53 protein-coding genes (1 of these 53 running past the window's edge) are annotated in these 56603 nt (G+C 61.7%); 25 read left to right on the top strand and 28 right to left on the bottom strand.

The window, feature by feature from the left end:
• A protein-coding gene (locus tag AC1DWG_RS27880; protein ID WP_477788647.1) for an ATP-binding protein crosses the window boundary here: on the top strand, positions 1–273 show its 3' portion. Its footprint begins 1212 nt before the window's first position; 273 of the gene's 1485 nt are visible here — the last part of the coding sequence; the start codon falls outside the window, past its left edge; the stop codon is at positions 271–273.
• Here the strand turns inward: AC1DWG_RS27880 and AC1DWG_RS27875 are convergent.
• Complete coding sequence (locus tag AC1DWG_RS27875) at positions 238–3042, bottom strand: ATP-binding protein (protein WP_477788646.1); 2805 nt, start codon at positions 3040–3042, stop codon at positions 238–240. The genes AC1DWG_RS27880 and AC1DWG_RS27875 overlap by 36 nt on opposite strands.
• A gap of 285 nt (positions 3043–3327) precedes the next feature.
• Between AC1DWG_RS27875 and AC1DWG_RS27870 the strand changes: the two genes are divergently transcribed.
• On the top strand, positions 3328–3903 hold the full coding sequence (locus tag AC1DWG_RS27870) for a flavodoxin family protein (protein WP_477788645.1): 576 nt from the start codon (positions 3328–3330) through the stop codon (positions 3901–3903).
• A 35-nt stretch (positions 3904–3938) separates the two neighbouring features.
• Positions 3939–4763, top strand: coding sequence for an alpha/beta fold hydrolase (locus AC1DWG_RS27865; protein ID WP_477764685.1), 825 nt, complete (start codon positions 3939–3941; stop codon positions 4761–4763).
• 36 nt (positions 4764–4799) lie between these two features.
• On the opposite strand, the gene AC1DWG_RS27860 is transcribed toward AC1DWG_RS27865, so the two are convergent.
• Entirely contained in the window at positions 4800–5255 is a 456-nt protein-coding gene (locus AC1DWG_RS27860; RefSeq protein ID WP_477764684.1) for a helix-turn-helix domain-containing protein, read from the bottom strand.
• Between the two features lie 261 nt (positions 5256–5516).
• Between AC1DWG_RS27860 and AC1DWG_RS27855 the strand changes: the two genes are divergently transcribed.
• From AC1DWG_RS27855 to ycaC, 7 genes are all read left to right on the top strand, one after another.
• Positions 5517–6506 carry an MBL fold metallo-hydrolase gene (locus AC1DWG_RS27855; protein ID WP_477764683.1) on the top strand — a complete coding sequence of 330 codons (990 nt, stop codon included), beginning with the start codon at positions 5517–5519 and terminating at the stop codon, positions 6504–6506.
• A gap of 47 nt (positions 6507–6553) precedes the next feature.
• The gene (locus AC1DWG_RS27850; protein ID WP_477764682.1) at positions 6554–7474 is read left to right on the top strand and encodes a LysR family transcriptional regulator; all 921 of its coding nucleotides are present in this window, start codon (positions 6554–6556) and stop codon (positions 7472–7474) included.
• Positions 7475–8372: 898 nt separating this feature from the next.
• Positions 8373–8732, top strand: a complete 360-nt coding sequence (locus tag AC1DWG_RS27845) for a DUF6124 family protein (protein WP_477755081.1) — start codon at positions 8373–8375, stop codon at positions 8730–8732.
• Between the two features lie 191 nt (positions 8733–8923).
• Positions 8924–9340 (top strand): DoxX family protein, encoded by a 417-nt coding sequence (locus tag AC1DWG_RS27840; protein ID WP_218432098.1) that lies wholly within the window; start codon positions 8924–8926, stop codon positions 9338–9340.
• The gene (locus tag AC1DWG_RS27835; RefSeq protein ID WP_477755080.1) at positions 9333–9941 is read left to right on the top strand and encodes an antibiotic biosynthesis monooxygenase; all 609 of its coding nucleotides are present in this window, start codon (positions 9333–9335) and stop codon (positions 9939–9941) included. The genes AC1DWG_RS27840 and AC1DWG_RS27835 overlap by 8 nt, the downstream gene beginning before the upstream one ends.
• Positions 9941–11779: an amidohydrolase gene (locus tag AC1DWG_RS27830; RefSeq protein ID WP_477755079.1), complete on the top strand. Its 1839-nt coding sequence runs from the start codon at positions 9941–9943 to the stop codon at positions 11777–11779. Before AC1DWG_RS27835 ends, AC1DWG_RS27830 begins: the two co-directional genes overlap by 1 nt.
• Before the next feature lie 69 nt (positions 11780–11848).
• Positions 11849–12475 carry an isochorismate family cysteine hydrolase YcaC gene (gene ycaC / locus AC1DWG_RS27825; RefSeq protein WP_095942850.1) on the top strand — a complete coding sequence of 209 codons (627 nt, stop codon included), beginning with the start codon at positions 11849–11851 and terminating at the stop codon, positions 12473–12475.
• A 135-nt stretch (positions 12476–12610) separates the two neighbouring features.
• On the opposite strand, the gene AC1DWG_RS27820 is transcribed toward ycaC, so the two are convergent.
• Positions 12611–14584: an alkyl/aryl-sulfatase gene (locus AC1DWG_RS27820; protein ID WP_477788644.1), complete on the bottom strand. Its 1974-nt coding sequence runs from the start codon at positions 14582–14584 to the stop codon at positions 12611–12613.
• A gap of 136 nt (positions 14585–14720) precedes the next feature.
• On the opposite strand from AC1DWG_RS27820, the gene AC1DWG_RS27815 reads away from it, so the two are divergent.
• The 4 genes from AC1DWG_RS27815 (at position 14721) to AC1DWG_RS27800 (ending at position 19626) form a co-directional block, all read left to right on the top strand.
• A complete protein-coding gene (locus AC1DWG_RS27815; RefSeq protein WP_477755077.1) occupies positions 14721–15389 on the top strand; it encodes an ABC transporter ATP-binding protein in 669 nt (222 codons plus the stop codon).
• Between the two features lies 1 nt (position 15390).
• On the top strand, positions 15391–17862 hold the full coding sequence (locus AC1DWG_RS27810) for an ABC transporter permease (RefSeq protein ID WP_477788643.1): 2472 nt from the start codon (positions 15391–15393) through the stop codon (positions 17860–17862).
• The gene (locus AC1DWG_RS27805) at positions 17852–18925 is read left to right on the top strand and encodes a lipocalin-like domain-containing protein (RefSeq protein ID WP_477788642.1); all 1074 of its coding nucleotides are present in this window, start codon (positions 17852–17854) and stop codon (positions 18923–18925) included. Before AC1DWG_RS27810 ends, AC1DWG_RS27805 begins: the two co-directional genes overlap by 11 nt.
• A gap of 122 nt (positions 18926–19047) precedes the next feature.
• The gene (locus AC1DWG_RS27800; protein ID WP_477755074.1) at positions 19048–19626 is read left to right on the top strand and encodes a hypothetical protein; all 579 of its coding nucleotides are present in this window, start codon (positions 19048–19050) and stop codon (positions 19624–19626) included.
• Between the two features lie 341 nt (positions 19627–19967).
• Here AC1DWG_RS27800 and hglS read toward each other — a convergent pair whose 3' ends face one another.
• From hglS to AC1DWG_RS27785, 3 genes are all read right to left on the bottom strand, one after another.
• The gene (gene hglS / locus AC1DWG_RS27795; RefSeq protein ID WP_477788641.1) at positions 19968–21374 is read right to left on the bottom strand and encodes a 2-oxoadipate dioxygenase/decarboxylase HglS; all 1407 of its coding nucleotides are present in this window, start codon (positions 21372–21374) and stop codon (positions 19968–19970) included.
• 137 nt (positions 21375–21511) lie between these two features.
• Positions 21512–22468 carry an alpha/beta fold hydrolase gene (locus AC1DWG_RS27790; RefSeq protein WP_477756766.1) on the bottom strand — a complete coding sequence of 319 codons (957 nt, stop codon included), beginning with the start codon at positions 22466–22468 and terminating at the stop codon, positions 21512–21514.
• A 22-nt stretch (positions 22469–22490) separates the two neighbouring features.
• Positions 22491–23945 (bottom strand): flavin-containing monooxygenase, encoded by a 1455-nt coding sequence (locus tag AC1DWG_RS27785; protein ID WP_477760338.1) that lies wholly within the window; start codon positions 23943–23945, stop codon positions 22491–22493.
• Positions 23946–24143: 198 nt separating this feature from the next.
• Here AC1DWG_RS27785 and AC1DWG_RS27780 point away from each other — a divergent pair, with 198 nt between their 5' ends.
• A complete protein-coding gene (locus tag AC1DWG_RS27780; RefSeq protein ID WP_477788640.1) occupies positions 24144–25217 on the top strand; it encodes a diguanylate cyclase in 1074 nt (357 codons plus the stop codon).
• Positions 25218–25429: 212 nt separating this feature from the next.
• Here AC1DWG_RS27780 and AC1DWG_RS27775 read toward each other — a convergent pair whose 3' ends face one another.
• The 3 genes from AC1DWG_RS27775 to AC1DWG_RS27765 all read right to left on the bottom strand — a co-directional run bounded on the left by AC1DWG_RS27775 (position 25430) and on the right by AC1DWG_RS27765 (position 28545).
• Positions 25430–26299 carry an isocitrate lyase/PEP mutase family protein gene (locus AC1DWG_RS27775; protein WP_477756347.1) on the bottom strand — a complete coding sequence of 290 codons (870 nt, stop codon included), beginning with the start codon at positions 26297–26299 and terminating at the stop codon, positions 25430–25432.
• 142 nt (positions 26300–26441) lie between these two features.
• A complete protein-coding gene (astA, locus tag AC1DWG_RS27770; protein WP_477788639.1) occupies positions 26442–27476 on the bottom strand; it encodes an arginine N-succinyltransferase in 1035 nt (344 codons plus the stop codon).
• A gap of 52 nt (positions 27477–27528) precedes the next feature.
• Complete coding sequence (locus AC1DWG_RS27765; RefSeq protein ID WP_477788638.1) at positions 27529–28545, bottom strand: arginine N-succinyltransferase; 1017 nt, start codon at positions 28543–28545, stop codon at positions 27529–27531.
• A 563-nt stretch (positions 28546–29108) separates the two neighbouring features.
• On the opposite strand from AC1DWG_RS27765, the gene AC1DWG_RS27760 reads away from it, so the two are divergent.
• Together AC1DWG_RS27760 and cobF are read left to right on the top strand one after the other, a co-directional pair.
• Positions 29109–29681 carry a histidine phosphatase family protein gene (locus AC1DWG_RS27760; protein WP_477764674.1) on the top strand — a complete coding sequence of 191 codons (573 nt, stop codon included), beginning with the start codon at positions 29109–29111 and terminating at the stop codon, positions 29679–29681.
• On the top strand, positions 29681–30436 hold the full coding sequence (cobF, locus tag AC1DWG_RS27755; protein WP_477788637.1) for a precorrin-6A synthase (deacetylating): 756 nt from the start codon (positions 29681–29683) through the stop codon (positions 30434–30436). Before AC1DWG_RS27760 ends, cobF begins: the two co-directional genes overlap by 1 nt.
• Positions 30437–30557: 121 nt before the next feature.
• On the opposite strand, the gene ftrA is transcribed toward cobF, so the two are convergent.
• On the bottom strand, positions 30558–31532 hold the full coding sequence (gene ftrA, locus AC1DWG_RS27750) for a transcriptional regulator FtrA (RefSeq protein ID WP_477788636.1): 975 nt from the start codon (positions 31530–31532) through the stop codon (positions 30558–30560).
• 101 nt (positions 31533–31633) lie between these two features.
• Between ftrA and AC1DWG_RS27745 the strand changes: the two genes are divergently transcribed.
• Positions 31634–32068 (top strand): rhodanese-like domain-containing protein, encoded by a 435-nt coding sequence (locus AC1DWG_RS27745; protein ID WP_477764671.1) that lies wholly within the window; start codon positions 31634–31636, stop codon positions 32066–32068.
• A gap of 92 nt (positions 32069–32160) precedes the next feature.
• Here the strand turns inward: AC1DWG_RS27745 and AC1DWG_RS27740 are convergent, their stop codons facing one another.
• The gene (locus AC1DWG_RS27740; RefSeq protein ID WP_477764670.1) at positions 32161–32799 is read right to left on the bottom strand and encodes a type 1 glutamine amidotransferase; all 639 of its coding nucleotides are present in this window, start codon (positions 32797–32799) and stop codon (positions 32161–32163) included.
• A 330-nt stretch (positions 32800–33129) separates the two neighbouring features.
• Here AC1DWG_RS27740 and AC1DWG_RS27735 point away from each other — a divergent pair, with 330 nt between their 5' ends.
• From AC1DWG_RS27735 to AC1DWG_RS27725, 3 genes are all read left to right on the top strand, one after another.
• Positions 33130–33909, top strand: coding sequence for an ABC transporter substrate-binding protein (locus AC1DWG_RS27735; RefSeq protein ID WP_477760334.1), 780 nt, complete (start codon positions 33130–33132; stop codon positions 33907–33909).
• A 195-nt stretch (positions 33910–34104) separates the two neighbouring features.
• The gene (locus tag AC1DWG_RS27730; protein WP_477764669.1) at positions 34105–35217 is read left to right on the top strand and encodes a succinylglutamate desuccinylase/aspartoacylase family protein; all 1113 of its coding nucleotides are present in this window, start codon (positions 34105–34107) and stop codon (positions 35215–35217) included.
• A gap of 196 nt (positions 35218–35413) precedes the next feature.
• The gene (locus tag AC1DWG_RS27725) at positions 35414–36130 is read left to right on the top strand and encodes an alpha/beta hydrolase (RefSeq protein WP_477756906.1); all 717 of its coding nucleotides are present in this window, start codon (positions 35414–35416) and stop codon (positions 36128–36130) included.
• A gap of 3 nt (positions 36131–36133) precedes the next feature.
• Here AC1DWG_RS27725 and AC1DWG_RS27720 read toward each other — a convergent pair whose 3' ends face one another.
• The 5 genes from AC1DWG_RS27720 to AC1DWG_RS27700 form a co-directional block, all read right to left on the bottom strand.
• Positions 36134–36700, bottom strand: coding sequence for a DcrB/PsbP domain-containing protein (locus tag AC1DWG_RS27720; RefSeq protein ID WP_477764668.1), 567 nt, complete (start codon positions 36698–36700; stop codon positions 36134–36136).
• Between the two features lie 242 nt (positions 36701–36942).
• Entirely contained in the window at positions 36943–37737 is a 795-nt protein-coding gene (locus AC1DWG_RS27715) for a hypothetical protein (RefSeq protein WP_477788635.1), read from the bottom strand.
• Positions 37738–38096: 359 nt separating this feature from the next.
• Positions 38097–39278 carry an acetyl-CoA C-acetyltransferase gene (locus AC1DWG_RS27710; RefSeq protein WP_477764666.1) on the bottom strand — a complete coding sequence of 394 codons (1182 nt, stop codon included), beginning with the start codon at positions 39276–39278 and terminating at the stop codon, positions 38097–38099.
• Positions 39279–39289: 11 nt separating this feature from the next.
• The gene (locus AC1DWG_RS27705; RefSeq protein ID WP_057399619.1) at positions 39290–39955 is read right to left on the bottom strand and encodes a CoA transferase subunit B; all 666 of its coding nucleotides are present in this window, start codon (positions 39953–39955) and stop codon (positions 39290–39292) included.
• Positions 39956–39991: 36 nt separating this feature from the next.
• Positions 39992–40690, bottom strand: coding sequence for a CoA transferase subunit A (locus AC1DWG_RS27700; protein ID WP_046816298.1), 699 nt, complete (start codon positions 40688–40690; stop codon positions 39992–39994).
• A 210-nt stretch (positions 40691–40900) separates the two neighbouring features.
• On the opposite strand from AC1DWG_RS27700, the gene AC1DWG_RS27695 reads away from it, so the two are divergent.
• The gene (locus tag AC1DWG_RS27695; protein ID WP_477764665.1) at positions 40901–41797 is read left to right on the top strand and encodes a LysR substrate-binding domain-containing protein; all 897 of its coding nucleotides are present in this window, start codon (positions 40901–40903) and stop codon (positions 41795–41797) included.
• A 129-nt stretch (positions 41798–41926) separates the two neighbouring features.
• On the opposite strand, the gene AC1DWG_RS27690 is transcribed toward AC1DWG_RS27695, so the two are convergent.
• Complete coding sequence (locus AC1DWG_RS27690; RefSeq protein ID WP_477764697.1) at positions 41927–42769, bottom strand: NAD-dependent protein deacetylase; 843 nt, start codon at positions 42767–42769, stop codon at positions 41927–41929.
• A 185-nt stretch (positions 42770–42954) separates the two neighbouring features.
• On the bottom strand, positions 42955–44001 hold the full coding sequence (locus AC1DWG_RS27685; protein ID WP_477764664.1) for a class I SAM-dependent methyltransferase: 1047 nt from the start codon (positions 43999–44001) through the stop codon (positions 42955–42957).
• 431 nt (positions 44002–44432) lie between these two features.
• Between AC1DWG_RS27685 and AC1DWG_RS27680 the strand changes: the two genes are divergently transcribed.
• A complete protein-coding gene (locus AC1DWG_RS27680) occupies positions 44433–45263 on the top strand; it encodes an HvfB family MNIO-type RiPP peptide maturase (RefSeq protein ID WP_477788634.1) in 831 nt (276 codons plus the stop codon).
• Between the two features lie 3 nt (positions 45264–45266).
• A complete protein-coding gene (locus tag AC1DWG_RS27675) occupies positions 45267–46022 on the top strand; it encodes an HvfC family RiPP maturation protein (RefSeq protein ID WP_477788633.1) in 756 nt (251 codons plus the stop codon).
• A gap of 806 nt (positions 46023–46828) precedes the next feature.
• Here the strand turns inward: AC1DWG_RS27675 and AC1DWG_RS27670 are convergent.
• From AC1DWG_RS27670 to AC1DWG_RS27625, 10 genes are all read right to left on the bottom strand, one after another.
• Positions 46829–47392 carry an NUDIX hydrolase gene (locus AC1DWG_RS27670; RefSeq protein WP_477764661.1) on the bottom strand — a complete coding sequence of 188 codons (564 nt, stop codon included), beginning with the start codon at positions 47390–47392 and terminating at the stop codon, positions 46829–46831.
• Position 47393: 1 nt separating this feature from the next.
• Positions 47394–48146 carry a GntR family transcriptional regulator gene (locus AC1DWG_RS27665; RefSeq protein WP_477755914.1) on the bottom strand — a complete coding sequence of 251 codons (753 nt, stop codon included), beginning with the start codon at positions 48144–48146 and terminating at the stop codon, positions 47394–47396.
• Positions 48147–48234: 88 nt separating this feature from the next.
• The gene (locus AC1DWG_RS27660) at positions 48235–48624 is read right to left on the bottom strand and encodes a carboxymuconolactone decarboxylase family protein (protein ID WP_007991919.1); all 390 of its coding nucleotides are present in this window, start codon (positions 48622–48624) and stop codon (positions 48235–48237) included.
• 19 nt (positions 48625–48643) lie between these two features.
• A complete protein-coding gene (locus AC1DWG_RS27655) occupies positions 48644–50095 on the bottom strand; it encodes an NAD-dependent succinate-semialdehyde dehydrogenase (RefSeq protein ID WP_477788632.1) in 1452 nt (483 codons plus the stop codon).
• A 139-nt stretch (positions 50096–50234) separates the two neighbouring features.
• Entirely contained in the window at positions 50235–50720 is a 486-nt protein-coding gene (locus tag AC1DWG_RS27650; RefSeq protein WP_090456302.1) for a flavin reductase family protein, read from the bottom strand.
• A gap of 12 nt (positions 50721–50732) precedes the next feature.
• Positions 50733–52214 carry an aldehyde dehydrogenase gene (locus AC1DWG_RS27645; protein WP_477756091.1) on the bottom strand — a complete coding sequence of 494 codons (1482 nt, stop codon included), beginning with the start codon at positions 52212–52214 and terminating at the stop codon, positions 50733–50735.
• A complete protein-coding gene (locus AC1DWG_RS27640) occupies positions 52211–53044 on the bottom strand; it encodes an alpha/beta fold hydrolase (RefSeq protein WP_477764658.1) in 834 nt (277 codons plus the stop codon). Before AC1DWG_RS27640 ends, AC1DWG_RS27645 begins: the two co-directional genes overlap by 4 nt.
• A 44-nt stretch (positions 53045–53088) precedes the next feature.
• A complete protein-coding gene (locus tag AC1DWG_RS27635) occupies positions 53089–53679 on the bottom strand; it encodes an amino acid synthesis family protein (RefSeq protein WP_007978708.1) in 591 nt (196 codons plus the stop codon).
• 229 nt (positions 53680–53908) lie between these two features.
• Positions 53909–54541: a response regulator gene (locus AC1DWG_RS27630; protein WP_057396633.1), complete on the bottom strand. Its 633-nt coding sequence runs from the start codon at positions 54539–54541 to the stop codon at positions 53909–53911.
• A gap of 36 nt (positions 54542–54577) precedes the next feature.
• The gene (locus AC1DWG_RS27625; RefSeq protein WP_477756684.1) at positions 54578–55942 is read right to left on the bottom strand and encodes a cache domain-containing protein; all 1365 of its coding nucleotides are present in this window, start codon (positions 55940–55942) and stop codon (positions 54578–54580) included.
• A gap of 299 nt (positions 55943–56241) precedes the next feature.
• Between AC1DWG_RS27625 and AC1DWG_RS27620 the strand changes: the two genes are divergently transcribed.
• A partial coding sequence (locus AC1DWG_RS27620) for a carbon starvation CstA family protein (protein WP_477788631.1) occupies positions 56242–56603 on the top strand: 362 nt, incomplete at its 3' end.

Below are 56603 nucleotides of genomic sequence, written 5' to 3'. Positions count from 1 at the left end.
CAGGAGGCAGCGATTGGCGTAATCAGCTGCGACGTGCTGCCGGTGGCCGAGCTGATCAAGGTGATGGAGAACCTCGCTCTCAAGTCACTGCTGTCCCAGGAGCAGGGTGGCGGTGTGACCCGTTACCACTTCCTCAATACCACCCGCACCTACGCACTGGAAAAACTCGAACTCAGTGGCGATTTGCGTGCCCTTGAAATGCGTTATGCCGGCTACATCAGTCAAGCGCGCTGGCCTTCAGGCGGGCAGGTGGCATTGCAACTCGTCGAGTAGCCGGCGAACCGTCATCAGGTCTGGCGTGGCAAAACCTTCGGTGAAGCGCTGGTAGATCGGTGCCAGCAGGTCATACGCCCTTTGGCGGTGGCCTTGACGCTGCCACAGTTGCGCCAGCGAGGTGGCGCTGCGCAGCTCCCAGGCCAGGGCACCCTGGGCTTTTGCCACCTTGAGTGCCTTGAGCAGCACGGTTTCGGCCGTTGCTACATTGACCGGGCAATCCGTTGCCAGCAATGTCTTGGCCCTGGCCCGCAGAATCTCTGCCGTGCTCCAGCCCGACACACCGTTTTGCGCGCGTTCGAGCAAACCATCGTCGACGTATGCCGTATCCAGCGTGACCATGATGTCTTTGATCAAACCGACACTTTGGCGGCCGGTCGGTCGAACATCGGTGCCGCCGATAACCTGCGCGTAGTATTGCGCCCAGTTGTAGAACAGTAGAACCGAGTGTTTCTGCGCCTGTTCCAGGAGCAGGCGCAGGAGTTCGCGGGCGCAGCGGGTGTCGCCGTTGTAGTAAGCGATCAGGCAGCCGGAGAGCGCCAGGGTGTAGCAGATCGATGTGCCGTGGTTGATCTGCAATGCGATGTCCAGTGCCTGCCGGGCCGCGCGCCAGGCCTGCTCCGGTTGGCCTTGCAGCCAGAGGATGCGCGCGTGGATGGTCAGCGCCGCAACGCTCTGGTCGTATTGCACGCCGAAACCATGGGTGAAACGGTTGAGATGACCGCTGTGGGCCATGCGTTGCAGCACCTGTTCGGCATGCTCCCGAGCCTGATGCTGGTCGCCGCAGAAGTGCAGGGCCAGTACCCGCAATCGATGCATGCTCAGGGACATCAGGGCGTCGTCATGCAGCCCCAGTTGATCGAATTGTCGGCTCTGCTCCTGGGCCATCCGGTAATGACCGCAACAGAGATTGACCGCCAGGTGACCGGAAATCGCCAGTAACTGGCCAGCCACATCGTTGCACTGTCGGGCCAGGCGGTGGGCGCTGACGAAGGCGCCGACGGTTTCGTCGGTACCCCCCTGCGCGTGATAACAGGCGCTGCCCAGGGCCAGCATGAGGGCCATCTTCAGGCGCGGGCAAGGCTCGGGTGACTGCTCGAGCAAGGCCAGGGCCTTGCGCACATAACCGCCGTGTTCCTTGAACAGTGACAACTCCTGCCACATGGGAGTGGACTTCGCGGCCAGGCGTATCGCCAGTGCCTGCGGCCCTTGAGCGTGCAAACCCCAATCGAGGGCTGCACGGATGTCCTCCAGAGCCCGGCCATAGCGCTCGATCCACAGGTCGGTCGAGGTTTTCTCCCAGTCGTCCTGCGCCTGTTGCATCAGCACCAGGCAGCGCTCGGCATGGCGTTCCCGCGTGCCGGGCAGGTCGGCGGTTTGCGCAAGTTTTTCCAGGGCGTAGCCGCGGGTGGTGTCGAGCAGACGGTAGTACACGTCTTCGTCGCCCACTTCCACGTTCAGCAACGACTTGGCGACCAGTTGCGTGATTGAACCGAACACCTCGCGCGGTTCTATGTGTTCGCCGACAATCACCGCGGCTGCCGACTCCAGGGTGAAACCAGCGCAAAACACACTCAGTCGGCGCAGGCAGGTCTTTTCGCAGGCAGTGAGCAGTTCGAAGCTCCAGTCCAATGTTGCACGCAGGGTCTGATGGCGTGCCAGGGGCGTCTGGCAGGACTGGTTCAGCAACCGGAAGCTGCTTTGCAACTGCGCCAGCAAGCCGTGCAATCCGAAGTTGCCCACTTGCGCCGCTGCCAGTTCGATGGCCAGTGGTATGCCGTCCAGTCGATGGCAAATGTCTATCAGCAGCGGCAGTTCATCATCGGTCAGTTCAAAGCTGTCATGACTGGCCATGGCCCGCTCGACAAACAGTTGCAGGGCGGAAAAGGTCATGGCCTGGGCGCGGTCGAGGACGGCGATGGGCGGCGGGCAGTCGAGTGACTCCAGACGCTGGACGAATTCCCCTTCGGCCCGCAGGCTCTCGCGGCTGGTGGCGAGGATGTGCACGTGCGGCGCACTGCGCAGAATGTCTTCGCTGAGCTGGGCAATGGCGTCGACCAAGTGTTCGCAGTTGTCGATGATCAGCAGCATGTGGCGATCGCGCAGAGAGTCTGCAAGTCCGCTCAGGGGAGCGTCGTCGTGCAGGGCCAGTTCGAGTAGCGTCGCCAGATGACCGTTAATCATCAGCGGGCAGTTGATCGGGGCCAGGTCCAGCAGGTGAATGCCGTCCCGGTAGCGACCGATCATTTGTTCGGCGACCCGCAGGGCTACGGTGGTCTTGCCGATGCCGCCGGGGCCGACGAGGGTGATGAAGCGCTGGCGGGGCAGTTGCTCCATCAGGTTGTCGACCAGGGTCTGCCGGCCGATCATGCGCGTGTGGCGCACCGGCAGGTTATGCCGGCTCGACGCGGTACGTGCGGGCCCCGGCGCTTGCTCGGCCTGTTCCAGTGAATGCGGGGCGACGAAACTGTACCCGCGCTGGGCCACGGTGACGATGTAGCGCTGGCCGGCCTGACCGTCGCCGAGCGCCCTGCGCAACGCGGCCATTTGCACCCGCAGGTTGATGTCTTCGACCACGCTGCCGGGCCAGACCCGGGCGATCAATTGTTGCTTGCTGACCACGTTGCCGGCGTGTTCCAGCAGGATCAACAGGATGTCCATGGCGCGCCGACTCAGGCGCAAGGGCTGGTCGGCCTCCATCACCAGGCGTTGTCCGGGGTAGACCCGGTAGGGGCCGAAATGAACAGCCTGTTCGGGGGAAAGGGTCAACGAGTCGCTCCTGCTGCATCCGTCTAATACGCGGTTTTCGAGCATATTCCTCAGGTTTTTTACCCAGCGCAATGCGCCGCCCGGGTGACTGAAGGGGCAGGCATTGACTCTAACGTATCGGCCAATGGCTGTCGGTCCCGTGATCATTGGGCGCGACAGACGGACAGCAGTTGCCGAGGCTTTTTGCGCGCCATGGAAATTTAACAACGTTTAACTCGTCGCGCGTCCGGTCTGCGCCAAAACTCGCTCCTACAAAGGGATTCAATCCATCGCAAGGACAGAGCAATGAGCAACGTGGTGGTGGTCTATCACAGTGGCTACGGGCACACCCGGGTCATGGCCGAAGCCGTGGCCGGGGGCGTGGAACGGAACCTGGGCAGCACCTGCCAGTTGATTCCGGTCCAGGAGGTGGACGAGCACTGGGAGCGGCTGCACAACGCCGACGCCATCATCTTCGGCGCGCCGACCTACATGGGCAGCGCCTCGGCGGCCTTCAAGGCATTCATGGAGGCCACGGCGGCGTTCTACCTGGCCCAGCCCTGGCGCGACAAACTCGCGGCCGGTTTCACCAATTCCGGCTGCCTGTGCGGCGACAAACTCAGCACCTTGTTGCAAATGGCCGTATTCGCCGCCCAGCACTCGATGATCTGGGTCGGCCTCGACCTGCTGCCGGCGCGTTCCAGCACCGGCGCGTTCAACGGCCAACTCAATCGCCTGGGTAGCTCACTGGGCGCCATGGCCCAGTCGAATGTCGAACAATCCCCCGACGATGCCCCTCCGCCCGAGGATCGCTGCACCGCCGCGCACCTGGGCGAGCGCGTGGCGCGCCTGGCGGATCGCATGAACCCGCTATCGGTTTGATTCACACCCCAACCCTCGTTAAGGAGGCATCACCCATGAGCACCTTTACTACCCGCGACGGCGTCGAGATCTACTACAAGGACTGGGGCACCGGTCAGCCGATTGTCTTCAGTCACGGCTGGCCGCTGAACGCCGACAGCTGGGAGTCGCAGATGATTTTCCTGGCCTCCAAGGGCTACCGGGTCATCGCCCACGACCGTCGCGGTCATGGGCGTTCCAGCCAGCCGTGGTCGGGCAATGACATGGACCATTACGCCGACGATCTGGCGCAGTTGATCGAGCTGCTCGATCTGCAAAACGTCGTGCTGTTCGGCTTCTCCACCGGCGGTGGCGAGGTGGCACGTTACATCGGTCGCCACGGCACCGGGCGCGTGGCCAAGGCCGGGCTGATTTCCGCGGTGCCGCCCCAGATGCTCAAGACCGAAGCCAACCCCGGCGGCCTGCCGCTGGACGTGTTCGACGGCATCCGCCAGGCCTCGCTGGCCGACCGTTCGCAGCTGTACATCGACCTCGCCAGCGGCCCGTTCTTCGGCTTCAACAAACCCGGCGCGAAACCGTCCCAGGGCATGATCGACTGGTTCTGGATGCAGGGCATGATGGCCGGGCACAAGAACGCCTATGACTGCATCAAGGCGTTCTCGGAAACCGACTTCACCGAAGACCTGAAGAAGTTCGACGTGCCGACCCTGGTGGTGCATGGCGACGCGGATCAGGTCGTGCCCTACGAAGCGGCGGGAGTCTCCTCTGCAAGGCTGGTGAAGGGCTCGACCCTGAAGATTTACCCGGGCGCCCCTCACGGTTTGACGGACACCCACAAGGATCAGCTCAACGCTGACCTGTTGGCGTTCTTGAAAAGTTAAAAAGCCGGATCAAAAGATCGCAGGCTTCGCCAGCTCCTACAGGGTTGCGTGCATGCCCGTAGGAGCTGCCGAAGGCTGCGATCTTTTGCTTTTAAGGCCATGCACCACCTGACTGCGCCACGCAAACGGATTGATGCCTTCGCTGCGGGTGAAAATGTGGCAGAAGTGCGCCTGATCGCAGAAGCCGCATTCGAGGCTGATCTGCGTAAGGCTCATGTCGGTGTACTGGATCAATTGCTTGGCCAGGGCCACGCGCTGCTGGCGGATCCAGTCCTGGGGCGAGAGGCCGGTGCTGCACTTGAACGCGCGGGAGAAGTGACTGCGCGAGAGGGCGCAGGCCTGTGCCAGTTCGCTGACTTCCAGGCTGTCGCCCAGGCGTTCGAGGATCAGTTGTTTGACCAGCCGTTCGCGCTGCGAGCTGAGGCCGCCGGTGTTGGTCTTGCGTGGTTCGCTGGCAAGTGCGCGGGCGGAGGTGTGCTGTGGGAAAGCCATGGCCATTGTCCGGTCGGGGGAGGAAAAGCACTGGCGCCCGGTTTGAGCGATCAGCACCGTTACTCTGGAAAAACAGTTCTGCGCTGAGGGCTTCATTGTTGGCGGCGCCCGCTGTGGCTGACGAGTTAAACGTTGTTAATTCCATGCCCGAGGTTGTGAACACAGCACATCGTTGCAAGTGCGGGCGACGTCGATGGGCACAAGATGCGCAATCTGGAGCGGGCCACAACGGACCGTCGATTGGTTTGAAAAGGTGAACAGATGAAACGGACATGGCAGGGAACGCTGGGCGCCATCGGCCTGGTTCTGATATCCGCCAACGCGCTGGCCCAGGCGCCTGCGCAGGTGGGCTCGCAAGTACCCGGTTACTTCCGGCTGGCGCTGGGGGATTACGAAGTGACGGCGCTGTTCGACGGTTATAACGACCTGTCGCCGAAGCTGTTGCAAGGCATGAGCCAGAGCCAGATCCGCGCGCTGTTGGCCCGTCGTTCGATTGAAACCCCGGGTGTGCAGACCGCCTTCAACGCCTTTCTGGTCAATACCGGTAAACAGCTTGTCCTGATTGATACCGGGGCAGGGCAATGCATCGGTCCTACCGCCGGCCAGCTTGCGGCCAACCTGCAAGCGGCCGGCTACAAACCCGAGCAGGTGGACGCCATCCTGATCACCCACCTGCACCTGGATCACGTCTGCGGTCTGGTGGATGGCCAGCAGCAACCGCTGTTCGCCAATGCCACGGTGTACGCGGCCAAGGCCGAAGCCGACTACTGGCTCGACCCGCAGGCGTTGGCCAAGGCACCGGAAGCGGCCAAGGGCTACTTCAAAATCGCCCAGGATTCCACCGCACCTTACGTGGCCGCCGGCCGATTCAAGACCTTCACCCCCGGCCAGTCGCCGCTGCCGGGCGTGGTCGAGGCGCAACTGGAAGCCGGACACACGCCGGGCAGCACCACGTACCGTTTCACCTCGCAAGGGCAAAGCATCCTGTTCATGGGCGACCTGGTGCACAACCTCGCCGTGCAATTCCTGCACCCTGAGGTATCGATCGGTTTCGACGTCGACAGCCAGCATGCGATCAAAAGCCGCAACCAGGTGTTCAGTGCCGCTGCCACCAGCAAGACCTGGGTGACGGCGGCGCACCTGCCATTCCCCGGCATCGGTCATATCACCGCCGAAGGCAAGCATTTCCAGTGGGTGCCGGTGGAATACGGACCGTACAAACGAGCGGCGAACGTGCCGTTGATCGAGTAAAGTCGGCAGTTCTCGCGCCTGGCCGACCACACAAGGAACCCGAGCCTATGAACCGTAACGATCTGCGTCGCGTCGACATGAACCTGCTGGTGATTTTCGAAGCCCTGATGTTCGAAAAGAACCTGACCCGCGTCGCCGAAAAACTGTTCATGGGTCAGCCGGCGGTGAGCGCCGCGTTGGGGCGTTTGCGCGATCTGTTCGACGACCCGTTGCTGTTGCGCAACGGTCGCGGCATGGAACCGACGGCGCGTGCGTTGGCGATTCTCAAGGAGTTGCAGCCGGCGATGGACACCATTTCCGGCGCGGTCAGCCGGGCCAAGGAATTCGACCCGGAGACCAGTTGCGATGTGTTCCGCATCGGTCTGTCGGACGATGCCGAGTTTGGTTTGTTTCCACCGTTGCTGCGTCAGTTGCAAGAGGAAGCACCGGGCATCGTCGTGGTCGTGCGGCGGGCCAATTACCTGTTGATGCCGGCGCTGCTGGCGTCGGGGGAAATCTCGGTGGGTGTGAGTTACACCACGGATCTGCCGGCCAATGCCAAGCGCAAGAAGCTGCGCGATATTCCCTGCAAGGTGCTGCGCGGCGACACCCGGCCGGGGACGCTGACCCTGGATGAGTACTGCGAGCGGCCTCATGCGATGGTGTCGTTCTCGGGGGACTTGAGCGGCAATATCGATCTGGATCTGGCGAAGGTCGGGCGCTGTCGTCGTGTGGTGCTGGGGGTGCCACAGTTCAGTGGGTTGCGGGCGTTGCTCGCCGGGACCGAGATGATTGCCACCGTGCCGGATTATGCGGCGTGTGCGTTGGTGGAGGGGTGTGGGTTGCGGGCCGAGGATCCGCCGTTCGAGATTGAGGCGGCGCAGTTGTCGATGGCCTGGAGCGGGGTGCATGACAATGATCCGGCGGAGCGGTGGTTGCGGTCGCGGATCAGTCAGTTCATGTCTGTGGCTTTGGATATTCCTTCATGATCGAGTACATATCCGTTTCTGCGGTAACGGCGGCTGGCGGTTTCGCCCTTACGGCGAGTCACTTTTTTTACAAGCGCCTAAAAAAAGTAACCAAAAAAACGCTCGCCCCGAACGTACGGCCCCTCGCTTAGGCTCGGCGTTCCTTCGCTGCGGTATTCATCCGGGGGCATTGCCCTCCGGTCGGCTTCGCTTCGACCTACATGCAATGAGTTCGACTGCGTCGAACGGCGCTGCGCGCCCATCCCCGGATGAACACCTCCACTCAGCCTGCCGAGGGGGCGGGTGGATCAAGATCAAGAGCTGCAGGCGAGCTAACGCTCGGCCTGATGAGTGGTGAGAAGCGTCTGTGTACGCCGATCAACTGTAGGAGCTGGCTTGCCAGCGAAGGCGGCCAGCCAGCCAACCAATCTCTCACAGATGTACTCAGCACCTGTAGGAGCGAGCCTGCTCGCGATAGCGGTGGATCAGTCAACACCAGTGCCGGATGTAATGCCGCCATCGCGAGCAAGCTCGCCACAGGGAATATGCAGTGTTCTGACAGCCCTGTTTAAAAGCCGTCAGCCTCTATTCCTGAAAGCCACACCGCCTTGCGTCGTTGCCTACAACTACGCCAGAATCCGCCGGCTTGTGAGTCTTGTACTCGGTCTTTATCGTTTCCCTGTCGCTGTAACTTCAGCGACCGGGTTTAGCGACCCGACCAGGTATAAGCGCAACAAGGCTCCAGTCTCTATTGCACATATTCGTGTGTTTGCAATTTTCGACATGGTGGCTGTGCGCGGGAGACCTTCGGGTCTGCCGGGTCTTATACCTCCCGGTTCGCTAACCTGCGTACAGCTGCCACCCTTACTTGTTTAGCGACGGGTTTTGGTGGTTTTATCAGGTATAAAGGAGCTCCGCCATGTTCAAACCAACCCCGAATCCCCCGCAATCCGACGACGTTTCCCCCTACGATTCGCTCGACTCCAGAAAGCTCCACGAAGCCGCCGACCGCGCACTGGATCACTACCTCAATCCCCCGAAAGATCCGGCTCCATCGCACAAACCCAGCACGATGTTTGTCATCGCCCCCGACATCAATACCGAAACGCTATTGGCCCACGCCTGCGAATCCCTGGCCTCGGCCAGCATCATGGCCAGTGACCTTGCGGGATTTCTGCAAAGCCCTCATCGCAACGCGCTGCTGGGGATTGCGCAGATCATCATGCTTGGTGAGCTGGCGGTGAATCGGGCGCTGGATAATCTCGACCCGCAGGAATAACCCGGTAGAGGCAACAACAAATAAACCTGTGGGAGCAAGCTCGCTCCCACAGGGTTCCATGTCGTTTGGTCGATCTCGGTCTTCCCGCAAACAGAGCACGTACATTCAATTTTTCCTCCCCCCGTCCCGGCACTATCGAATCCAGTCCCGGCGCATCGGTGCCGGTGTTTTTTCATTTGTGCGGGTAGGCCATGGACGCTTCGCGACGCGATGATCGGGCGCAAGACTGGGGGCTGCTGTTCCTGCGGGTCAGCGGCGGGCTGTTCCTGTTGTGGGTGCACGGTTTGCCCAAGCTGCTGCACTACAGTGCCGAGTTGCAAAACATCGAAGACCCTTTCCACCTGGGCGCGAACCTGACGCTGGTGCTGGCGATTTTCGCCGAGGTCGTGTGCCCGCTGCTGATCGTCGGCGGGTTGCTGGCGCGTCTGGCATGTTTGCCTATTCTGTTTGTGCTGTGGGTGTCGATGTTGATCGTGCATCCGCAGTGGACCCTCTTCGAAGGCCAGTTCGGCTGGCTGTTGCTGATTGTCTTCACCAGCATTTTCATCGCCGGGCCGGGACGGCTGGCGCTCAATGTCCGTTTCGCCGGAGCCTTGCGTTATGTCTGAATCCAATCGCCGTGAGCCGGCAAGTCCCGGGCCTGATGAGGTGGTGACCCTGATCGTCAAACACCGGGTCAAGGCCGGTTTCGAAGTGCCTTATGAAGCCTGGCTGCGCAACATCGTCAAGGTGGCCGCACAGAACGTCGGGCACTTGGGCGTGGATGTGGTGCGTGGCAAGCACACCGGCCTCGATACCTACACCTGCGTGCTGCGTTTTTGCTCGACCGAAGCGATGCAGAACTGGCTCGATTCACCGCAACGCCAGGCACTGGTCGACGAAGCCGCGCCGATGCTCGCCGATGGCGACCAGACCGAAGTCAATCCGGTCAACGAGTTCTGGTTTTCGCCCCAGGCCGAAGCCGGGACGCCACCGCCGCGCTGGAAGCAAGCAGTGGTGACGCTGCTGGTGATCCTGCCGCACACCTTGCTGGTGCCGCTGCTCTGGGGGCCGTTGTTGCGGCTCAACGCCTTGCTCTCCAACTACGTGGTTGCCACGTTCCTGATCACCCTGACCATCGTGCTGTCGGTGGTTTACATCTTCATGCCCATGGCGACGCGTCTGTTTGCGCCCTGGCTGTCTCCCGCTACTTTGCACGAGGAACCGTGATGAACGCCGATCTGATTCTGTTCAATGGTCAATTCCACACCGTTGACCGCGAAAAACCGCTCGCCAGCGCCGTGGCGATCAGCGACGGTCGTTTTGTCGTGGTCGGCAGCGATGCCCAGGCCATGGCCCTGCGTGGTTCGAACACCCAGGTGATCGACCTCAAGGGCCGTTGTGTGGTTCCCGGGCTCAACGACTCGCACTTGCACCTGATCCGTGGTGGCTTGAACTACAACCTGGAACTGCGTTGGGAAGGTGTGCCGTCACTGGCCGATGCCTTGCGCATGCTCAAGGATCAGGCTGACCGCACGCCGACGCCGCAGTGGGTGCGGGTGGTCGGTGGCTGGAACGAATTCCAGTTCGCCGAGAAACGTATGCCAACGCTTGCAGAGCTCAATCAGGCCGCACCGGACACACCGGTGTTCGTCCTGCACCTGTACGACCGCGCCTTGCTCAACCGCGCCGCGTTGCGCGTAGCCGGTTACACCCGCGACACGCCGAACCCGCCGGGTGGCGAGATCGTGCGCGACGCCAACGGCGAGCCGACCGGCATGCTGGTGGCGCGGCCCAACGCGATGATTCTGTACTCGACGCTGGCCAAGGGGCCGAAGCTGCCGCTGGAGTATCAGGTCAACTCGACCCGCCAGTTCATGCGCGAACTCAATCGCCTGGGCCTGACCAGTGCCATCGACGCCGGCGGCGGTTTCCAGAATTACCCGGACGATTACCAGGTGATCGAACAGTTGGCGAAGGATGAGCAACTGACCGTGCGCATCGCCTACAACCTGTTCACCCAGAAGCCCAAGGAAGAGTTGACCGACTTCAAGAACTGGACCGGCAGCGTGAAGCTGCACCAGGGCGACGATTACCTGCGGCACAACGGTGCCGGGGAAATGCTGGTGTTCTCGGCGGCGGACTTCGAAGACTTCCTCGAACCGCGCCCGGACCTGCCGCAAACCATGGAAGCGGAACTGGAGCCGGTGGTGCGCCATCTCGTTGAGCAACGCTGGCCATTCCGCTTGCACGCCACCTACAACGAATCCATCAGCCGCATGCTCGACGTGTTCGAGAAGGTCAATCGCGACATTCCGTTCAACGGCTTGCCGTGGTTTTTCGACCACGCCGAAACCATCACCCCGCAGAACATCGAGCGAGTGAGGGCGCTGGGGGGCGGCATTGCGATTCAGGATCGCATGGCGTTCCAGGGTGAATACTTCGTTGAGCGTTACGGCGCGAAAGCGGCCGAAGCCACGCCGCCGATCAAACGCATGCTGGCCGAGGGCGTACCGGTGGGCGCCGGTACCGACGCGACCCGGGTGTCGAGCTACAACCCGTGGACCTCGCTGTACTGGATGGTCAGCGGTCGCACCGTCGGCGGCATGGAGTTGCACGCCGAAGGCCTTTCGCGCCTGACTGCACTGGAACTGTTCACCCATGGCAGCGCCTGGTTCTCGTCGGAGCAAGGCAAGAAAGGCCAGATCAAGGTCGGGCAATTGGCCGACGTCGCGGCCCTCAGCGCGGACTTTTTCAGCGTCGACGAAGAGGCGATCAAGTGGATCGAGTCGGTGCTGACCGTGGTCGGCGGCAAGGTGGTGTACGGCGCCGGTGACTTCGAGAAGCTCGGGCCGGCCAGCGTACCGGTGCTGCCGGACTGGTCGCCGGTGGTGAAGGTCCCGGGCCACTGGCGCCCGACGTCGCCGATGCAGGCCCAGGTTCACCATTGCAGCGGCCCGTGCGCGGTGCATTCCCACAGTCATGAACGGGCGCGCCTGTCGAACGCGCCGGTCAGCGATTTCGCCGGTTTCTGGGGCGCCTTTGGCTGCTCGTGTTTTGCCTTCTGACCCATTTAAAAAAGCGCCGGCCCAACAGGTCGGCGTTGACTGCGACAACCATCCACCAAGGAGTTTCCAATGAGCAACGTACCTTACAAGCGCCTGAACAAAGACGATGCCGTGGTATTGCTGGTCGACCACCAGACCGGTCTGATCTCGCTGGTACAGGATTTCTCGCCCAACGAGTTCAAGAACAACGTGCTGGCCTTGGGTGACATCGCCAAGTTCTTCAAATTGCCGACCATTCTAACCACCAGTTTCGACAGCGGTCCGAACGGTCCGATCGTGCCGGAGCTCAAGGCGCAGTTCCCGGACGCGCCGTTCATTGCACGCCCGGGCCAGATCAACGCCTGGGACAACGAAGACTTCGTCAAGGCGATCAAGGCCACCGGACGCAAGCAACTGATCATCGCCGGTGTGGTGACCGACGTATGCGTGGCGTTCCCGACCCTGTCGGCCATTGCCGAAGGCTTTGAGGTGTTTGTGGTGACCGATGCTTCCGGCACCTTCAACACCACCGTGCAGCAAGCGGCCTGGGCACGCATGTCGGCCGCCGGTGCGCACCTGCTGAACTGGTTCTCTGTGGCCTGCGAGCTGCAAGGCGACTGGCGTAACGACATGGAAGGCCTGGCCAACCTGCTGTCTGAGCGCCTGCCGAACTATCGCAACCTGATCAATAGCTACACCAAATTTACGGCCAAATAAGACCCGTCAGTCGCTCCCACAAGGGATCCAGGCTGTTCACAGTATTTGTGAATGACACAGATCCAGTGTGGGAGCGACGGTGCGGCGATCCGACCTGCTCGAGATGGAGGCGACGCGGTTTGCCGCGTCACCGGTTCAAGGCGTGACGATATTGAACTGCGGCGCGAAGGTATCGAGGCTGCTCATCAACTCCCCAAGCTTCTTGCCATTGCCTTGCAACTTGATCAGGCCTTTCTGGATCGCCGCCGGGATATCCAGTTGCTTGAGGCTGATCTGTTCCAGGGTGGCCTTGCTCATGGTCACGCTGGCGTCCGCCTGGGGATTGAGCCCGGCACGGTGGGTCAGCACACCATTGCGCAGGGTCAGGTTGAAGTCCTTGTTCTGATCCTCGAAGGTCCAGTTCAGGGTCAGGTCATGGCCTACAGCCTTTTCACTGTCCAGGCGAACCGCCAGGAAGTCGAAGAACATCTGCGGGCTCATCGCCCGAACCATGTCCACCGATACCGACGTGCCCGCTTGGGGTGGCACGCCATCGCGCAGTTCCATGGCACCGGTCAGGTACATGTTGCGCCAGGTGGCGTTTTCACTTTGATAGCCCATTTGCTCCAGCGTCTGGGCCTGGGCTTTGCGCGCATCGCCGTTGTCCGGGTTGGCGAACAGCAACTGATTGCCCAGTTGCGCGGCCCAGCGGTATTCACCCTTGGCCATTGCCGCCTGCATTTTCCCCAGCACGGCCGCGTCGCCGCCCATGGCTTCGACCGAACGCTTGGCCGTTTCTACCGGCGGCAGCGGATTGAGGTTGGCCGGGTTACCGTCATAGAAACCCATGTAGCGCTGATACACCGCGCGGGTGTTGAAACTCAGTGAACCGTAGTAGCCACGGGTGTACCACTTCTGGTCAAGGCTGCCGGGCAGTTTCTTGATCGAGTCGGCGATTTCCAGCGGCGTCAGGCCCTGGTTCAGCAGGTGCAGGGTGCGGTCATTGAGGAAGGCATACATGTCGCGCTGGTCGGCGAGGAAGGTGCGGATGCGTTCGCCGCCCCAGGTCGGCCAGTTGTGCTGGGCGAACAACACGTCGCTCTTGTCGCCGTAACGCGCCAGGCTGCCGTCCAGGTACTCGGCCCAAGCCTTGGCGTCGCGCACTTGCGCGCCGCGCGGGGTGAGGATGTTGTGCATCATTTGCGTGGCGTTTTCCGCCATGCACAAGGCGCGCAACTGCGGCAGGTACAGGTTCATCTCCGCCGGCGCCTCGGTGCCCGGGGTCAACTGGAATTCCACGTCGAGGCCGGCGATGGTGCGGGTTTCCAGTTCCTTGTCGATCAGGTCGGTGGGCGGGATCAGGGTGACGGTGCCGCCACTCGGCGTGCTCTTGCCCAGGCCGGCATCGACCTGGCCTTTTTCGCCTCGGGGCAGCAGGCTGCCGAACTGGAACTGCGCGCGGCGGCTCATGGCGTTGCCGGCGTAGACGTTCTCGCTCATCACGTGTTCCATGAACCCGGCGGGGGCGAATACCTTGACCTTGCCGGCCTTGACGTCGGCTTCGTCGATGACCCCGCGCACGCCACCGAAGTGGTCGACGTGGGTGTGGCTGTAGATCACCGCCACCACCGGTTTGTGCGGACGGTTCTGGTAGTACAGGTCCAGTGCTGCCTTGGCGGTTTCGGCCATGGTCAGCGGGTCGATGATGATCAGCCCGTCGTCGCCTTCGATGATGGTCATGTTGGCGAGGTCAAGGCCGCGCACTTGATACAGTCGAGGGCTGACTTCGAACAGTCCGGCATGGGCGCTGAGTTGGGCCAGGCGCCAGAGGCTCGGGTTGACCGACTCCGGGGCCTGATCCCTGGCGAGGAAGTCATAGGCCTGGATATCCCAGATGACCTTGCCCGAGGCGTCCTTGACCTGGCCCTTGAACGGCGCGATCAGGCCCTTGGTGACCGACTCGTAGTCGGTGCGGTCGGTGAAGGGCAGTTGTTGCAGCACGGCGGCGTTACTGGCCGTGGTTTGCGGGCTGGCCGCGACCGGTCCGTCGGCGGCGACCACCGATTGCGCAAGGCAGGCAGTGATCAGGCAAGCGAGCAGCCCACGAGGGCTCAAGGTGAAACGAGGCATGGCGTCTCCGTTTTTATCGTTATGGTCAGACCAGCTTCGAGGGTAGGGCGGGGCTCGGGCAGGGCGATCATCAGCAACGGACAAAAAACATTCAGGGCCGCTATCCTTGGACCAGGCATATCCAGCAGGTTGACCCATGCTTGAAGTCCATGGCGTGTTCAAAAGCTACGCCACACCGCAGGGGCCGCTGCCGGTGCTGCAAGGCGTCGACCTGACGCTCAGGCCCGGCAGCAGCCTGGCGCTGATGGGCGAGTCGGGCAGTGGCAAAAGCACCTTGCTGCACCTGATCGCCGGGCTGGACAGGATCGATCGCGGCAGCATCCGCAGTGGCGAGCATCGTCTGGAACAGATGAATGAAGGGCAACTGGCGAACTGGCGTCGTACGGAAATCGGCCTGGTGTTCCAGCAATTCAACCTGATCGGCAGCCTGCGGGTCGAAGACAACCTGGCGATTCAGGCGCGTCTGGCCGGGCGCCATGACCCACACTGGCAGGCGCACCTGGTGCAGCGCCTGGGCTTGGGCGAGCTGCTGCGGCGCTACCCGGAGCAACTGTCCGGCGGTCAGCAGCAACGGGTCGCGCTGGGGCGGGCGCTGGCGTCGCGCCCGCAACTGCTGCTGGCCGACGAGCCCACCGGCAGCCTCGATGAAACCACCGGCGCCGAGGTGTTGCAGTTGCTGCTGGAATTGCTCGACGACAGTCCCACCAGCCTGTTGATGGTCACCCACAGTCCCGGCGTGGCGGCGCGGCTGGCGGAAAAAGCGCTGCTGTGCGGTGGTCGTCTTGCCGGTGTGGGGGCGCGCTGACATGCGCATTTTCGGCGAAACCCTGCGCGCCCTGCTCAGCCACTGGCGGCAGCACCCGGTACAGTTTTTCAGTGTGCTGACCGGGTTGTGGCTGGCCACCAGTCTGTTGACCGGCGTCCAGGCACTCAACAGCCAGGCCCGCGACAGTTATGCCCGCGCCAGTCGGTTGATCGGTGGCGAACCTCAGGCCAGCCTCAGTGCGCCCGGCGGCGGCACGTTTCCACAGCAATGGTTTATCGATCTGCGCCGAGCGGGGTGGCCGGTGTCACCGGTACTGCAAGGGCGAGTCACGCTCAAGGGCCATGAAGAGCAGCGCTTGCAGTTGATGGGCATCGAGCCGGTGTCGCTGCCGGCGGGCGCGGCGGTGGCCGGGCAGGCCCTGGCGATTGAACAGGTGGTCGATTTTTTCAGCCCGCCGGGCACTACCTGGATATCGTCGCAAACCTTGCAGGCACTGGATTTGCGTGAGGGTGACCGGCCCTTTAACCTGGCTGGCGCGGCACTGCCGCCGTTGCATGTGCAGGCTGATATGGCGCCCGGTGTGCTGCTGGTGGACATCGGTTTTGCCCAGCAGATTCTGGGGTTGCCGGATCAGTTGTCGCGTCTGCTGTTGCCGAAGGACTTCACTGCGCCGCTGCCGGATTCGCTCAAGGGACAGCTGCAACTCAAGAGCGCCGGTGAAGAAAACAACCTGGCGCGCCTGACCGAAAGCTTTCACCTGAACCTCGATGCCCTGGGGGTACTGTCGTTCGTTGTCGGCCTGTTTATCGTGCACGCCGCCATCGGGCTGGCGCTGGAGCAACGGCGAAGCCTGCTCCGGACCCTGCGTGCCTGCGGTGTGAGTGCGCGGATGCTGATCGCTTGTCTCGCCGTCGAATTGGGTGGATTGGCCCTGATCGGCGGTGTGGCCGGGGTGGTCAGCGGCTACCTGCTGGCCGGCGTGCTGTTGCCCGATGTCGCCGCCAGCCTGCGTGGCTTGTACGGCGCCGAAGTGGCGGGGCAGTTGAGCCTCAGCCTGTCGTGGTGGTTCAGCGGTATCGGCTTGAGCCTGATCGGCGCGTTGCTGGCCGGTGCCAGCAGCCTGCTGCGGGCGGCGCGCTTGCCCTTGCTGGCGCTGGCCGACCCGCAGGCCTGGCATCAGGCCCATGCCCGCTGGTTGCGACGCCAGGGCGGGGTGGCGGCAATGGCCGGGGTGATCGCGCTGCTGGCGTTGATTTTCGGTGACAGCCTGGTCATTGGCTTCGTGTTGATGGCGGCGCTGTTGATCGGTGCCGCACTGGCACTGCCGGTGGTGCTCAGTTCGCTGCTCAGTCTCGGTTCGCAGCGCAGTCGCTCAGTGCTCGGCCAGTGGTTTGTCGCCGATTGCCGTCAGCAACTGCCGGCCCTGAGCCTGGCGTTGATGGCGCTGCTGCTGGCCATGGCGGCGAATATCGGTGCCGGCAGCATGACCGCGGGGTTCCGCCAAACCTTCAGCGACTGGCTCGAGCAACGGCTGACGGCCGAGCTTTACCTCAACCCACAGAACCCGGCCCAGGCCCGGGAGCTGCACAGCTGGCTCGACCAGCAGCCGCAACTGGCGGCAGTGCTGCCCCACTGGCAGGTGTCGATCCAGTTGCAGGGCTGGCCGACGGACTTGTCGGGGATCATCGACCATCCGACCTATCGCCAGCACTGGCCGCTGCTCGAGACCTTGGGCGACAACCCTTGGGAGCGACTGGCCAGGGACGATGCGGTGATGCTCAGCGAGCAACTGGCCCGGCGCCTGCGCGTGCAGCTCGGCGATCACCTGACGCTGCCGACGCCAACCGGCCCGTGGTCGCCGCGGATCGTCGGGATCTACGCCGACTACGGCAATCCCAAGGGCCACATTCTGGTCAATATCAATCACCTGCAGCGCGGCTGGCCGCAATTGGCACCGAGCCGCTTCAACCTGCGCATCGAGCCGGCGTCGATCCCGGCGTTCGTCGCGGCGTTACAGGCGCGTTTTACCCTCGACGACAGCCGCATCGTCGATCAGGCGCGGCTCAAGGGTTGGTCCACGCAAGTCTTCGAACGCACTTTCGCCGCCACCGCCGCGCTCAATAGCCTGACGCTGTGCGTGGCCGGGGTGGCGCTGTTCATCAGTCTGTTGACCCAAAGCCAGAGCCGTCTCGGGCAACTGGCGCCGCTGTGGGCACTGGGGGTGACACGTCGGCATTTGATGTTGCTCAACCTCGGGCAAACCTGGCTGCTGGCGCTGCTGACCCTGGTGCTGGCGTTGCCGCTGGGCATCGCCCTGGCGTGGTGCCTGGACACGGTGATCAACGTGCAGGCCTTTGGCTGGCGCCTGCCGTTGCGGGTGTTTCCATGGCAACTGTTGCAATTGATGGGGCTGGCGCTGGTGGCGACGCTGCTGGCTTCGGCCTGGCCGTTGTACCGTTTGTACCGCACGCAACCGGCGGACCTGCTGCGGACGTTCGCCCATGAAGATTAAGCTCGGCGTGTTGCTCCTGACGCTGCTGGCGAGCGGTTGCGATCAACCGGCACCGGTAGAAAAGGGTTTTGCCGGGCTGGGCAACCAGGCCGCTGCGTTCACCAAGGTGGTGCCCGGTCGGGTGTTCAGCTTCCCGGCGGATCACGGCCCGCACGACGGCTTTCGCATCGAATGGTGGTACGTCACGGCCAACCTGAAGGACGATCAGGGGCATGAGTTCGGCGCGCAATGGACGTTGTTCCGCAGTGCCTTGAATGCCACCCCCGAGGTGGCGGGTTGGCAGAATCAGACGATCTGGCTCGGTCACGCGGCGGTGACGTCGGCGACGGTACATCACGCGGCTGAACGCTATGCCCGTGGTGGCGTCGGTCAGGCCGGTGTCAGCCTCACGCCGTTCAATGCGTGGATCGACGACTGGCAGTTGCGCAGTCAGGCGACTGCCGACGACCCGTTAGCCGACCTGCAGCTCATTGCTCGTGACCGGCGTTTCAGTTACCGGTTGCGGTTGACCTCGACAGGTCCGCTGGTGCTTCAGGGGGACCAGGGATTCAGCCAGAAATCCGAGCAGGGTCAGGCCTCGTATTACTACAGCCAGCCGTTTTTCCAGGCCAGCGGTACGCTGGACATCGACGGCCAAACCTTTCAGGTCAGTGGCCCGGCCTGGCTTGACCGCGAATGGAGCAGCCAGCCCCTGACAAGCAATCAGACCGGTTGGGACTGGTTCTCCCTGCACCTGGACAGCGGCGAGCAGGTGATGCTGTATCGCATGCGGCAAAAGGACGGCGAGCCTTACCTCATCGGCACCTGGATCGACGCCCGGGGCCAGACACAATTGCTGCACGCCAGCGACATCAGCCTCACGCCACAAGACACCGCGCGTGTGGCAGGACGCGAGATGCCCGTGCGCTGGTCGATCAAGATCCCCGCCAGACACTTCGATATCACCATCACCGCGCTCAATCCCCAGGCCTGGATGGACTTGCGCATTCCATATTGGGAAGGCCCGGTGCGCCTCAGTGGCAGCCATGCAGGGATCGGATATCTGGAAATGACCGGGTACTAGCCACGAAAATCAGAGGCCCGCGGCGACCACTCGCCAAACAGCGTCTATGCTCATCGCACACAGGGCGTTGAGCCTGGCTTCAACGCCGTTTGTTGCCATCAATCACAGGGAATGTTCTGCCTATGAAACGCCATGCACTGACCAAAGCCATCACCCTCGCTACCTTACTGTCTGCCGCCAGTTTTGGCGCGGTGGCCGCCGATATCCCGTTGTCCGAAGTCGTGGTGGCTGATCAGGTCACCACCACAGTCGTTTCGGTTGATACCGCGAATCATTCCGTGGTCCTTAAAGGTCCGCAGGGTAATGAGTTCCCTGTGCAACTGACCGACAAGGCGAAAAACCTCAAAAACCTCAAGGTCGGCGATACGGTCGATATCCGGGTTACCAGCGCCGTTGCGGCCTACCTCGACACCGATGTCGACAAAGGCCTGCCGGGCACCGCCGAAGCCACCGGTGAAATGCGCGCAGCGCCAGGTAGCGCCAACCCCGGCGGCGAAGCTTACCGCCAGGTGAAAGTGCAGCTGAAAATCACCCACATTGACGTGAAAAAGCACAAGGTGACCTTCGAAAACCCGGAAGGCCAGTCCAAGACGGTTGACGTCAAACGACCCGAGGTCCAGGCCAAACTCAAGGACTTGAAAGTCGGGCAAAGCGTTAACGTGGTTTATACCGATGTATTGACGGTGACCAGCAGGCACTGATATTGGCTCTGAACGGGTTGATTGTTTTTGTGCAGCTTTTGTATAGGAATAATCAACTCGTATGGTCGAACTGGTGAGTTTGTGGCTCGGTGCGGGATAGGATTTAAGTCGACATTTTATTACATATGGTGTCGATAAATTTCATCTTTACCGCACGGACATATTTAGCCACTTCTACTAAAATACTTTCCGTTCGCCCAGTGCAGGGCTCTTTACCAGTGCATGGATTGCCGAGGCCAGTGCACTGGGCGAACACTTTTTTGCTGTATTGAAAGTTTCGGATATATAAAAAACGGGCGACCAACAGGTCGCCCGTTTTTTATTGAGCGGTGAGAAATCGTTCAGTCATGTTTTTTATTGACTTGAACAACATCGGCCAACGCCGCGAAACACTGCTCGATCGAACGCCGCTGGCTGTCGGCATACAGCTCCAGTTCATCGATCGTCGGCCGCCCCAGAGCCTGTTCGAAGGCTTGCTGGTTGGAGTGCACGCCGTAACGGGTCTGCGCCGCATCCCCAAGGTTCGACTGGAAAATCCCCGCCGCGCTGACCGGCAGGAAGTCTTCGTACACCAGCGGTTCAACCCGCAGGCAACCGCTGCCGAGCAGGTCTTCCAGGGCGGCGTTTGTCAGGTCACCCGCCGCCAGGCCTTGTTCCGTGACGAAGTAGCGGAAGTAAGCCAGGCCCTGTTGGCGCATGTCTTCCCAGGTGTCAGGGAATTCGTTGAAGTGCTGCGCCATGAGCGCGTTGTAACGCTCGGCGTTGGCTTCGTTGGGGAAGTCCTTGAGTTCGTCCCGCGCGGCATTGAGCAAGCGGTCGTACAGTGCCCGGCCTTTGGGCGTGAGTGCGGCACCGCGCTGTTCGATTTCGCCGAAACGGGCGCTGTGACTGCCGCGAGCCTGGTTTTGATCGGTGAAGGCAATCGGCTCGTCCAGGGCCTTGAAACTGGTCTGGCGCAACAGGATCGGGCATTGGCGGCGGGGCGGGCCTTCGATCACCGCCTTGGGGGTGATGCCATGGGCCGGCATTTGCGCCTGGACGATGTCGATGTCCAGGGTCCGTGGTGTCAGGTGGTTGATGTGCGGGCCCTTGAACGCCACCACATCGGCGATCAGACGATGCTGGGCGCTGAGTTGTCGATACTGCTCGGCAGTGACGGTGGCGCTGTGGTGCCAGCGAAACGTTTCCAGGGCCTGTTCGACGAACGCCAGGGCTTCCTGCTCGGTCAGGCCACCCCGGGATTCGGCACGTTCGATGAGGGAGAGGGCCGTGGGGGTGAAGATCGCGCGCTGGTCGAGCATCGACTGGGCGAACGCTCGCTGCTCCAGGTCTTCGATCAATTCCAGGCGCAACAGCGAGGTGAATACCCGAAACGGGCTGACCTGCAACGCCGCTTCATGCACCGCGCGAAAAGCCGTGGAGTGCACCGGCACGCCGGCGGGTGTCAGGTCGTAGTAACCCACCGGATGCATGCCCATCACCGCGAACAGGCGGGCGAGGGTCGCCAGTTCAGCGGCCGTACCGACGCGGATCGCCCCATGACGCTCCAGGTCCAGGCGCTCGATTTCGCCGGTGCTCGTGAGCTGTTGTGCGACTTGCGAATCGCTGTCCAGCACGCGGCGGTTGGTCTGTTCCACCAATTCCATCAACGCGCCGTACAACGGCACTTCCTCGCGATACATGTCGGACATCGCTTTGGAGAAGCGTTGGCGGATCAGGTCAGGGCTGACGAAGTTCGGGTGGTTCATGAACAGGATTCCTGGCGCGGTGACGTAAAGGATGGACGAAAGATCGCAGCCTTGCGCGACGCCGACAAACGAAGTTTCTGACGAACTTCATTCTGCAAAGGACTGCATGCCTAGGGGACACTAATTGAGAACGCTCCCTAGTGCAGTCGTTGATCCTGTGGGCTCTCCGAGCGCAGCGATGCCAAAAACTCCCGATACAGTCGCGCCGAACCGGTGGGGGCTTCCACCATGGGCATGTGCCCGACGGCGTCCCAGATATGCACGCGCAGGTCGGCGATGCCCTTGCTCCAGACCGCCACGCTGCTGACATCGATCAGCCGGTCCTTGCGCCCCCACAACAACAGGGCCGGGGCGGTGATGTCGGGCAGATGCGGTTCCATCGGCGGACTGGCGCGCATTTCGCGGAAGATTTCTTCCAGCTCCTCGCGGGACTGTTCATAGCGCTGGGCGACGGCATCGAGAACCAGCTTCGGTACCCAGGGTGGCGAAGCCATGGTCATGGCGTAGAAGCGCTGGAATTCTTCGCGCGAGTGAATCAGAAACGGGTTGTGGCCCTTGGCCAAATGCCGCTCGAGGTCACTGGGCTCGGGCGCGGTGACACCCGCCGGGTCGATCAGCGCCACGGACACAATGCGCTCGGGGTACGTGGCCGCGAGCCATGCGGCCATGTAGCCGCCCATGGAATTGCCGATGACATGGACTTTCTCCACCCCGCACACGTCCAGCAGCTGGATCATGCGCTTGGCCTGTAGCGGGATGTCATAGCCGCCGCCGGCCTTGAAGCCGGTTTCGCCATGGCCGGCGATGTCCGGAATGATCACCCGGTGGCTGCCGACAAAGTGCCGGGCGAAACGCAGCCAGAGGTTCTTGTCGGCGCTGAAGCCATGGAGCATCAGCACATTGCTGGTGGCCTCGTACGGTCCGCCTTGCCAGGTCGAGACGGTCATCTCGGGGATGGGCACGACGATTTTGTGCAGCCGGTACAACTTGGCCTCGGCCGCCATGTTCAAGTCATAGAGCCAGTAGCCGATGGCCGGGTAGGTCAGCCAGCTCCAGGCGACGAACACTGCGAGAACGACGAACAACAAAAGCATCACGCGTCTCCCTTGTATCTGCTCAGGACAAAATGTGATCGGCGGGTTTCAGCGCTCGGGTCAAGCGATGAAAGCTGAAGCTGAACCCCGGAAACATGGCAATCACATGACCGCTCCTGCTTTGATACCAACTGTGGCAACCACCGGACTTCCACACGGTGCGTTCCATTTCCCGGTGGATCATTTCAGTGTAGGTACGTTCCGCCTCATGGCGAACTTCGATGCTGCGTAAACCTTGATCCTTCAAGGTGCGAATGCAATCGAGGATGTAATTCATCTGGGATTCGATGATGAACAGCGCCGAGGTGTGGCCAATACCGGTGTTCGGCCCGGTGACGATGAACAGGTTGGGGAAGTCGGGCAGGGCGGTGCCAAGGTAGGCCCGCGGGTATTGCGCCCAGACCTCCTTGAGACATGTGCCGTTTTTGCCCGTTACCGGGTAGCAAATCACCCCGTCGGTGGCATCGTAGCCGGTGGACCAGACGATCAGGTCCACGTCGATGTGTTGACCCTCGAGGGTAACGATGCCGGTTTCGTCGATGGACGCGATACCTTGTTCGCGGCTGTGCAGCGTCACGTTGCTACGGGCCAGGGCCGGGTACAGCGTGCTGGACAGAATTACCCGTTTACAGCCGATGGTGTAGTCCGGCGTCAGCTGGCGCCGCAGTTCGGTGTCCGGCACCTGGTGTTTGAGAAAACGCAGGGCCTGGCGCTGGACCATGTGCACCGCCGGCTTCGAATACTTGAAGCCAAACACCCGGGTTTCGAATTGCCAGTAGATACCCCAGCGCAGCAACTTGTAGGCGGGTTTGAGCCCCAGCAGCCAGCGCTCGAAGCGGCCAAACCTGCGATCAGCCCGGGGCAATACCCAGTGGGGCGTGCGCTGGAACACATGCAAGTGCCCGACGTCCGGGGCAATGGCCGGAATGACCTGGGCCGCACTGGCGCCGCTGCCGACGATGGCCACGGATTTTTGCCGGTAGTCGTAGCCGTGATCCCAGTTGTTGGTGTGAAAAGTCTTGCCCTGAAAGCGTTCCTGTCCGTCGAAGTGCGGCACCACTGGTTGACTCAGCGGCCCGGTCGCGTTGATCAGGAACTGCGCGCAAAACGTGCCTTTGTCGGCGGTGTACAGCGTCCAGCGTTTATTGGCGTCGTCCCATTCGACGCGCTCGACATTCGCGCTCAGTTCTACCTTGTCCCGCAGGCCGAAGTGTTCCACCACATGGCGGGTGTAGCGGCGCAGTTCGGCCTGTCCGGCGAACATTTGCGTCCAGCGATAAGGGGCGAAAGACAATGAGTAAAGCGGCGAGGGCACATCGACTGCCGCGCCGGGATAGGTGTTCTGGCACCAGGTGCCGCCGAAGAAATCCCGTCGTTCCAGCAGGCGGAAATCGTCGATGCCGGCCTTGAGCAGATTGATTGCAGCACATTGGCCGCCAAACCCGCTGCCGATGATCAATACTTGAAAGGTCTGCATGGGCCTCCTCTTATGGTCATTGATCAACCCTTCTTTCATGTATAGCCGTTTCTGGAGACGAGGCTTTTGCTTTTACACGAGCGTGATGTCGCGATATTCAGCCTGTCAGTCGGTGATGGCTATTTGATCTCACCCTGATAGACTCCAGTACACAGGCACAGGCTGTTTTCGCATTCCGTCGAGTGGCACAGGGGCCCTATGGCAAAATCGGGAGGAAAGGGGGTTTCATTGGCCAGGAGGCTCTATACATCGCGAATCCTCGGGTTGGCCCTGGGATTGGTGTGCGTGAGTGTGGCGATGTATCCACTCGATCCGGCGCCCTGGGTCTGGGGATTCATGTGGTTCAACGGCCTGGTCTGGCCGCACCTGGCTTACCAATGGACGCGCCGGGCCAGGACGCCTTATCACGCCGAACACCGCAATCTGCTGATCGATGCCTTTCTCGGCGGTTTCTGGATTGCCGCGATGCATTTCAATCCACTGCCCAGCGCGACCACCATTTCCATGATGGCCATGAACAACGTGGCCATCGGCGGCCTGCGCTTCCTGCTGGCCGGGACGGCCGCGCAAGTGCTGGGCGTCGGTGTTGGCTTGCAGATGTTCGCCCCGGCGTTCATTCCTGCCACCAGCCCGGTGCAGCTCTATGCCTGTTTGCCATTGCTGTGCCTGTATCCGTTGGCGCTGGGCTGGATCTGCTTCCGCCAGGCCCATACCCTCGGCCGTCAGAAACGTGAACTGCTGGCACTGAGCCGCACCGACAGCCTGACGGGCTTGCTGAACCATGGCACCTGGAAGGACCAGCTGGAGGTCGAGTTCCAGCGTTGCAAACGTCAGCAAAAAGGCGGGGCGATTGCGCTGATCGATATCGACCATTTCAAAGCCATCAACGATACCTACGGCCATGTTGCCGGTGACATCGTCCTGCGTCAGTTGAGCAAAATGCTCAGGCACAGCCTGCGAGCGACCGATGTCGCAGGGCGCTACGGCGGTGACGAGTTCTGCGTGATCCTTCCGGACCTGCCCCTGAACCGCGCCGCCGCCGTCATGGAGGCCCTGCGCGATCGATTCGCCACCTTGGGGGACGAGCAGAACCCGGCGCTGAAAGTCAGCCTGAGCATTGGCCTGGCGTCATTCAACCCGGTCCACGCCGACGCGATGCTCTGGCTCAATGACGCCGACCATGCGCTATACGAAGCCAAGACCAGCGGGCGTAATCGAGTGATCTGTTGCGGCAATGGCAAACCCCATCGCGAACTGCTCGACTCGGTGTGACTGTCCACAGCAAGACCTGTGTGAGCGAGCTTGCTCCGGGCGGCGATCCGACAATGGCGGCGTGTCAGGCGGTCTGGATGTTGGCTGTGATGGCCTCATCGCGAGCAGGCTCGCTCCCACAGTGGATTTGCGGTGAGCACGTCATTTGCGTACACCCGCGATCACTTGTGGGAGCGAGCCTGCTCGCGAAGGCGGCGTATCGGTTTAAAGCGTCACTCCTTCACGCTCATGAATTCTTCCGCGTAGCGGATGTACTCCTCCGGTTGGGTGTAGGTGTGCGTTAGTTCGGTCGCGTTCAGGTCCGACGTCTGGGTGAGTATCTGGCGTTGCTCGCGCAGGCTGTCGTAGGTCGCCTTGATCGCGGCGAAGTAAGCGCCATGGCCGTCGATGGTCACGCGCACACCCAGTTCGGCCAGGCGCTTGTCATCGCGTAGCAGCGGGTTGCCGTAGGTCACCAGCATCAGCGGCACGCTCAGGTGCTCGGCGATCTGCTCCAGATGGTCGAAGTCCTTTACGCCCACCATGCAGATACCGTCGGCCCCGGCGCGCTGGTATTGCCGGGTGCGGCTGATGATTTCCTGCACCGGCAGAATCCCCGCATGGGTGCGGGCGATGATCGCCATTTCCTTATCGCAGCGGGCTTCCAGTGCCGCGCGGATCTTGCCGACACCTTCGGCGACCGTGATCAGGTCGGTGGATTTGCGGCCAAACTGCGCAGGCAGCAGGGTGTCTTCGATGGTCAGCGCGGCGACGCCGGCCCGTTCGAGTTCGACGATGGTGCGCATGACGTTGAGCGCGTTGCCGTAGCCGTGGTCGGCGTCAGCAATCACCGGCAACTGGGCGACACGGCCGATGCGGGTGGCCTGTTCAGCGAATTCGCTGAGGGTGATCAGGGCAAAGTCAGGGGCGCCCAGCACTTGCAACGAGGCGACCGAACCACCAAGGATCCCGACTTCGAAGCCCAGGTCGGCGGCGATGCGGGCCGACATCGGGTCGAAAACCGAGGCTGTGTGGTAGCAGGTGTCGGAGGCGAACAATTGGCGAAAATTGCGGCGCAAATCTTGATGGGAAAGCCTGGACATATGAGTTCCACCAATGGAATGGAGGGGCTTGAGCAAAAGTGTCAACGCCGAAGAAATAAAAGGCTATCACGCGCACAGGAGGAGAATGATGACGAATTTGCCGGGTCAGGCAGATTGACGTCGCAACGATGGAGCTGATAAGTCACGCCGCCTCGGCTTGTTGCCGTTGGTCAAGCAGCGGCACGGCGCGCACCGAGTCGCCGGGTTGCAGTTGCAAGCGCTTGGCGGTCAGGCGGTCAACCACCAGGCTGTTGCCCTCCTGTCGTGCCGGGGCGCAGGTAATGCGGCAGCTTTCCAGGCGGCGGTTGTGGATCAGCCAGAGGGGTGCTTTATCGTCCGGCGAGCCGATGGCCAGTGACAGCGGTTGGCTGTCGCGCACGGTGCGGATCCCGGAAACCGGGGCTTCAAGGACCGGTCCGCCGTCGAAGATATCGATGTAGCCCTTGTGGGCAAACCCTTCGGCGCTGAGGATTTTCAGGGCCGGCTCGGTATTCGGGTGGGCCTTGCCGATCACCGCCTGGGCCTGTTCGGTCAGCAGGCAGGTGTACAGCGGCTGGCGCGGCATCAATTCGGCGATGAACGATTTGTTGCCCAGCCCGGACAAGTGATCGGTGTGGCTGAAGTCCATCTTGAAAAAGTGCCGGCCGAGGCTGTCCCAGAACGGCGAGCCACCTTGTTCGTCGGCACTGCCGCGTAACTCGGCGATGAGCCGGTTGCCGAACAGCTGCGTAAACTCGGCCACAAACAACAAACGCCCGAGCGAAAGCAAACGGCCGTTGCTTCCCTGGCGCTGATCGGGGCGCAGGTACAGCGAGCAGACTTCCGATTGCCCGGTCAATTCATTGCTCAGGAACAGGGTCGGGATCTGGCGCTCGATACCCAGGTCCGGTGCCGCACTGACCGTCAGTCCGACCCGGTAGTTGTACCAGGGTTCGCGCAGGCCGACGCCACCCGTCAGGGCGCTGACGCCCACCACTTGCTGCTCGTCGTCCTCGAGCACGAACAGATAATCGGCATCGGCCCGATCGACCTGCCCGGCGAAAGTGCGTTGGGCCCAGCGGATCCGGTGGGCCAGGCGTTCTTCGTCGGCCGGCAGGCTGGTAAGTCCCGGAACGGCCTGACGCACCAGCGTGAACAGGGCGGGCAGATCGGTGGTCTGGACCGGACGGACAATCATGCGGCTGTTCCTTGTTCGTGTGTGCTCGGGCGGTGACGTCGCGGGCGGCTATTCACAGGGCGATCAGCCTGATCGGGCTGCCCTCGGTCACCTTCAGCGCCTTGCACATGGCTGCGTCCAGCGTGACGGGTTGCCCGGTGATGTAATCAAGATCGGCGACGATGGCCCGGTAATCCTTCAAGGACTCGTTGCTCACCAGAAAGCTGCCGCGGGCATCGATCACCGATCCAGGCCGCGTGATAGCGCACTGGCTGTGGGCGATGGAACGAATGCCCGACGTGCGCGCATACAGGGTCGGGCCTCCATCGAACAAATCGATGTAGCTGTTGGTTTCGAAGCCTTCACGCTCGAGGATATCGAAGGCTTCCTGGCCGTCGGGGTGGATGCTGCCGATACAGTCCTGTGCTGCCTGGGGCAGCATGGGCACGTAAATCGGATACTGCGGCATCAGTTCGGCGAGAAAGGTGCGGCTCTGCAGGCCGCAAAGCCGTTCGGCCTCGACGTAGGGCAAGTCGAAGAAATGCTTGCCCACGGCATCCCAAAATGGCGAGTGGCCTTCATCACTGCTGTAGCCGACGATTTCGGTGATCACCGTTTCGGAAAAACGCCGGGCGTGGGTGGCGATGAACAACAGGCGCGCCCGCGACAGTAGTTCGGAATGCGCGCTGCGCACACGCGCGGCATCGATATGGAAGCCCCGCAGCAAGGTGTGGCCACTGAGATCGTGACACAACGACAAGGCCGGTACGCCGTGCTCGATGTTCAGTTCCCTCGAGGCACTGGTGAAGTGCCGGTTGCGCAGGCTGTAGAACGGCTCGTTGAACCCCGCCGTGGCGAGGATTTCCGAGCAGCCGACCAGGTGCTGCGTCGTCAGGTCTTCGAGTACAAAGAAATAGTTTTCCGGGCCATGAACATCAACGTCCTTTTCGAACGACGCACACGAATCGAGGATTTTTCCGCGCAACCGTTCGCTATCGTCAGGCAGGGATGTAACGCCCACGAGGCTTTCACGAGCCAGCCTCTGCAACTGGGGCAGGTCGGCTGACTCGACTGGACGCAAGACCAGCATGGAGACACTCCTGTATTAAACGATTCGGCGGTTTGAGCCGAACCTGACTTTCACTGTCGGTTTTTCCACACATTCAATCGGTGGTCGTCTGAACGTTGTCAGGCGCCACTCTTTTTCTTGTCAGATGTTTTTTGGAATGGACCGGGTTAAACAAGAAACGGGCGATTCGGCCGCAGGCGATGCCTGGCCAGGCGCGTTGATCGGGTATTCGAGAAAGGGCATCCGGGCTCCTGCTGGATGAGTGTGGAACATGTTTTAACAGTCCGTTGAAAGGAGTATTTAATTATCGCGTCCTGCCTGTCTAGTGAATTTTCGCGTGGTCTGGCCGTGCCCGAAAAAGGGGCGAAGTGCCTGTACCAAGGGACTACGCCGATGTCGTAAAGTCTTGTAGGTGATTGCCTTGGTTGCGGTCAGCCATAACAGAAAACCTGGCAGGAAATGACTGAAGGATCCGTTTCAGGCAGGAAAATTAAACACCACCCAGGGCTGCTTTGTTGCGGCACAATTGCGCGATGGCGGTCACCTGACGCCGTCGTTCCTTTCCATCTTTAGAGTGATTGCTGGTGCAGGCGACCCGTTTAACCCTGATTTGTCATGCTCGAACCGTCGCACAGAAATTGGCGCGTTTTCCTCTGGACGAGCCTTTGGAGATGGATTGGCAAGCGCTCAGGCTTTCCCGTGGCAATCAGTTCAAGGGCGCTCCACGCCTCGTCTGCGGCCCGGAGTTGCGCACTCGGCAAACCGCTGAACTGTTCGGCAGCGCATCGGAGATTGTTGACGCGATGAAGGACTGCGACTTCGGGCGCTGGGGCGGTGAGCGCATCGGCGATCTGCAAAAAAACGATTCCGAAGCGCTCCAGCATTGGCTGGGCGACCCGGCTTCGGCACCCCACGGTGGCGAGTCGCTGGTGCAACTGGGCGAGCGCGTGGGCGCGTGGTTGACCACGTTGCAGTCGACGCCAGGGCACATCGTTGCCATTACCCATCCCTTCGTCATCCGCGCCGCACTCACGCAGGTGTTGCAAGGCGTATCGTCCGGCCTGATCGACGTCGAACCCCTGTCGGCGGTCGAGTTGAGATTCCATGGCCGCTGGCGGCTGCGCTTGCCGGGCACCGGGCCCGAGGACTTGCTGTGATGAAAAAGCTCCTGGTCATCGGTATCGGTGCTGGCAATCCCGACTACATCACAATGCAAGCGGTGAAGGCGCTGAATCAGGTCGACGTTTTTTTTCTCATGGACAAGGGCGAGAGCAAAAACAAACTCATCGATTTGCGCCGCGAAATCTGTTCACGCTACATCACCGACCACGCTTACCGTTTTGTCGAAGCCCACAACCCGGAGCGCGAGCGTGGTGAAGTGGACTACAAAACCAGTGTCGACGACCTGAACCTGGCCAGGCGGCAGACCTTCGAACGGCTGATCAACGATGAAATGTCCGACGGCCAGTGTGGTGGTTTTCTGGTGTGGGGCGATCCGGCGCTGTACGACAGCACCATTCGCATCTTGCAGGCGATCCAGGTCTCAGGCGCCTGTGCGTTCGAGTTCGAGGTGATCCCCGGCATTACCAGCGTCCAGGCGTTGGCGGCACAGCACAAGGTGCCGCTCAACCAGATTGGCCGCTCGGTTGAAATCACCACGGGCCGGCGTCTGGCGGCAGGGCAGGTGAGCGATGCCGACAGCCTGGTGGTGATGCTCGATGCTCAGGATGCTTACCGTCAGGTGGTGGATCAGGACACCGAGATTTACTGGGGGGCCTATCTGGGGACGCCGGATCAAATCCTGATCAGCGGCAAGCTCAAGGATGTGGCGGATGAAATCCAACGAGTGCGCAAGGCTGCAAGGCTGGCCAATGGCTGGATCATGGATACCTATTTATTGCGCAAGCCTTGAGCACTGAATTGCCCGGTCTGACGCCTTCGTCGGAGCTCCGCCCGGAGCAAGCCCGCTCCCACAAGGATTGCGCGGACCCTGTAGGAGCGGGCTTGCCCGCGAAGAGGCCCTTGAGAACACTTCAAGAAATAACATTGCCCCCACGCCCAAACCGCTCCCGATACACCGACGGCGGCACGCCAACCACCGTTCGAAAGGCCACCCGGAAACTTTCCACCGAACGATAACCACAACGTTCGGCTATCTGCTCGGTGTTCTGGTCGCTGCTTTCCAGCAGTTCGCGGGCGCGGCCCAGACGTTCGTGCCGCAACCAGGTTTTTGGTGACTGGCCACTGGCTTCGGTGAAGCGGCGCAGGAACGTGCGTTCGCTCATGGCGGCTTCGCTGGCCAGGTCGCGCACCTCCAGCGGCTCGTGCAAACGCTCACGTGCCCACTGCATGACGCGGGAAAGATCGCTGCGCGGTGTGGGACTGACCGGCGTCGGAATGAATTGCGCCTGGCCACCGCTGCGTTGCGGCGACGTGACCAGGCGTCGGGCCACGGAGTTGGCCACCTGTGTGCCGAAATCCCGTGCCACCAGATGCAGGCAGGCATCGATGCCTGCCGCGCTGCCGGCGGAGGTGATCAATTGGCCGGAATCGACATACAACACGTCCGGGTCCACCAGGATGCCGGGAAACCGCTCGGCCAGTTCTGAGGTATAGCGCCAGTGCGTGGTCGCGCCGCGCCCGTCGAGCAAGCCGGTGGCGGCGAGGACGAAAACACCGGAGCAGATCGACAGCAACCGCGCCCCCCGTGCATGGGCCTGGCGCAGTGCGGCGATCAACTCCACAGGCACTGCGGCGCTGCGGTCGCGCCAGCCGGGAATGATGATGGTCCGCGCGTCGGCGAGCATTTCCATGCCGCCATCGGCCAGGACCTGGATGCCGCCCATGGCACGCATCGGGCCTTGATCGACCGCGACGATATGATGCTCGTACCACGGAAAATCGAATTCAGGTCGTGGCAGGCCGAAGATCTCCACGGCAATGCCGAACTCGAACGTGCAGAGGCCGTCGTAGGCCAGAATCGCGACCGTTCCTGGGGTGGGGTGCATTTGGCGGAAAGCTCCCGGTTAGTGTCTTATGCGCCACTTTAGCCGCAAGTGGCTGGCGGATAAAGTCTTCCTGCACCCACCGATACCTTGGAGTACACAACATGACCAGCCTGGTTCGCGAAATTCCCGCCGCCCCATCGGCCATCGCCCTGATGCATTTCAGCAACCGTCTGACCTTCGAAACCGATTGTTCCGACGTCCACGCCAGCCAGCAGGGCAGTGCAGTCGATTTCGTTCTGGTGGATGTTCGTGGCCCGCTGGCGTTCGAACGCGGGCATGTGCCGGGAGCGATCAACCTTCCCGGTCGCTTGCTGACCGCCGAAGGTTTGGCCGGGTATCCGAAAAACAGCCTGTTTGTGGTCTATTGCGCCGGGCCTCATTGCAACGGCGCCAACAAGGCGGCGGTGAAACTGGCGGCCCTGGGGTATCCGGTCAAGGAGATGATTGGTGGCGTGACCGGGTGGCTGGATGAAGGGTTTGAGTTGAGTGTCGGGGTACAGCGGCAAGCCAGCAGCGTGGTCGGTTGCGAGTGTTGATGTAACCGAAAAAGATCGCAGGTTGCGCCAGCTCCTACATTGGATTGCGGTGCCTGTAGGAGCTGGCGCAGCCTGCGATCTTTTGATCTTTTTTATTGATTTCCGGCCGCCCACCACTCATCCAGTGTCGCTTCCAACCACGCGGCCACCGCTGCGTAAGCCTCAGTCTCCTGCGAACCCCGTGGCAACGGCGACTCATCGCCAAAATGCGCATTGAGCATGGCCACCGACTCGGCGTTCCACTCCGGATGAAACTGCAACCCCAGCCGCGCCGGCCCGGCGCGGTACATCTGCTGCACACAGTGCTCGCTGCTGGCCAATAGCTGCGCGGCAGGCGGCAGGTCGATAGCGTCTTCGTGCCACTCCAGCACCTTCAGCGTTTGACCATCGATAAAGCTCACGGTGGTCCATCCGGTTTCGGTCCGGTCCATCCGCCGTACATTCCCGCCCAGGCTCAACGCCAGCAACTGTGCCCCCAGGCAAATGGCGAACACAGCCGCGTCCTGATCGAGACTGCCTCTGAGCCATTGCCGTTCGGCTTCCAGCCAGGCCGGACCGGCATTGGATTCATAAGGCCCGCCCAACAGGATCACGGGGTCGGCGCTGACGGACGGCAATTGGCCCAGGTCGGCGCGAAACACGTTCAGCGCCAGCCCTCGGGATTCGGCCCAGATGGCGATGGCACCCGGACCTTCGGCGGGGTGGTGCTGGATCAGGTTCAACGTGGGCATTACGCTAGTCTCGATGGGACGCAAGGGCACTCAATGTGCCGTAAAACATCCAGCATCGCCAGTCGGCTCATTCCGTCGGATGCAGCCGCAAACGCTGCAGGTTTGTGCTGAAAACGCGACTTGTCTGACAGACTTTGCCCCGTCATGGCGCGAGCACCTCAATACCTCCATCCTGCCGCCACTTTTCTGTAAATATTTGTCGCCTCAGCGTAATTTGCCCTCCTGTCACCGCTCTAGACTGCCGGCCACTTCGGTTCCCGCTCACAAAGCGATAACCGAACGCTGCCAATCGAAGCTGCCAATAAAAGCCTCCGCACACAGGAGTTATAAATGAAGAAGCTAGTGATGTTCGGTGCCCTGGCACTGTCGATGTTGTCCCTGACCGCCGTGGCTGATGACGCCAAGCCGATCCGCATCGGCATCGAAGCCGGCTACCCGCCATTCTCGATGAAAACCCCTGATGGCAAACTCACCGGTTTCGACGTGGACATCGGCGACGCGCTGTGCGAGCAGATGAAAGTCAAGTGCACCTGGGTTGAGCAAGAGTTCGACGGCCTGATCCCTGCGCTGAAGGTCAAGAAAATCGACGCCATCCTGTCGTCCATGACCATCACTGACGACCGCAAGAAGAACGTCGATTTCACCATCAAGTACTACCACACCCCTGCGCGCTTCGTGATGAAGGAAGGCAGTGACGTCAAGGACCCGCTGACCGAGCTCAAGGGCAAGAAAGTCGGTGTCCTGCGCGCCAGTACCCACGACCGCTTCGCCACTGAAGTATTGCAACCGGCGGGGATTGTCCTGGTGCGTTACGGCTCCCAGCAGGAAGCCAACCTGGACATGGTCTCCGGCCGCATTGACGCGTTGCTGGCCGACTCGGTCAACCTGGACGACGGTTTCCTGAAAACCGATGCCGGTAAAGGTTTTGCCTTCGTCGGCCCTGAGTACAACGATCCGAAATACTTCGGTGGCGGCGCCGGCATTGCCGTGCGCAAGGGTGATAAGGAACTGGCGGACAAGTTCAACACCGCCATCACCGAAATCCGCGCCAACGGCAAGTACAAGCAAGTGCAGGACAAGTACTTCAAGTTTGACGTTTACGGCGAGTAAGCGAGCGGGTTGAAAAAGTGGCAACCGTTGGCGCGGTTGCCATTTTTTTTGTGTTCCTGATTTATCCTGCCTGACACATATCCCAACTGTAGGAGCTGGCTTGCCAGCGAAAGCGATCTGACCGTCACACTATTGTTGACTGTGCCGACGCCTTCGCTGGCAAGTTTGCTCCTACAGGTTCTGTAGGAGTTTCCCATGCAACGCATCGACCATAAACTTCCCTGGAGCCACCTGGGCACCGAGCGCACCCTCAGCGTGTTTCGTTATGGCGCGGGGACGCGCAAGGTGTACATCCAGGCCAGCCTGCACGCCGACGAATTGCCGGGCATGCGCACGGCCTGGGAGTTGAAGAAACGCCTGACCGAACTTGAACAACAGGGACAATTGAACGGTGTGATCGAACTGGTGCCGGTGGCCAATCCCATTGGCCTCGATCAGCACCTGCAAGGCAGCCACATGGGGCGCTTCGAGCTGGGCAGCGGCAAGAACTTCAACCGCTCGTTCGTCGAACTCAGTGCGCCGGTGGCCGCGTTGATCGGTGATCGTCTCGGCAGCGATGCCCAGGCCAACATCGCGCTGATTCGCCAGGCCATGGGCCAGGTCCTTGACGGTTTGCCGGCCGCGACATCGCAGCTGGAGGCGATGCACCGTCTGTTGCTGCGCCATGCCTGCGACGCCGACATCACCCTCGACCTGCATTGCGACTTTGACGCCGCGATCCACATCTACGCGTTGCCGCAGCACTGGCCGCAATGGCAATCTCTGGCGGCGCGCCTGAAGGCCGGCGTGGCGCTGTTGTGTGAAGACTCCGGCGGCAGTTCGTTCGATGAATCCTGTTCTTCGCCATGGTTGCGCCTGGCCAGGGCGTTCCCGACGGCGGCGATTCCACCGGCCAACCTGGCGACCACGCTGGAGCTGGGCAGCATGGGAGACACCCGCGTCGATCAGGCCCAGGCCAATTGCGAGGCCATTCTCGGGTTCCTCGCCGAGCAGGGTTTCATCTCCGGCACCTGGCCGGCGGCACCGGCCGACTGCTGTGAAGGCATGCCATTCGAAGGCACCCAATACCTGTTCGCCCCGCATCACGGCGTGGTCAGCTTCCTGCGTGAGGCCGGGGAGTGGGTGGAAAAGGGCGATGCGCTGTTCGAGGTGGTCGACCCGTTGAACGACAAGGTCACCACCGTGCAGGCTGGTACCAGCGGCGTGCTGTTTGCCATCGACCGTGGGCGTTATACCCAGCCGGGGACCTGGCAGGCGAAAGTGGCGGGGCGCGAGGCGATTCGGGTGGGCAAGTTAATCAACGACTGAGCCGGAAATTTTCTTTGTCTGTACTGGCCTCTTCGTCGGAACGCCGCCCGGAGCAAGCCCGCTCCCACAGGGTTTGGATGATCCCTGTGGGAGCGGGCTTGCCCGCGAAGGCGGCATCCGCCACGCCCGAGATGTTCCTGCCTACTGACCAGTGTTAGGCTCTTCCCCGAATCCTGCATTCCGTGAAGGAAGACCCATGTTGAAGATTCTCGCGCTGCTTACGCTCCTGGCATCCACTGTCGTCCACGCCCAAACCCCGCTGCAAACCGACTTGCCGCTCAAATACCTGGAACAGGCCAACGCCGATTCGAACCATCAACCCCTGGTGATTTTCCTCCACGGTTACGGCAGTAACGAGCAGGACCTGTTCGATATCAAGGATGACTTGCCTGCGTCTTACACCTACCTGTCGGTACGGGCACCTTTGGTGATGGAGGCGGGCAGCTATCAGTGGTTCCGCAAGAAGGGCGAAGGGGCTTACAACGGCGAGACCGATGATCTGAAGTCCAGCGGCCAGTTACTGCTGGACTTCGTCGCACAGGCCGCGAAGAAATATCACACCGAACCCGAGAAGGTGTTCCTGGTGGGGTTCAGCCAGGGCGCGATCATGTCCTACGAAGTGGGTCTGCGGCATCCCGAGGCGCTCGGTGGGATCGCAGCGTTGAGCGGACGAATTCTGCCGGTGCTCAAGTCCGAGCTTGTACCGGATGAAAAACGCCAGTCGCTGGCGATCTTCATCGGTCATGGCGAGCAGGACAAACGCCTTCCCTACAGCGACGGCACCGAAGCCAACAGCCTGTTGCAGAGCGTGTCACTCGAACCCGAGTTCCACGGCTACCCCGGTGTCGGTCATAACATCAGCGCCGACGAGATACAGGATTTGAGCGCCTGGTTGCAGCGTCTCAACCCCTGAGCCTTATTTTCCGCTGACGATCTGTTTGACCAGGGTTTCGTGGGCCGCCATGTCACCTGGGCGGGAAATCACCTGGATCACCGCCATGCGAGTGCCGGATGCGGCCATCAGCGTGGTGGTGAGGGTCATGCCACCGCCCTGCGTTGCAGTGCCGTCGACCTGGCGCAGGCCCAACCCGGTTTTCTGGGTCAGGGCTTTCTCGCTGAGCTTGTTGTAGTCAGGCAGGGATTTGTGTTGCGCCGCATCGAAATCGGCCACGGTGCCGTCGAGGAACCTGCCGTCGTTATCCTTGACGCTGACACCGTTGGGCAGGGTGTTTTCAGCGGCGATCACTACGGTCTTGGTGGTTTCGTTGCTGTACAGGGTGCCGCTCGCACCCTCCGGGCTGGCCGGCAGCGGGTTGGCGATGAAACCCTTGGGCAGGTTGAAGGTGAACTTGCTGCCGAGCATCGAGACTTTCTGGGCTGGCGCATCGCTGGAAGTGGCCTTGGCGGCCTGCGCATTCAAAGCCCCAAGGCCGGTAGCGGCTGCCAGCAGCAGGACAAGGGCTTTTTTACTCAACAATGACATCGGGATCTCCGGGGATGGGCGGCGCGGTGGGGCGCGATCATCCCATGGAGGTTGTGGTGCATTCCAGCGCGCTCTACCCAGCGGTCACTCTCTTTTGGCCGACCACCCACCTATGCTGAGGTGGCTTGCCACACAGGCCGCGTGCTTTGGTTCCGGCCAAACGTTCCGGTTTGGCCGGCAGGTGTACGGTTCCTTCAGCGCACTGGGGCGGGCATTATCCTGGCCCGATGACAGGATGCAGCTTAGCGTTTGATGGCTGCTCCTCCAGTGTCCGTCGTCGGGCCGGCCGGCCGCGCCAGCAGGCGTTTGGTCACGCCCAGCATGGCCACCGATACCGTGATGCCCAGCACAAAAGCGTTCATTCCCATCGTCGGCAGGGCCAGCGCCAACACCAGGCAGAAGGCGGCGAACGAGTACATGCCGGTGGCGGTGGCGCGCAGCAACGCGGCGGTAAAGGCCGGGCCACGGGTTTGCTGGGAGAACACCGCCATCACGCTACCCAATACCGGGAACACCGCCAGCAGGCCGCTCCAGCGGTCGCCGACGGTGCTGGCCAACAGTGTCACGACCAGCGTGAGCAATGCACCGGCCACCATGCGCAGCAAGAGCTTGTCGGATTTCGGCGCCGGGCCGCTGAGCACCGGTTGCACGGTGGGGAACAGGTACGGCGCGGCGAGCAGCGCGGTGGCGGCGGCGCACACCGAAAACACCAGGGATGCCGGGATCAGCGACAGGGCAATCGCCACCAGCGCCCAGACCGACAGCGAGATCAGCAACGCCGGCGGCCACCCGGCCCGTTGTGCAATCTGGGCGTAGGTCACGCAAAACGCAATCATCGCGAACATGGCCGACAGCGCAGCCGTGGCTGATTGCGCAGCGAACGCCTCGCCTTGTTCAAGGGCGAGGAACAACAGAATCGGCCCGACCACCACCGGCAACCCCGACAACCAACCGGCCACGCTCGGCCCCCAGCGTTTGCCAGCCAGGGAAATCAGCAGCAGGAAGCCTGGAATCACCAGCAGTTTAAGGATCAACACGCGCACGTCTCCGACCTGAGTGAGGTGGCAACGGTAACATTGCATCGGGTAGATTGCTTTATGTGTGTGCGAATTTTGTATACAAAATTCAAGCCTTTGAGAATTTTGCGGAAGGTCTTTTGCGCAACCCGCGATGGGGCCAATCAACCATGGTTGATTCTGCAGCATTTGGGTGACTCGTCGGGCCCCTTCGCGATCCGACTTGCTCCGGGCGGCGATCCGACGAAGAACGCTAACGCGGTCCACCTGAAAAAACGCAGGCAAAAAAGAACCCGGTGCGACTTGCATCGCACCGGGTGTTTTTCCAGACGGTCACGGATCTTCGTGGGTCCCCGCGCCCTCTGTTGAACGCTGTTGGCTTACGCCCGCTCGAGCGCCAGTGCCACGCCCTGACCACCACCGATACAAAGGGTGGCGAGGCCTTTCTTGGCGTCACGCTTGAGCATTTCATGCAGCAGGGTCACCAGTACACGGCAACCTGAGGCACCGATCGGGTGACCCAGAGCAATGGCGCCGCCATTGACGTTGACCTTGTTCAAGTCCCATTCCAGGTCCTTGGCCACCGCCAGGGATTGTGCGGCGAAGGCTTCGTTGGCTTCGATCAGGTCCAGTTGGTCGATGTTCCAGCCGGCCTTGTCCAGGCAACGGCGGGTGGCCGACACCGGGCCGATGCCCATGATCGCCGGATCAACGCCTGCGTTGGCGTAGGCGGCGATTTTCGCCAGCACCGGCAGGCCGAGGGCCTTGGCCTTTTCCGCGCTCATCAGGATCACGGCCGCGGCACCGTCGTTCAGCGACGAAGCGTTGCCGGCGGTCACCGAACCGTCCTTCTTGAAGGCAGGCTTGAGCTTGCCCAGGGATTCGGCGGTGGTGCCGGCCCGTGGCTGTTCGTCGGTGGCGAAGGACAGCGGATCGCCCTTGCGCTGCGGGATCAGGATCGGGGTGATTTCATCGACGAAGCGCCCGGCTTCGATGGCGGCCACGGCTTTCTGTTGCGAGGCGGCGGCGAACGCGTCCTGTTGCTCGCGAGTCAGGCTGTACTTCTCGGCCAGGTTCTCGGCGGTGATGCCCATGTGGTAATCGTTGAACGCATCCCACAGGCCATCGCTGATCATGGTGTCGACGATTTGCGCGTGGCCCATGCGCAGGCCGGTACGGGCGCCGGGCATGACGTAGTTGGCCAGGCTCATGTTTTCCTGGCCACCGGCGATGATCACCTCGGCGTCGCCGCAGCGAATCGCCTGGGCGCCCAGGTGCAGGGCCTTGAGACCGGAGCCGCAGACCTTGTTCAGGGTCATGGCTGGCACGGCGAAGGGCAGGCCGGCCTTGATCGCGGCCTGGCGTGCAGGGTTTTGCCCGGCGCCGGCGGTCAGCACCTGGCCCATGATCACCTCATCAACTTGCGCAGGGTCCAGGCCGGTTTGCGCCAGCAGCTGGCGGATCACCGCAGCGCCCAGGTCAACCGCGGACACATTGGCCAGTGAACCCTGGAAGCTGCCGATCGCGGTGCGCGTGGCGGCAACAATGACGACTTCTTGCATGGAATGATTCCTCACTGGGCAGCGAACTGCATTTCCGGAACGTGGTCCGGCACGATCAGTTTACCGGCAGTCTTGGCAACGATCTCTTCGACGCTGACACCCGGTGCACGCTCTTTCAAAATGAACGCGCCGTTTTCGATTTCCAGGTAAGCCAGATCAGTCAGTACGCGCTTGATACACCCGGCGCCGGTCAGCGGCAGGCTGCATTGGGACAACAGCTTGGACTCACCATCCTTGGACGCGTGGGTCATGATGACGATGATGTTGTCGGCGCCGGCAACCAGGTCCATTGCGCCGCCCATGCCCTTGACCAGTTTGCCGGGGATCATCCACGAGGCGATGTTGCCTTGCACGTCCACCTCAAAGGCGCCCAGCACGGTCAGGTCGACATGGCCACCGCGGATCATTGCGAAGGACTCGGCCGAGGAAAAAATCGAAGCGCCGATACGTGCGGTCACGGTTTGCTTGCCGGCGTTGATCATGTCGGCATCGATGGTTTCTTCGGTAGGAAAAGGACCCATGCCCAGCAGGCCGTTTTCCGACTGCAGCATGACTTCCATGCCTTCGGGGATGTAGTTGGCGACCAGGGTCGGAATGCCGATGCCCAGGTTCACGTAGAAGCCGTCCTGCATTTCGCGGGCGACGCGTTGAGCCATTTGTTCGCGGGAAAGTGCCATTGTCGTTATTCCTTCATTCGGTCCGGGGGCAGGGGATCACTTGCGTACGGTGCGCTGTTCTATGCGCTTCTCGAACGTGCCGCAGATGATCCGGTCGACGTAGATGCCAGGGGTGTGGATCTGCGCCGGGTCCAGCTCGCCGGGTTCGACGATTTCTTCGACTTCGACCACGGTGATCTTGCCGGCAGTGGCGGCCAGCGGGTTGAAGTTCTGGGCCGTGTGGCGATAGATCACGTTACCGAAATGGTCGGCTTTCCAGCCTTTGACGATGGCGAAGTCGCCGGTGATGGATTCTTCCATCAGGTACTTGCGGCCATGGAATTCCCGGACTTCCTTGCCTTCGGCAACTGGAGTGCCAACACCGGTGGCGGTGAAGAAGGCCGGGATGCCGGCACCGCCTGCACGCATTTTTTCAGCGAGGGTGCCTTGCGGGGTCAGGATGACTTCGATTTCGCCTTTGAGCAGTTGCTCTTCGAACAGCTTGTTTTCGCCGACGTAGGACGCCACCACTTTGCTGATCTGGCGGTCGGTCAGCAGTACGCCGAGGCCGAAACCGTCGACGCCGCAGTTGTTGGAAACCACCGTGAGGTCGCGAGTACCTTTGCGCTTGATCTCGTTGATCAGGTTTTCCGGGATACCGCACAGGCCGAAGCCGCCGGCGATCACGGTCATGCCGTCTTCAAGACCTGCCAGGGCTTCCTCGTAGGAACTCACGCGCTTGTCGAAACCTGCCATATGCACCTCTTTTATTCTTTGTGGGCGGCTGGCTAGCCGAATGGGATGGAGTGTCTCGCCGGAGTATTCATTTGTTAAGTTGTTTTTTAAGGTTGATTAATAGATAAAACTCAACAATATGTAGGGGCTGCCGAAGGCTGCGATCTTTTGGATCAAGATCAAAAGATCGCAGCCTTCGGCAGCTCCTACAATACCCGGGAGAAATCGAGTATGACCGTCAAGCAGATCCGCGCCTTTCTGGCCGTGGCCCAGAGCCTGAGCTTTGCCGTGGCCTGCGAACGCCTGCACCTGTCGCAATCGGCCCTGAGCCTGACCATCAAGGCGTTGGAGGAAGGCCTGGGCGGGCGCTTGTTCACCCGCAACACGCGTAACGTGGCGCTCACCGCCGAAGGTGAATCCCTGGTGCCGCTCGCGCGCCGGTTGATCGCCGACTGGGACAATGCCGAAGATGAGTTGCGCCAGCGCTTTACCCTGCAGCGCGGACGCGTGACCCTGGCGGCGATGCCGTCGTTCGCCGGCAACCTGCTGCCGCCGATCCTCAAGACCTTCCGCGCCCGTTATCCGAACGTCAACGTGACGGTCAATGACGTGATCAACGAGCAGGTGCTGGAAATGGTCCGTGACCGCCAGGTTGAACTGGGGGTGGCGTTCGAGCCGACCATGAGCTCGTCGCTGCAATTCACGCCGTTGTACATCGACCGATTCGTCGCAGTGGTGCCCCTGGATTCGGCACTGGCCGAACTCGATGACATCGACTGGCAGACCTTGCTCAAGGAACCGTTCATTACCTTGCAGCGACCGTCCACCGTGCGGGTCATGCTTGAAGAGCATTTGCAGGCCCGCGGCATGAAATTGCCGGTGGAGTTTGAAAGCCATCAACTGGCGACGGTCGGGCGCATGGTCGCCAGTGGCCTGGGCGTGAGCGCGGTGCCGGCCTTGTGTGCCGGGCAGATGCGTGAGCTGGGCGCGCGTTGCATTACCTTGCGCGATCCGGTGGTGGAGCGGGCGCTTGGGGTGCTGACGTTGCCTGGGGGAGAACTGTCGGCGGCGGCGCAGGCGTTGTTTGATGTGCTGAAAGAGGAAAACCTGGGCGAGCGACTGACTTGAATTGAACGGAACCTGTAGGAGCTGGCTTGTCGGGTCGCCGCATCGCAGCGAAGGCGGTCTGTCAGCCAGCAACCATGTTTAATGTACCGGCCCCTTCGCCGGCAAGCCGGCTCCTACAGGTTTTTGGAGTCAGGAAGAGAGATGTTCGGCCAGCAATGGCAACAACCGCTCGCACGCCCCCTCGATCTTCAAATCCAGCATCTCATCCGCCCGGGTCTTGCCCAGGTTGATCGCAATCAACGGCTTGCCCTGATCCACCACCGCCCGGCACAAGCGAAACGCCGAATAGGCCATCAACGACGAGCCGACCACCAACAGCCCCGCAGCCTGTTCGACGGCCGCCATCGCCTTGGCCGCCGTGGCCTGCGCGACGTTCTCGCCAAAGAACACCACATCCGGCTTCATCCGTTCCCCGGCACAATGCGGGCAGTGCGGGACCTGGAAGCGTGCCTCGAAGGCCGGGTCTAGCAAGGTGTCGCCGTCCGGCGCCTGTACCGCGTCGACGCCGGCCAGGTACGGGTTCTGTATTTCCATCAGGCGCTGGATCGAATCGCGCTCGCTGCGCCGACCGCAATCCAGGCACAAAACCCGGTGCAGACTGCCGTGGAGCTCGATCACGTCATGGCTGCCGGCCTGGTCGTGCAGCGTGTCGACGTTCTGGGTGATCAACCCGCTGATCTGCCGCGTGCCTTGCAAACGGGCCAGGGTGTCGTGGGCCACGTTCGGCTGCGCCAGACGCACCCGTGGCCAGCCGAGCATCGCCCGCGCCCAATAGCGCCGCCGGGACTCCGGGGCCGAGAGAAATTCCTGATACATCATCGGCTGCCGGCCCCGGCGCACGCCCTGGTTGTCGCGATAATCCGGGATGCCCGAGGGCGTGCTGATACCGGCACCGGTCAGCACGGCAAACGGCTGATCCGCCATGAGCTGATGGAGTCGATCGAGTTGGTCACGGGTCTGGCGGTCGAGCATGGTCAGCACTGCGCAGGGCACTTGAATGTGTGCAGCGTAGCATTTTCCCATCGCCGAACAGGCCCCTGATGCACAACGACCTTTGTAGGAGCGGGCTTGCCAGCGAAGGCAATCTTCCAGTCGATCGAGTTTCGACAGACATTCCGCCTTCGCTGGCAAGCCAGCTCCTACAGGGGGGGACGGGATTATTTACGCGCCTCCAGAATCAGGTTGAACGGCGTTTCCGTGGCCCGGCGAAAACGGCTGAATCCAGCCTCGCTGAACACCTTGCGCAACCGCGCTTCACCGGCCTGGGCGCCGAGGCCGAGGCCTACTTCCTGGGACAGCGAGTTGGGCGTGCAGATGAAGGTCGAGGCCGCGTAGAACAGGCGCCCGACCGGGTTGACGTTGTCGTCGAGCAAGTCGTTGGCGTAGGGCTCGACCAGCAGCACCGTGCCGTCGTCCTTCAGCGATTCATAAGCATGTTTGGCCGCACCCACCGGGTCGCCCATGTCATGCAGGCAGTCGAAGTAGCAGACCAGGTCGTAGTCGCTGCCGGGGTAGCTTTTGGCCGTGCCCTGGAAGAACCTGGCCCGGCTGGACACACCGCCTTCTTCGGCGCGTTGGGTGGCGACGGTAACGGACGGCGCGTGGTAGTCGAAACCGACGAAGCGCGAATCCGGAAACGCCTGGGCCATGATCACCGTCGAGGCGCCATGACCGCAGCCGATGTCCGCCACTTTGGCCCCGGCTTCCAGTTTGGCCACCACGCCGTCGAGGGCCGGCAACCATTCGGCGACCAAATGGGCTTTGTAGCCTGGGCGGAAGAAGCGTTCGGTACCGCTGAACATGCACGGATGGTGATCGCCCCAGGGGAGGGCACCGTTGCCGCGCATGGCGTTGACCAGTTTGTCCTTGTCATGGAAAAACGACGCGACCACGCTGATCCCGCCCGCCACATAGACCGGTGAGTCTTCGTTTGCCAAAGCCATGGCTTGCTCTTCGGGCAGGCGGAACTGGCCGTCGTGGTGTTCCATGTAGCCGGAGGCGGCATGGGCGCTGAGCCATTCGCGCAGCAGGCGGGTGTTGCAGCCGGTTTTGGCGGCGAGTGCTTCCGGGGTCATTGGCTGGCTGTCGGCCATCGCCCGGTACAGGCCGAGCTCTTCGCCGAGGATGACGTTGGCGAGCATCGCCGCGCCGCCCATGTCATTCACCAGTTTGCCCATGAAATCGTTGAGTCTGGCCTCGTCCATCACGTGTGCTCCTTCAGCAGGATCACGGTCCAGGGGCATTGTCTGGCGAGGTGTTCGCCGCTGGGCGGTGGTCGTGGGGATGTGCAGGACGCTGAGCGAGCCCTGTGTGCGTTAAGTTTAGTTCGGGGCGTGTGTACTGCTGTCTCGAGCGACGAAAGCCCCCCTGACTGACACTAAACCCCTGTGTGCGAGCCTGCTCGCGAAGGCGGCGGATCAGCCACCATTAGCATTGAATGTAAACTCGCTATCGCGAGCAGGCTCGCTCCCACAAGGGATTTGAGTTGTGTATTCCATTGTGTCCAACCCCGGTTTCGATACACAGACACCCATTGTCGACCCCTGTCGAACACAGTCCCGATACACCCCTTCGATTAACTGTGTCTCAAGGCGGGCACCTGCCCGCAATCCTGGACACATGCGAGATCGACACCATGCAGACATCCGTTGCCCCCGTAGCCAGGGCCAGCGCAGGCCTTGGCCTGCGTCGCGGTTTACTCAAAGAACTGCAAGCGGCCCCGGTCGGCCATTTCGACTTTCTGGAAGTCGCGCCGGAGAACTGGATCGGCATCGGCGGTGCTCATGGTGCGGCGCTGCGGGCGCTGGCCGAGCGTTATCCGTTGTCCTGTCACGGCCTGTCCCTGTCCCTGGGCGGGGCGTCGCCGCTGGACGTCGGGTTTTTGCAGGAAGTCCGGGGCTTTCTCGATCACTACAACGTGCCGCTGTACAGCGAGCATTTGAGCTATTGCAGCGATGACGGTCACCTGTACGACCTGTTGCCGTTGCCGTTTACCGAAGAAGCGGTGCACCACGTCGCCGCGCGTATCCGTCAGGCCCAGGACATCCTTGGCCGGCGCCTGGCGGTGGAAAACGTCTCCTACTACGCCGCGCCCCAAAGGGACATGGACGAGGTCACGTTCACCAATGCGGTGTTGCGCGAGGCTGATTGCGACCTGCTGCTGGACGTCAACAATGTCTACGTCAACTCGATCAACCACGGTTTCGATCCACAGGCGTTTCTTGCGGGCATCGATGCGGGCCGGGTGGTGGCGATGCATATCGCCGGGCATTTCGACGAGTCCGATACCTTGAAAATCGACACCCATGGCGCTTCGGTGAAGCCGGCGGTGTGGTCGTTGCTGGCCCAGGCCTACGCCCGGTTCGGTGCTCGGCCGACCTTGCTGGAGCGCGATTTCAATTTTCCGGCATTCGCCGAACTGGTGGCGGAGTTGCAGACCATTCGCCACCTGCAACAGGAGGTTTGAACCGTGGATAAACAATCGTTGCATCACCAGCAAAGCACCATGGGCCGGTACCTGCGTGATCCCGAGCATTTCGCGCCACCGGCCGAAATGGACCCTGCCCGGGCGCAAGTGTATCGCGACCTGGTGTTTGCCAATCTGTCGTCATTGCTCAGTGGCACCTTTCCGGTATTGCTGAAAATCCTGGGGGATGAGCACTGGCGTTCACTGGTACGGATTTTTCTGCGGGACTATCGCGCCCGCACGCCGAAGTTTGGTGAGATCGCCCAGGAGTTTGTCGAATTTCTCGCGACTGAGCCTCAAGCATTGAGCGATGGGCCGTGGCCACCGTTCATGGTGGAGCTGGCGCATTACGAGTGGGTGGAAATGGCCTTGCAACAGTCCGACGCCGAGCCTCTGGTTGCCGGTGATGCTGCGTTGCTGCTGGAACGGCCGTTGCAGGTGTCGGCGCTGGCCTGGCCGTTGGCGTATGCCTGGCCGGTGCAGCGGGTGGGGCCGGATTATCAGCCGGACGCGTTGCCTGATCAGCCGACATTGCTGCTGGTGCGGCGGGCGGAGGACTGGAGTGTGAGGTTTTCCGAACTGAGTCCGTTGGCGTGGCGGTTGTTGCAGAGAATTGACGAGTTTCCCGAAGTGACCGGGTGTGAACAGTTGCAAGGATTGGCGGTCGAGGCGGGGCAGGTTGGTTCATCGGCGTTTTTCGAGGGTGGTCTGAGGTTGTTGCGGCAGATGCATGGGGAAGGGGTTGTTGGGGTTGTTTGATCTTCTTTGACCTTGGCGGCCTCTGGGCCGACCAGGTTGTTGGTTGATTGAGTACATATCCGTTTCTGCGGTAACGGCGGCTGGCGGTTTCGCCCTTACGGCGACTCACTTTTTTACAAGCGCCTAAAAAAGTAAGCAAAAAACGCTCGCCCCTTACGTACGGCCCCTCGCTTAGGCTCGGCGTTCCTTCGCTGCGGCACTCATCCGGGGGCATTGCCCTCCGGTCGGCTTCGCTTCGACCTACATGCAATGAGTTCGGCTGCGCCGAACGGCGCTGCGCGCCAATCCCCGGATGAACACCTCCGCTCAGCCTGCCGAGGGGGCGGGTGGATCAAGATCAAGAGCTGCAGGCGAGCTAACGCTCGGCCTGATGAGTGGTGAGGAGCGTGGGTGTACGCCGATCTGCTTTTGCTCTTCTGTGGGAGCGGCGGTGCGGCGATCCGACTTGCTCGCGAAGGCGGCCTGCCAGCCGACCTGATTTCGCGGATGTATTACTCCGTAGGAGCTGCCGAAGGCTGCGATCTTTTGATCTTGCTTGTAAAAAATAAAGGCAAAAGATCGCAGCCTCGTTGCACTCGACAGCTCCTACAGGGAAACACGCACCCATCAGAACCAGGCCGGCCGGTAGGCCGCCTCGAGCGCTTTTGCGGTACACGCCCCCTCATGAGGCCGAACGTCAGGGGCAAGAGCCCTTGGTTACTTGGGGCCGGGCGGCGTTCCGCTCTTCCAAGTGACCCGCTGTAAGAGCGGAACCATTAGTCGCCCTTACCGCAGAAATGGATATGTACACGGTCAAAACCGGCGCATCAGCGAATAAAGTGAATCTTCCCGCTGTCGTCATTGCCGATGTAGATGCCATACACCCCAGCCTGGCGCTCTTCGATATAGCGCTCAAGGATCTGCCGGATCGCCGGATAGTAGATGCTGTCCCAAGGAATATCCTCGGGCGCGAAGAACTTGTAGTCGAGGGTTTCCGGCCCGTACTGCCCGGTAATCTCCAGCGCGATGGCGCGGAAGATGATGTACACCTCGCTGATCTTGGGCACGCTGAAGATCGAATAGGGCGAGACGATTTCCGCACGCACGCCGCTTTCTTCCCAGACTTCCCGCAGCGCGGCCTGCTCGGTGGTCTCGCCGCTTTCCATGAAGCCCGCCGGCAGGGTCCAGGTGCCGGGGCGCGGTGGAATCGCGCGCTGGCACAACAGGTACTTGCCGTCCTGCTCGATGATGCAGCCGGCAATGATCTTCGGATTGACGTAATGGATGTAGCCGCAGCCGCGGCACATCAGGCGCTCGTGCGTATCGCCCGGCGGTAACTGTGACTTAAGGTCTGCGCTGCCACACTTGGGGCAAAAGCTCGGGCTGAACATTTCAGCGACCTATGCGCGGTTCTTTCAGCGCGATGGGCAGGGTGATCTGCGGCGTGGCGCCGGTTTCTTCCTGTTTGCGCTTGAGGTAGTCCAGGGCCACGGCAGCGGCCGCTCGCACGTGGTCGACGCACGCCTGGTGGGCGGCCAGCGGGTCACCGCCCTTGATCGCTTCGACCATGCGTTCCATTTCCTGGTTACTGGCGCTGCGACGGTTTTGCTGGGACACCGAGGTCGCGCGCAGGTAGCTGATGCGTGCCTGCAACTGGCGCAGTTGAGTGGCCGCGACATGGTTGCCCGAACCTTCGAGCAGCACATCGTAGAAACCCTGGACCGAGTCGATGACCTGTTGCAGTTCGCCGTCCTTCAGCGCCTTGCGGTTTTCTTCCAGGGCTTTTTCCAGGGCCTTGATGTCCTTGGCCTTGGCGCGCAGGGTGAACAGTTGCACGATCAGCCCTTCGAGTACGCAGCGCAGCTCGTAGATGTCCACGGCATCGGCCAGGGTGATGATCGCGACCCGTGGGCCCTTGGCGTCGGCGAATTCCACCAGGCCTTCGGATTCCAGGTGACGCAAGGCTTCGCGCACGGAAGTACGGCTGACGCCCAGGCGATCGCACAGATCGCGTTCGACCAGACGGTCTCCCGGCAGGAGCTGGAAGTTCATGATGGCGCTTCGCAGTTTATCCAGCACGATTTCGCGCAGGGTAACGGGGTTGCGATTGACCTTGAAGCTGTCGTCGAGTGGCAGGCGTTTCATGGGGTCCGCTCTGATTGTGGCTGTCCATGCAAAAAGAGCACTTCGATTACGGGAATCTGGGTGCCCGGTCAGATCAAACAGCCAAGGGTTAACTGGAGGCCTCGGCATCGGCTTCGGCGAAGGCTTCACGGGCGAGCCGGAAACTGTCTACGGCAGCGGGGACACCGCAGTAAATGCCGACCTGAAGCAGTATTTCGCGTATTTGCTCACGACTCAGGCCGTTACGCAAGGCGCCGCGCACATGCAGCTTGAGTTCATGCGGCCGGTTGAGGGCCGAGATCATCGCCAGGTTGATCATGCTGCGCTCCTTGAGCGACAAACCCTCACGACCCCAGACATGACCCCAACAATATTCGGTGACCATTTCCTGCAATGGCCGGGTGAAGTCGTCGGCGTTCTCGATGGAGCGATTGACGTAGGCTTCGCCCAGCACCTGGGTGCGGATCTTCAGGCCTTTTTCGTATTTTTCGTTGTTCATTTGCTTAGCTCCCGTGGGCTCAAAGGCCGCCCATCAAGGTGTATTTGAGTTCCAGGTAATCCTCGATGCCGTATTTCGACCCTTCACGGCCCAGCCCCGAGGACTTGATGCCGCCAAATGGCGCGACCTCGGTGGAAATCAGCCCTTCGTTGATCCCGACCATGCCGTACTCCAGCGCTTCGCTCATGCGCCAGGCGCGGCCCAGGTCGCGGGTGTAGCAGTAGGCGGCGAGGCCGAATTCGGTGTCGTTGGCCATCTCGACGGCCTGGGCCTCGGCGTCGAAACGGAACACGGCGGCCAGTGGGCCAAAGGTTTCATCCCGAGCGACCTTCATCTGCGTGGTGATACGTGTGAGCACGGTCGGCTGGAAGAAACCGTTGCCCAGTGCATGGCGCTCGCCGCCGCACAGCAGTTGTGCACCGTGGGCCAGAGCGTCTTGCACGTGTTCTTCGACCTTGGCCACGGCACGCTCATTGATCAACGGCCCTTGGGTGACGCCATCATCGAAACCGCTGCCGACCTTGAGCTGTGAAACCCGCTCGGCCAGGCGCGCGACAAAGGCGTCGTGGATGCCGTCCTGCACCAGGAAGCGGTTGACGCAGACGCAGGTCTGCCCGGCGTTGCGGAATTTGGCGATCAGCGCACCGTCAACGGCGCGCTCCAGATCGGCGTCGTCGAAGACAATGAACGGCGCGTTGCCGCCCAGCTCCAGCGAGACTTTTTTCAGCGTCGGCGCGCACTGGGCCATCAGCAATTTGCCGATGGCCGTGGAACCGGTGAATGACAGTTTGCGCACCTGCGGGCTGGCCGTCAGCTCACCGCCAATGGCGATGGCGTCGCCGGTGATGACGTTGAAGATGCCCGCTGGAATACCGGCCTGTTCCGCCAGTGCGGCCATGGCCAGTGCCGAGAACGGTGTTTCCGGGGCCGGTTTGACGATGCACGGGCAACCGGCCGCCAGCGCCGGACCGGCCTTGCGGGTGATCATCGCCGCCGGGAAATTCCACGGCGTGATGGCCGCGACGACGCCAATCGGTTCCTTGCTGACCACGATGCGCGCATCGCCCTTGTGACTGGGAATGGTGTCGCCGTAGATGCGCTTGGCCTCTTCGGCAAACCACTCGATGAAGCTCGCGGCGTAGAGGATTTCGCCCTTGGCCTCAGTCAGTGGCTTGCCCTGTTCGAGGGTGAGGATTTGTGCCAGGGCGTCGGCGTTTTCCAGCATCAAGGCATGCCAGCGCTTGAGCGTATTGCTGCGCTCCTTGGCGGTCAGCGCGCGCCAGGCCGGCCAGGCTTTGTTGGCGGCCTCGATAGCCAGGCGCGCGTGTTCGGCGCCGAGATTCGGCACCCGGCCGATGAGTTCACCGGTGGCCGGATTGAATATGTCCTGACAGGCGCCATCCGGCGCGTCCAGCCATTGGCCATTGATGTAGGCCTGTTGGCGGAACAGTTGCGAGGCTGCTGGGCTCATGCCGGCTCCTGAAAAAAGTGGGCGGTCTCTGTAGGAGCGAGCTTGCTCGCGATGAACTTCAAGGCGACGCTTGTTTCCAGGCAGAACGCGTTATCGTTCACGACCATCGCGAGCAAGCTCGCTCCTACAATAAAACGTGTCAGGCCAGGGTGGGCAACGGCCCCAGCTTGCCTTTGTGGTAGATCATCGGCGTGACCGGTTGCGCGGGCAGGATCAGGTTCTTCACCGCGCCGACGATGATTGCGTGATCGCCGCCGTCGTATTCGCGCCACAGTTCGCACTCGATGATCGCCGTCGCCTTGGCAAGAATCGGGTTGCCCAGTTCGCTCAAGTGCCACTCGATGCCTTTGGCCTTGTCTTTGCCTTTACCGGCGAAGGCATAGGCTTCGGCGGTCTGGTCGGCGGACAGCAGGTGAATCGCGAACTGCTTGCTGTCGCGCAGCACCGGGTAGGTGTCGGAGCCGTAGTTGGGGCAGAACAGCACCAGTGCCGGGTCGATCGACAGCGCACTGAAGGCGCTGGCGGTGATGCCGACGATGCCGCCGTCCGGGTCCAGGGTGGTGACCACCGTGACCCCGGACGGGAACGAGCTCATCACGTCTTTGTAAATGCCGGGTTCGATCATTTTCCAGGACTCCTAGCGCATCACGAATGGATCAGGCATCGGTGCCTGGGACAGGTTGATCCACACCGTTTTCAGCTCGGTGTAGGCCAGCACCGAATCGATGCCGCTTTCGCGTCCATAGCCACTGTTCTTGAAGCCGCCGATCGGCGCCATAGCCGAGACCGCGCGGTAGGTGTTGACCCAGATGATCCCTGAACGCACGTCCCGGGCCAGGCGATGGGCGCGGCCCAGGTCACGGGTCCAGATGCCGGCGGCGAGGCCGAACTGCGAGTCGTTGGCAATCGCCAGCGCTTCGGCTTCGTCTTTGAAACGGATGACCGAGGCCACCGGGCCAAAGACTTCTTCCTGCATGATCTTCATCGAGTTGCGGTCGCACTCGAACAGCGTCGGCTCGTAGAACCAGCCGTCGCCCAGATTCTGCGGACGCTTGCCGCCCAGGCGCAGACGCGCACCTTCGGCAATCGCGTCGGCCACCAGGCCTTCGACCACGGCCAGTTGCTGTGCGGTGGCCATCGGGCCCATTTCGCTGCTGTCGTCCTGGGGGTTGCCGATGCGGATGCGCCGGGCGCGTTCCACTAAACGGCCGACGAACTCGTCGTAGATCTCGTCCTGCACCAGCAAGCGGGAACCGGAGACGCAGCTCTGCCCGGAGGCGGCATAGATTCCGGCGATGGCACCGTTGATCGCGCTGTCGAGGTCGGCGTCGGCGAAGATGATGTTCGGCGATTTGCCCCCCAGCTCCAGCGACAGTTTGGCGAAGTTCTCGGCGCTGCTGCGCACCACATGCCGCGCCGTGGCCGCGCCGCCGGTGAAGGCGATCTTGCGCACCAGCGGATGGCGGGTGAGGGCGGCACCGGTGCTTGGGCCGTAACCGGTGACAACGTTGACCACCCCTGGCGGAATCCCGGCTTCCAGCGCCAGGCGCGCGAGTTCGAGGATGGTCGCCGAGGCGTGTTCCGACGGCTTGATCACGATGGTGTTGCCCGCGGCGAGGGCCGGGGCCAGTTTGATCGCCGTCAGGTACAGCGGGCTGTTCCACGGAATGATCGCCGCGACCACGCCCATGGCTTCGTGCACGGTGTAGGCAAACAGGTCCGGCTTGTCCAGCGGCAGGGTGCCGCCTTCGAGCTTGTCCGCCAGGCCTGCGGTGTAGTGGAAGAACTCCGGCAGATAACCAACCTGGCCACGGGTTTCGCGGATCAGCTTGCCGTTGTCGCGGCTTTCCAGCTGCGCCAGTTGTTCCTTGTTCTCGGCGATCAGGTCGCCCAGGCGTCGCAGCAATTTGCCGCGAGCGGTGGCGGTCAAACCGCGCCATGCCGGGCTGTCGAAAGCCGTCTGCGCCGCCTGCACGGCGCGTTCGACATCGGCTTCGTCGGCATCGGGCAATTCGGCCCAAGGCTCGGCCAGCGCCGGGTTGAGGCTTTCGAAGGTCTTGCCGGACAGGGCATCGACCCATTCACCGCCGATGCACATCTGGAAGCGTGCGAGTGTCATGCAACGATCCCCTTGATCTGGTTTTGTTTGGAGTGCGCGGTCCGCAGAAACTCCAGCAACAGCTGGTTGACCAGGCGCGGAGACTCTACGGGCATCATATGCCGTTGCTCGGCGAGCACGGCAACGGTCGCACCGGGAATGCGTTCGGCCAGTTGCCGGGCCATTTCCGGGGTCGAGCCGGGGTCCAGTTCGCCGGTGGCGATCAGCGTCGGTACCTGGATGCTGGCCAGGTCGTCGGCGCGGTACATGTCCTGGGTGGCGAACAGTTCGTAAGTGGTCAGGTAACCCTGAGGGTCATTGCCGGCCAGGGTCTGGCGAATCGCGGCGATCTGCGCCGGGTTCGCGGCCTGGTATTCACGGCTGAACCAGCGTGACAGCGCCGCTTCGGCATTGGCGTCCGGGCCGTGTTCGGCGGCCTGGCTGGTGCGGGCGATGACCCCGGCGCGCTGTTCGGCGCTGCGGTTGAAAACACTGTTGAGCACCACCAGGCCTTCCAGGCGTTGCGGGTAGTGCAGGGCAAACGCCCGCGCCACCAGCCCGCCCATGGAAAAACCGATCGCCGTTGCCTTGGGCAATTGCAGGTGGTCGAGCAGCTCCAGCAACTGGTCGGCGTAGCCGAGCAGCGGCGTGCCGCTTTCCGGGCGCGGGCTGGCGCCATGGCCGAGCATGTCGTAGGCGATGACGCGGTACTTCGTGGCCAGGCCAACGATCTGGCCGCCCCACATTTCTTTGTTCAGGCCCACGCCGTGGATCAAGACCACGGGCTGGCCTTGGCCGGTCGCCAGGTAACTGGTGCCAGCCGGGGTGAGTTCAGCGGTGAGCCGAATCATGGAGCGCTCCTGCAATGCCTTCTTGTTGTCGTTCTGCTGGCCGGTTACTGGGCTTTTTCGGCTGCCAGTTCTTCCAGGTCGATGTAGCGGTTGCCGATGCGCGGGTGCAGGCGGCCGCCGTCGGCGCAACCAAGGACCACAACGATTTCGTCGGCACGCGGGGCGTCTTCGATCTGCATTTCCAGGGTGATGTAGTGCGAACGCAGGCCTTCGTCGTCCTTGTGCATCATCGGGATCTGGATCGAGGTGCCCGGGCCGCCGCGCTTGTTGGTGAAGCTCAGGTAGCTCTTGGCCTTGACCGCTTCGCGGTAATGGTTGCCGAAGCGCAGGGTGTGGATCACCGCCGAAGCGTGCTCGATCTCGCCGTCGGCACCGACCACCGCAGCCTTGCCGTAAGCCTCGATTTTCTCGGCACCGCCGATGATGCCCACCAGGCGCTCGACCATCAGTGCGCCGAGGTCGGAGCAGTTGGCGCGGATCTGTGGTTTCAGGTCTTCGACGAAACCGTTGCCCAGCCAGGGGTTCTTCATAACCACGGCCAGACCGACCATGGTCACGGGCTTATCGGTGGCTTTGCCGCCTTCAATAAAGGTTTCTTCGACATAGCTGACGATCTTGCGGATTTCGAAACTCATGAGCTGCTCCATAGGAGGTTTTTGGTGTCTGTGCGTCTGATGGTATACCATAATACCGATGACGCAAGTCCCTTGAGTGAGTTTCTCGTCGGGTGGTAGGGAGGAAAGAAATTTTCGGCCGTACGAAACCTGTAGAAGCTGCCGCAGGCTGCGATCTTTTGATCTGGAAAATCAAAAGATCGCAGCCTGCGGCAGCTCCTACAGAGGATGGTGGGGCTGGAGGGAGGGGTTAGCGGGAAATGAGCCCGTGATCGATGGCGTACTTGACCAGTGCCGCCGGCTTGTCGATGTTGAGCTTGCGCCGAATGCTCAAGCGGTGTGTCTCCACCGTGCGCACGCTGATGTCCAGTTCCCGGGCCATTTCCTTGTTGTTCAACCCTTGCGCCATCTTCGACAGCACCTGGCTTTCCCTCGGAGTCAGTTCGTTGTCGGTGTTCCTGTCGGCGATCAGCCGCTGGGCGATTTCGGCGCTGTAGAAGGTTCCGCCGCTGCTGATGGCCTCGATGGCGGCGATGATTTCACGTGACGGGGCGTTCTTCAGCACGTAGCCGCTGGCGCCGGAGCGCACCGATTCACTGACGTATTCGTAATTGTCGTACATGCTCAGCACCAGCACCTTGAGCGACGGGTATTGGCTGCGCAGCACGCGGGTCAGTTCCAGGCCGTTCATGTCCGGCAGGCTGATGTCGACCAGCAGCAGGTCCGGCTGGCAGCGTCCGACCATCTCGATGGCCTCGGCGCCGTTTTCCGCTTCGCCGACCATTTCCAGGGGCGACATCACGGCCAGCAGCGCCTTGATGCCGTCGCGGACCAGGGAGTGATCGTCGACCAGGGCGACGCGGATCGGGGAGGGCAGGTTCATCGCAGCTGTTCACTCTTGTAGTTTTTTGGGGCCGGATCAGCGTTTTGCGCCAGGTTTCATCGGCAGCAGCACGTCTAGTTCGCTTCTGCCCGGCATCGAGATCAAATCGAAGCGTCCGCCAAAATGTTCGACGCGTTCGCGGATGTTACGCAAACCAATGCCGGCCTGACGACGTTCGACCTGGGCGACGTTGAAACCGATACCGTCATCGACCACGGTCAGTCGCACCGATTGTTCGCAGCCGCGCAGGGTAATGGACACGTTCTTCGCCTGCGCATGGCGTTCAATATTGGTCAGGCCTTCCTGGACGATGCGGAACAGTGCAACAGCGGCGCCGTCGACCAGTTGGCAGTCGAATTCATTTTCGTCATAGGTCACGCTCAGCCCGCTGCGCTGCTCGAATTCGGCGGCCAATTGGCCGATGGCCGCTGGCAGGCCAAGGGTGTCGAGCAAGGATGAGCGCAGGTCGTGGGATAGACTGCGGACTTCGCCGATGGCATCGCCCAGGCGCTCGGTGGCTTCTTTTAATGTATTCAAGCCCTTGTCGTTGGCTTGTCCGCGTTCCAGCAGATGGCTGGCCAGTTCGAACTGAAACTTGATCGAAACCAGCACCTGGCTGATGCCGTCGTGCAACTCGCGGGACACCCGTGATCGTTCCTCCTCCTGCAGGCTGACAATGCGCTGGGTCAGGCGCTGCAGTTTCTTGTCTGCCAGTCGATGCTCACTGACATTGAGGGTCATGCCGGTGGCGAACACGAACAGCACCGCGACCAGGGCGACCACGGCAATCGCCATCATGGTCTTGCGGATGCCCATGGCCACTTCGGCACGGGCCTGCTGGGTGGCGCGCTCGACGTCTTCGAGGTAGATGCCGGTGCCGAGCATCCAGCCCCAGCGATCGAGCATCACCACATAGGCGAGTTTGTCGGTCACCTGGCCGGAGGAGGGTTTGTTCCAGGCGTAGCGTTGAAAACCTTCGCCCGATTGCGCACTTTTCAGCAGCGCCTGAATCACCGGCAGGCCGTGGGGGTCTTTCATGTCCCACAGGTATTGGCCCACCAGTTCCGACTGGCGGGCATGCATCAGGCTGCGGCCTTCGTGGTCGTAGACGAAGAAGTAGCCGTTGATGCCGAAGCTGAGCTTGCGCAGTTCTTCCAGCACTTGTTGCTGGGCGTGGGCATCACCGTGGCCGTCGTCGTACAGCGGCTCGATCAGGCTCTGGGCCATTTCCACGTAGTTTTTCAGCTCCGCGCGCTTGCTCGCCAGAATGCTGTCTTCGATCAGTTGCGCCTGTTGGTCGCCCAATTGGCGGTTGAGGGATATCACCAGCGCGCAGATGACGGCAATGGCCAGCACCAGCGGCAGAATCCCGAGGGCGACGATCTTGTGTTTGAGCTGCATGTTGACTCCTGCCCGCGCGAAGGCTCGGGATCATATGCCAAAGAGGCGCCTTGTAGGAGCGAGCCTGCTCGCGATGGCGGTGTATCAGACGAATCGATGTTGAATGGCACACCGCCATCGCGAGCAGGCTCTCTCCTACAGGGGGCGGTGGTGTCTACGTAGAACTACGTAGACACCACGTACGTAGTAACGCGGATTTATTTGTGGACGTCATGCGCAGATATTGGGCCAGCTCCGCACCGCGGACACAATTATAAAAATTACCGCCGCAGTCACTGGCTGTCGGCAGGAGACACGCTATGCCCCGTCTGGCTAAACACCTCGCCTGGTTTGCCGTGGCTGTCCTGGGAGCGATTGCGCTGAGTGTCGTGGCCCTGCGCCGCGGCGAAGCGATCAACGCCCTGTGGATCGTAGTCGCAGCCGTCGCCATCTACCTTGTTGCCTACCGCTACTACAGCCTGTTCATCGCCAATAAAGTGATGCAGCTCGATCCCAATCGGGCCACTCCGGCTGTGCTCAACAACGATGGTCTGGACTATGTGCCGACCAACAAACACGTACTCTTCGGTCACCACTTTGCGGCCATCGCTGGCGCAGGTCCGCTGGTCGGTCCGGTGCTGGCGGCGCAGATGGGCTACTTGCCCGGCACGCTGTGGCTGAT

Source organism: Pseudomonas sp. P4_B3, assembly GCF_056402295.1.
This window is presented reverse-complemented; position numbering and strand designations above follow the sequence as displayed.

Bases quoted from the DNA above. Each gene is read 5' to 3' on its own strand.
- AC1DWG_RS27870 (WP_477788645.1), top strand. From the start codon at position 3,328: ATGAGCAACGTGGTGGTGGTCTATCACAGTGGCTACGGGCACACCCGG.
- AC1DWG_RS27865 (WP_477764685.1), top strand. From the start codon at position 3,939: ATGAGCACCTTTACTACCCGCGACGGCGTCGAGATCTACTACAAGGAC.
- AC1DWG_RS27860 (WP_477764684.1), bottom strand. From the start codon at position 5,255: ATGGCTTTCCCACAGCACACCTCCGCCCGCGCACTTGCCAGCGAACCA.
- AC1DWG_RS27855 (WP_477764683.1), top strand. From the start codon at position 5,517: ATGAAACGGACATGGCAGGGAACGCTGGGCGCCATCGGCCTGGTTCTG.
- AC1DWG_RS27850 (WP_477764682.1), top strand. From the start codon at position 6,554: ATGAACCGTAACGATCTGCGTCGCGTCGACATGAACCTGCTGGTGATT.
- AC1DWG_RS27845 (WP_477755081.1), top strand. From the start codon at position 8,373: ATGTTCAAACCAACCCCGAATCCCCCGCAATCCGACGACGTTTCCCCC.
- AC1DWG_RS27840 (WP_218432098.1), top strand. From the start codon at position 8,924: ATGGACGCTTCGCGACGCGATGATCGGGCGCAAGACTGGGGGCTGCTG.
- AC1DWG_RS27835 (WP_477755080.1), top strand. From the start codon at position 9,333: ATGTCTGAATCCAATCGCCGTGAGCCGGCAAGTCCCGGGCCTGATGAG.
- AC1DWG_RS27830 (WP_477755079.1), top strand. From the start codon at position 9,941: ATGAACGCCGATCTGATTCTGTTCAATGGTCAATTCCACACCGTTGAC.
- ycaC (WP_095942850.1), top strand. From the start codon at position 11,849: ATGAGCAACGTACCTTACAAGCGCCTGAACAAAGACGATGCCGTGGTA.
- AC1DWG_RS27820 (WP_477788644.1), bottom strand. From the start codon at position 14,584: ATGCCTCGTTTCACCTTGAGCCCTCGTGGGCTGCTCGCTTGCCTGATC.
- AC1DWG_RS27815 (WP_477755077.1), top strand. From the start codon at position 14,721: ATGCTTGAAGTCCATGGCGTGTTCAAAAGCTACGCCACACCGCAGGGG.
- AC1DWG_RS27810 (WP_477788643.1), top strand. From the start codon at position 15,391: ATGCGCATTTTCGGCGAAACCCTGCGCGCCCTGCTCAGCCACTGGCGG.
- AC1DWG_RS27805 (WP_477788642.1), top strand. From the start codon at position 17,852: ATGAAGATTAAGCTCGGCGTGTTGCTCCTGACGCTGCTGGCGAGCGGT.
- AC1DWG_RS27800 (WP_477755074.1), top strand. From the start codon at position 19,048: ATGAAACGCCATGCACTGACCAAAGCCATCACCCTCGCTACCTTACTG.
- hglS (WP_477788641.1), bottom strand. From the start codon at position 21,374: ATGAACCACCCGAACTTCGTCAGCCCTGACCTGATCCGCCAACGCTTC.
- AC1DWG_RS27790 (WP_477756766.1), bottom strand. From the start codon at position 22,468: ATGCTTTTGTTGTTCGTCGTTCTCGCAGTGTTCGTCGCCTGGAGCTGG.
- AC1DWG_RS27785 (WP_477760338.1), bottom strand. From the start codon at position 23,945: ATGCAGACCTTTCAAGTATTGATCATCGGCAGCGGGTTTGGCGGCCAA.
- AC1DWG_RS27780 (WP_477788640.1), top strand. From the start codon at position 24,144: ATGGCAAAATCGGGAGGAAAGGGGGTTTCATTGGCCAGGAGGCTCTAT.
- AC1DWG_RS27775 (WP_477756347.1), bottom strand. From the start codon at position 26,299: ATGTCCAGGCTTTCCCATCAAGATTTGCGCCGCAATTTTCGCCAATTG.
- astA (WP_477788639.1), bottom strand. From the start codon at position 27,476: ATGATTGTCCGTCCGGTCCAGACCACCGATCTGCCCGCCCTGTTCACG.
- AC1DWG_RS27765 (WP_477788638.1), bottom strand. From the start codon at position 28,545: ATGCTGGTCTTGCGTCCAGTCGAGTCAGCCGACCTGCCCCAGTTGCAG.
- cobF (WP_477788637.1), top strand. From the start codon at position 29,681: ATGAAAAAGCTCCTGGTCATCGGTATCGGTGCTGGCAATCCCGACTAC.
- ftrA (WP_477788636.1), bottom strand. From the start codon at position 31,532: ATGCACCCCACCCCAGGAACGGTCGCGATTCTGGCCTACGACGGCCTC.
- AC1DWG_RS27745 (WP_477764671.1), top strand. From the start codon at position 31,634: ATGACCAGCCTGGTTCGCGAAATTCCCGCCGCCCCATCGGCCATCGCC.
- AC1DWG_RS27740 (WP_477764670.1), bottom strand. From the start codon at position 32,799: ATGCCCACGTTGAACCTGATCCAGCACCACCCCGCCGAAGGTCCGGGT.
- AC1DWG_RS27735 (WP_477760334.1), top strand. From the start codon at position 33,130: ATGAAGAAGCTAGTGATGTTCGGTGCCCTGGCACTGTCGATGTTGTCC.
- AC1DWG_RS27730 (WP_477764669.1), top strand. From the start codon at position 34,105: ATGCAACGCATCGACCATAAACTTCCCTGGAGCCACCTGGGCACCGAG.
- AC1DWG_RS27725 (WP_477756906.1), top strand. From the start codon at position 35,414: ATGTTGAAGATTCTCGCGCTGCTTACGCTCCTGGCATCCACTGTCGTC.
- AC1DWG_RS27720 (WP_477764668.1), bottom strand. From the start codon at position 36,700: ATGTCATTGTTGAGTAAAAAAGCCCTTGTCCTGCTGCTGGCAGCCGCT.
- AC1DWG_RS27710 (WP_477764666.1), bottom strand. From the start codon at position 39,278: ATGCAAGAAGTCGTCATTGTTGCCGCCACGCGCACCGCGATCGGCAGC.
- AC1DWG_RS27705 (WP_057399619.1), bottom strand. From the start codon at position 39,955: ATGGCACTTTCCCGCGAACAAATGGCTCAACGCGTCGCCCGCGAAATG.
- AC1DWG_RS27700 (WP_046816298.1), bottom strand. From the start codon at position 40,690: ATGGCAGGTTTCGACAAGCGCGTGAGTTCCTACGAGGAAGCCCTGGCA.
- AC1DWG_RS27695 (WP_477764665.1), top strand. From the start codon at position 40,901: ATGACCGTCAAGCAGATCCGCGCCTTTCTGGCCGTGGCCCAGAGCCTG.
- AC1DWG_RS27690 (WP_477764697.1), bottom strand. From the start codon at position 42,769: ATGCTCGACCGCCAGACCCGTGACCAACTCGATCGACTCCATCAGCTC.
- AC1DWG_RS27685 (WP_477764664.1), bottom strand. From the start codon at position 44,001: ATGGACGAGGCCAGACTCAACGATTTCATGGGCAAACTGGTGAATGAC.
- AC1DWG_RS27680 (WP_477788634.1), top strand. From the start codon at position 44,433: ATGCAGACATCCGTTGCCCCCGTAGCCAGGGCCAGCGCAGGCCTTGGC.
- AC1DWG_RS27670 (WP_477764661.1), bottom strand. From the start codon at position 47,392: ATGTTCAGCCCGAGCTTTTGCCCCAAGTGTGGCAGCGCAGACCTTAAG.
- AC1DWG_RS27665 (WP_477755914.1), bottom strand. From the start codon at position 48,146: ATGAAACGCCTGCCACTCGACGACAGCTTCAAGGTCAATCGCAACCCC.
- AC1DWG_RS27660 (WP_007991919.1), bottom strand. From the start codon at position 48,624: ATGAACAACGAAAAATACGAAAAAGGCCTGAAGATCCGCACCCAGGTG.
- AC1DWG_RS27655 (WP_477788632.1), bottom strand. From the start codon at position 50,095: ATGAGCCCAGCAGCCTCGCAACTGTTCCGCCAACAGGCCTACATCAAT.
- AC1DWG_RS27650 (WP_090456302.1), bottom strand. From the start codon at position 50,720: ATGATCGAACCCGGCATTTACAAAGACGTGATGAGCTCGTTCCCGTCC.
- AC1DWG_RS27645 (WP_477756091.1), bottom strand. From the start codon at position 52,214: ATGACACTCGCACGCTTCCAGATGTGCATCGGCGGTGAATGGGTCGAT.
- AC1DWG_RS27640 (WP_477764658.1), bottom strand. From the start codon at position 53,044: ATGATTCGGCTCACCGCTGAACTCACCCCGGCTGGCACCAGTTACCTG.
- AC1DWG_RS27635 (WP_007978708.1), bottom strand. From the start codon at position 53,679: ATGAGTTTCGAAATCCGCAAGATCGTCAGCTATGTCGAAGAAACCTTT.
- AC1DWG_RS27630 (WP_057396633.1), bottom strand. From the start codon at position 54,541: ATGAACCTGCCCTCCCCGATCCGCGTCGCCCTGGTCGACGATCACTCC.
- AC1DWG_RS27625 (WP_477756684.1), bottom strand. From the start codon at position 55,942: ATGCAGCTCAAACACAAGATCGTCGCCCTCGGGATTCTGCCGCTGGTG.